Source organism: Streptomyces venezuelae, assembly GCF_008642315.1.
GTDB classification, from domain to species: Bacteria; Actinomycetota; Actinomycetes; order Streptomycetales; family Streptomycetaceae; genus Streptomyces; species Streptomyces venezuelae_D.
This window is the reverse complement of record NZ_CP029192.1, coordinates 2,621,444-2,678,551: the sequence shown is the minus strand read 5'-3', so window position 1 is coordinate 2,678,551 and position 57,108 is coordinate 2,621,444. Positions and strand designations below refer to the sequence as shown.

Genomic DNA, 57,108 nt, shown 5'->3' with positions numbered 1-57,108 from the left:
GGGACGCCACGGTACCGCGTCGCCGCTCGCCGCGGGGAGACCCGGGCGACCTGTGGCGCGCACATCGCGGTGGACGGACAACAGAAGTTGACGGTCACGTCGACCGTACCGACGACAGAGACGGCTCGCGACCGGGGGCCGGGCAGCTTGAAAGGGCATGGTGAGACTCGGTGAAGGGATCCGTGGGCGAGTTGGGGGAGTTCGGGCTCATCAGAGAGCTCACTTCACGGCTCACCTCCACGCCGGCCGTACGGCTCGGCCCGGGCGACGACGCGGCGGTCGTGACCGCCCCGGACCGCAGGGTCGTGGCGAGCACCGACATCCTCCTCGAGGGGCGGCACTTCCGCCGCGACTGGTCGACCGCGTACGACGTGGGCCGCAAGGCCGCGGCGCAGAACCTCGCCGACATCGCGGCCATGGGCGCCGTGCCGACCGCGCTGCTGCTCGGCCTGGTCGTGCCCGCCGAACTCCCCGCGAGCTGGCCCACCGAGCTGATGGACGGCCTCAGGGACGAGTGCCAGGTCGCGGGCGCGGCCGTCGTGGGCGGCGACGTGGTGCGCGGCGACACGATCACCGTGGCCATCACCGCACTCGGCGACCTGCGCAACCACGAGCCCGTCACGCGCGCGGGCGCCCAGACCGGCGACGTCGTCGCCGTGACGGGCTGGCTCGGCTGGTCCGCGGCCGGGCACGCCGTGCTCTCCCGCGGCTTCCGCTCCCCGCGCGCCTTCGTGGAGGCCCACCGCAGGCCCGAACCGCCGTACCACGCGGGCCCCGCGGCCGCAGGCCTCGGCGCCACCTCCATGACGGACGTCAGCGACGGCCTGATCGCCGACCTCGGGCACATCGCCGAGGCCAGCAAGGTGCGGATCGACATCCGTTCCGGGGACGTCGACGTACCCTCCCAGATGAACGACATCGGGCAGGCCGTCGGTGTCGACCCCCTCCAGTGGGTGCTCAACGGGGGAGAGGACCACGCCATCGTGGCGACCTTCCCGCCGGACGTGAAGCTGCCCGCCCGCTGGAAGGTCATCGGCGAGGTCCTCAACCCCTCCGCGCTGCCCCAGGTGACCGTGGACGGCGCCCCGTGGACCAGCAAGGGCTGGGACCACTTCGGGGACAACGGGGACACCGAATGACCGCCCCGCCGCGTGTCCTGACCGTCGCCGGATCCGACTCCGGCGGCGGCGCGGGCATCCAGGCCGACCTGAAGACGATGCTCGCCCTCGGCACGCACGGCATGAGCGTCGTCACGGCCGTCACCGCGCAGAACTCCCTGGGCGTGCAGGGCTTCTGGGAGCTGCCGGTGGAGGCGGTGCGGGCCCAGTACCGCAGCGTCGTCGACGACATCGGCGTACAGGCCGTGAAGACCGGCATGCTCGCCTCGGCAGCGCTGGTCGAGACGGTCGCCGAGCTGATCGCGGGCACGGACGCGCCCGCGGTCGTCGATCCGGTCGGGGTCTCCAAGCACGGCGACTCGCTGCTCGCCGCGTCCGCCCTGGACTCGGTCCGCACGAAGCTGCTGCCGGCCGCCACGGTCGCGACCCCCAACCTCGACGAGGTCGCCCAGCTCACCGGCGTCGAGGTGGACTCCGAGGACGGCCTGCGGCGCGCGGCGGACGCCGTCCTCGCGTACGGGCCGAAGTGGGTCCTCATCAAGGGCGGCCACCTCCGTGGCGACGCCGTGGACCTGCTCACTGATGGCTCGGAGGAGCACGTCCTGCGCGCCCCCCGGCACGACAACCGCCACACGCACGGCACGGGCTGCACCCTGGCCAGCGCGATCGCGTCGCAGCTCGCGAAGGGGCAGGGCGTGCCCGAGGCGGTGGCGGCGGCCAAGGAGTACGTGACCGGGGCGATCGCCGAGGGGTTCGCGCTCGGCGGCGGGATCGGCCCGGTGGACCACGGCTGGCGGTCCAAGTAGGCGTGATCAGCGCGTGAACAGACGAAAGAGCCGGTCCCCCCGAAGGAGGACCGGCTCTTTCAGCAACCAGCTAGGTGGCCGCGCTGACGTCAGCGCGAGACCTTGCCGGCCTTGATGCACGAGGTGCAAGCGTTGAGGCGCTTCGGCGTCCCGCTCACCACGGCACGCACACGCTGGATGTTCGGGTTCCAGCGACGGGGCGTACGGCGGTGCGAGTGCGAGATGTTGTTGCCGAAGCCCGGCCCCTTGCCACAGACGTCGCAGTTGGCAGCCACGGGTCACTCCAAAGACTTCAGATGCACTTACGGTTAAACCCGGCATGCCGGGATCAGTGCAATGATCGAAGTGGCGTTGCCAGGAGGAATGGCCCGATGCGTATCGGGCAACCGAAGCAGCATACAACGACTGCTTCGGTACAACGAAACTACCACGGACGGCCCGGCCCCCGCCCCGGGCCCTCCGTTCACGCTGGGTCTACGCTGCGTCCATTCCGGATGGTCAAGGAGGCGAACAGGTGCCGCAGAACCTCGACGCGGTCGCGGTGCGCGCCTGGTGCCGACTGGCTCTGGACGCCCTCGGCAGGGCCCGCGAGGAGATCGACTCGATCAACGTCTATCCGGTCGCGGACGGGGACACCGGGACGAACCTCTACCTGACCGTGGAATCCGCCTCGCAGGCGGTGGACGCGGCGTTCACGGGCCACGAACCCGCCCTCCCCTCGCTGACCGAGACGGTGCGCGCGATGGCGCACGGAGCGCTCATCGGCGCCCGCGGGAACTCGGGCACGATCCTGTCGCAGCTGCTGCGGGGGATGGCGCAGGTCATCGGCGCCGATGGGGTGCCCCGCGGTGAGGCAGATCACGTCGAGGGGCCGGTCCTGGAGCGCGCGCTGCGGCAGGCCGCCGAATCCGCGTACCAGGCGGTCGCCCACCCCGTCGAAGGCACCGTCCTGACGGTGGCCACCGCGGCCGCCGACGCGGCGACCGGCACCGGCGGCGACTGCGGGGCAGTGGCCAGGGCGGCGTACGAAGGGGCCCGTGCGGCGCTGGAGGCGACGCCCGGACAGCTCGCGGTACTCGGCCGCGCGGGGGTCGTGGACGCCGGGGGCCGGGGGCTCGTGGCGGTCCTGGGGGCGCTGACGGGCGCCCTCTCGGGCGAGCCCCTGACGGCGAGGGGCGCGGCACACGGCAAGGGCTCGGTCCACGGCCACGCACGCGTGGAGGCCGTCGAGTGCGAGGACGTGCCCGGCGACGAGAGCGGCCCCGCCTTCGAGGTGATCTACCTCCTGGAGGCGGACGACGCCGCCGTCACGCGGCTGCGGGCCCGCCTCGACCGGCTCGGCGACTCGCTCGTCGTGGTCGGCGGCGACGGGCTCTGGAACGTCCACGTCCACGTCGACGACGCGGGCGCCGCCGTCGAGGCCGGCGTGGAGGCGGGCCGCCCCCACCGCATCCGGATCACCCACTTCGGAGCGGACGACGCACACACCACCACCCCGCACACCACCGCCCAGCCGCCCAGGGAACGCGCACAGCGGGCCGTCGTCGCCGTCGTGCCCGGCGAGGGACTCGCCGGACTGTACGCGGAGGCCGGGGCGACCACCGTGCCCACGCGCGTGGGGGAGCCGCCCGCCAGCGGTGAGCTCGTCGACGCGATCCGGCGGGCCCACGCCCGTGAGGTGGTGCTCCTGCCGAACGACGCCGAGTTGCGGCATACCGCGGCCGCCGCCGCGGAACAGGCCCGCACCGAAGGCGTACGCGTCGCGCTCATCCCCACCCGCTCCGCCGTCCAAGGCATCGCGGCGCTCGCCGTGCACGAGCCGGACCGCCGCTTCGACGAGGACGTCGTCGCCATGACCTCGGCGGCCGGCGCGACCCGCTACGGCGAACTGGCCGTCGCCGAGCGGCAGTCCTGGACCATGGCGGGCATCTGCCAGACCGGCGACGTGCTCGGCCTGATCGACGGCGACGTGGCCGTGATCGGCGCCGAGGTGGCCCGCACCGCCGTCTCGGTCCTCGACCGCATGCTGTCGGCGGGCGGCGAGATGGTCACGCTCGTACTCGGCGAGTCCGTGCCCGACACCGTCGCCGAGCACCTGGAGAAGCACGTGCGCGAGGCGTACCTGGCCGTCGACACCGTCGTCTACCGAGGCGGCCGTCAGTCGGCGCTCATGCTCATCGGCGTGGAGTAGCGGAGCAGCAGGGCGGCCGATCCGGGGGACCTGCACCGCATTGTCAGTGCCGTGGTGTGCAATGGATCTCGTGCCCGCGCTCGAAGAACCCCTGAAGAAAGTGGTCGGCCCCGCCACAGCGAAGGTGATGGCCGAGCACCTCGACCTGCACACGGTCGGTGACCTCCTGCACCACTACCCCCGGCGGTACGCCGAGCGCGGTGAGCTCACCCGCCTCGCCGACCTCCCCCTGGACGAGCACGTCACGGTGGTCGCCCAGGTCGCGACCGCGCGCATCCTGAAGTTCAACGGAGGTCGCGGCCAGCGCCTCGAAGTCACCATCACCGACGGAAGCGGCCAGGTCCAGCTCGTCTTCTTCGGCCGCGGCATCCACAAGCCGCACAAGGACCTGCTGCCCGGCACCCGCGCGATGTTCGCGGGCAAGGTGTCGGTCTTCAACCGCAAGATGCAGCTGGCCCACCCGGCGTACGAACTGCTGCGGGGCGACGGCGACGAGGCGGGCGAGACCGTCGGCTCCTGGGCCGGCGCCCAGCTGCCGATCTACCCGGCCACCGCCAAGCTGGAGTCCTGGAAGATCGCCAAGTCGGTCGACATGGTCCTGCCCAGCGCCCAGGAGGCCCAGGACCCGCTGCCGCCCTCCCTGCGCGACGGACGCGGCCTGATCCCGCTCCCCGAAGCCCTCCTGAAGATCCACCGGCCGCACTCCAAGGCGGACATCGCCGCCGCCCGCGACCGCCTCAAGTGGGACGAGGCCTTCGTCCTCCAGGTCGCCCTGGCCCGGCGGAGGTACGCGGACGCCCAACTCCCCGCCGTCGCCCGCAGGCGCAAGCCCGGCGGCCTCCTCGACGCGTTCGACGCCAAGCTGCCCTTCACCCTCACGGACGGCCAGGAGAAGGTCTCCAAGGAGATCTTCGACGACCTCGCGACCGAACACCCCATGCACCGCCTCCTCCAGGGAGAGGTCGGATCGGGGAAGACCATGGTCGCGCTGCGCGCCATGCTCGCCGTCGTGGACGCGGGCGGCCAGGCCGCGATGCTGGCGCCCACCGAAGTCCTCGCGCAGCAGCACCACCGCTCCATCGTCGAGATGATGGGCGAGCTGGCCGAGGGCGGCATGCTGGGCGGCGCCGAGCACGCCACGAAGGTCACGCTGCTCACCGGCTCCATGGGCGCGGCCTCCCGCCGCCAGGCCCTGCTCGACCTGGTCACCGGTGACGCCGGGATCGTCATCGGCACCCACGCGCTGATCGAGGACAAGGTCCAGTTCCACGACCTGGGCCTCGTCGTCGTCGACGAGCAGCACCGCTTCGGTGTGGAGCAGCGCGACGCCCTGCGCGGCAAGGGCAAGCAGCCCCCGCACCTCCTGGTCATGACGGCCACCCCCATCCCGCGGACCGTGGCGATGACCGTCTTCGGCGACCTGGAGACGTCCGTCCTGGACCAGCTCCCCGCCGGGCGCTCGCCGATCGCCAGCCACGTCGTCCCCGCCGAGGACAAGCCGCACTTCCTGGCCCGCGCCTGGGAGCGCGTGCGCGAGGAGGTCGAGAACGGCCACCAGGCGTACGTGGTGTGCCCCCGCATCGGTGATGAGGAAGAGGATCCGAAGAAGGCCAAGAAGAAGGCCGAGGAGGAGGCCACCGCCGAGAAGCGGCCCCCGCTCGCGGTCGTCGAGGTCGCCGAACAGCTCGCCCGCGGCCCGTTGAGCGGTCTGAAGGTCGAGGTCCTGCACGGCCGCATGCAGCCCGACGACAAGGACGCCGTGATGCGCCGCTTCGCCGCGGGCGAGACGCAGGTCCTCGTCGCGACGACGGTCATCGAGGTCGGCGTGAACGTACCGAACGCCACCGCCATGGTGATCATGGACGCGGACCGCTTCGGCGTCTCCCAGCTGCACCAGCTCCGCGGCCGCGTCGGCCGAGGCTCCGCCCCCGGCCTCTGCCTCCTGGTCACCGACATGCCCGAGGCCAGCCCCGCCCGCGGCCGCCTCGGAGCGGTCGCCTCCACCCTCGACGGATTCGAGCTGTCCCGCATCGACCTGGAGCAGCGCCGCGAGGGCGACGTCCTCGGCCAGGCCCAGTCCGGCGTCCGCTCCAGCCTGCGCATGCTCGCCGTCATCGACGACGAGGAGATCATCGCCGCCGCCCGCGAGGAAGCGGTCGCCGTGGTCGCCGACGACCCGGAGCTCGAGCGGCTGCCCGCGCTGCGCACCGCGCTGGACGCCCTCCTCGACGCGGAGCGCGAGCAGTACCTCGACAAGGGCTGATACCGCCGTACGCCATATCGTGGGATCACCACCGTCCAGCCAGAAGGAATCAGATGACCCGCGTGATCGCCGGCACGGCCGGCGGACGCCGCCTGGCCGTACCGCCGGGCAACGGCACCCGCCCCACGTCCGACCGCGCGCGCGAAGGCCTCTTCTCCACCTGGCAGGCCCTCCAGGGCACGCTCGACGGGGCCCGCGTCCTCGACCTGTACGCGGGCTCCGGAGCCGTCGGCCTGGAGGCGCTGTCCCGCGGCGCCGCGCACACCCTGCTCGTCGAGGCCGACGCCAGGGCCGCGCGCACCATCCGCGAGAACGTGAAGGCGGTCGGCCTGCCCGGCGCCGACGTGCGGGCGGGCAAAGCCGCCCAGATCGTCCAGGCAGGGGCTCCCACCAGCCCGTACGACCTGGTCTTCCTCGATCCTCCGTACGCCGTCACCGATGACGATCTTCGGGAGATCCTCCTCACACTCCGCTCGGAGGGCTGGCTCACCGACGACGCGCTCGTCACCGTTGAACGCAGTACAAGAGGCGGTGTCTTCGGCTGGCCGGAGGGTTTCGAGGCCCTCAGGTCCCGTCGCTACGGCGAAGGGACGTTTTGGTACGGTCGCGCCGCCTCTACGTGCGACGACTCAGTGATCGCGCCATGACCGGACCGGAGAGCGAGGGACTCACGTTGCGCCGCGCCGTCTGTCCGGGGTCTTTCGACCCCATCACCAATGGACACCTCGACATCATCGCCCGCGCCTCCAAGCTGTACGACGTGGTGCACGTCGCGGTGATGATCAATCAGTCGAAGAAGGGCCTGTTCGAGATCGAGGAGCGGATCGAGATGATCCGCCAGGTCACCGCCGACTTCGGCAACGTCGAGGTGGAGTCCTTCCACGGCCTCCTCGTCGACTTCTGCAAGCAGCGCGACATCCCGGCCATCGTCAAGGGCCTGCGCGCGGTCAGCGACTTCGACTACGAACTCCAGATGGCCCAGATGAACAACGGCCTCTCGGGCGTCGAGACCCTGTTCGTGCCGACGAACCCCACGTACAGCTTCCTCTCCTCCTCGCTGGTCAAGGAGGTCGCGGCTTGGGGCGGTGACGTCGCGCACCTGCTGCCGCCGCTGGTCCACGAGGCCCTGGTCGAACGCCTGGGTAAGAAGTGACCCGTCGGCAGGATCGCTGACAGTTCGTCACCCGGTGTCGGGCGGGCGGCCACTGGCCTTACAGTCGTCCCGTCCGTCTCACAACCAGCTGTAGAGAGTGGCGAGCACACGGTGGACGTGCAGAAGAAGATCGACGAGATCGTCCAGGCGGTCGGCAGCGCCCGGTCCATGCCCATGTCGGCCTCGTGCGTGGTCAACCGCGCCGATCTGCTCTCGATGCTCGAAGAGGTGCGCCAGGCCCTGCCGGGCTCCCTCGCGCAGGCCCAGGAGCTCATCGGCGGCCGCGAGCAGCTCGTCGAGCAGGCCCGCCAGGAGGCCGAGCGGATCATCGAGTCCGCCCACGCCGAGCGCGGCTCCCTGATCTCCGACACCGAGGTCGCCCGCAACTCGCAGAGCGAGGCCGACCGCATCCTCGCGGAGGCCCGCCAGGCCGCCGACGAGGTCCGCGTCGAGGCCGACGACTACGTGGACAGCAAGCTCGCCAACTTCGAGGTCGTCCTCACCAAGACCCTGGGCTCGGTCGGCCGCGGCCGCGAGAAGCTCCTCGGCACCGGACCCGGCCTCGACGAGCAGGGGTACGAGGACGAGGACGCCCCCGAGCGCAGCCACGACCCCGAGACGCTGCGCCGCAACGCCGACGCGTACGTGGACGCGAAGCTCGGCGCCTTCGAGGCGGTCCTCGCCAAGACCCTCGAAGCCGTCGGCCGCGGCCGCCAGACCCTGCACGGCCGGGCCCCCGCCGACGAGCTCGGCACCCTCGGCGAGGGCGCCGCCTCCCAGGGCCACACCACCGACGCCGAGTACCTGGCGGACCTCGCGGGACCCTCGCCCGCGGCGAGGCCCGCCCCCGCCGCCGAGCCCGCCCCGCCGCAGCCCGCCCAGGCCCCGCCGATCCCGGCCCAGCAGCCCTACGCGCCGCCGCAGCAGCAGCCCGATCCGTACGGCTACCCGCAGCACGACGGGTACCAGCAGCAGGACCAGTACGCGTACCAGCAGGCCTATGGCCAGCAGGATCCGTACGCGTACCAGCACCAGCAGCACGATCAGTACGGCTACCAGCAGCAGGGCTACGAGCAGCCGCAGTACGAGACGCCGACCGCGACGCCTGCCGCGACGCTCGAAGAGGCCAGCCTCTTCGACACGACCATGATCAGCGCCGAGCAGCTGCGCCAGTACGAACAGGGACGTCAGCAGCCCTGACGGACCGGATTGGGCCGAGAGCGAAAGGTCAAGTATCCTGGCTCTTCGGTCGCGCATACGTCCGCGACTTCGGCTGCCCGCCAAGCCTCACCTCCGAGGCCCCAGTGCGGCGGCCCCTCCCACGGAACCCCAGTATTCGAAAGCAGGAAAAGCCCTGAGCACGCGCCTCGACCACCGGAACCCCCTCGTGTTCGACACACACGAGCTGGGTCGGCGTCCTGGTGCCATGCAGCGGCTGACCCGCGAGATCGAGGCGCCCGGTCCGCCGGCCGCCTTCGGCATCGAAGGAGTCGTCGGAGTGCCGCAGGGCGCCCCGGTCGAGCTGGAGATCCGCCTTGAGTCGGTCATGGAAGGGGTGCTTGTCACAGGCACCGCCCGTGCATCGGCCGAGGGGGAGTGCGTAAGGTGTCTGGAGCCGCTCGAGCTGGAGCTCGACGCGGACTTCCAGGAGATGTTCTCGTACCCTGACGCCGACGACCGGGGCCGCACCGCGGAGCCGGCCGACGACGCCGAGGAAGACGAGAACAGGCTCTACCTCGAGGACGGCATGTTCGACCTCGAACCCGTGCTGCGCGATGCGGTGGTGCTCGCACTGCCGATGCAGCCGGTGTGCCAGGACGACTGTCCGGGCCTGTGCTCCCAGTGCGGAGTGCGGCTCGCGGACGACCCGGACCACCACCATGACGCCGTCGACATCCGTTGGGCGGCTTTGCAGGGACTCGCTGGCACCATCCAGGACGGCGAGAAGGACGAGATGAGCGGCGCCGAAGCGGAAGCGGGCGTCGACGAGAAGCAGGAGAAGTAGCCGTGGCTGTTCCGAAGCGGAAGATGTCGCGCAGCAACACGCGCCACCGCCGGTCGCAGTGGAAGGCTGCGGTCCCCACCCTGGTTTCGTGTGAGCGTTGCCAGGAGCCCAAGCAGCAGCACATCGCGTGCCCGAGCTGCGGCACCTACAACAAGCGCCAGGTCCTCGAGGTCTGAGCGGCTGGTGAGAGGCACCGTGTCTAGCCCCAAGAAGGCGGAAGACGCCAAGAAACTGGCGGAGACAACGGCCTCGTCCCACACGCTTCTGGAAGGGCGGCTCGGGTACAAGCTCGAGTCCGCCCTTCTGGTGCGTGCGCTGACCCACCGTTCGTACGCGTACGAGAACGGCGGCCTGCCGACGAACGAGCGTCTGGAGTTCCTCGGGGACTCGGTGCTCGGCCTCGTCGTCACGGACACGCTGTACCGCACCCACCCCGACCTGCCCGAAGGCCAGCTGGCCAAGTTGCGGGCCGCGGTGGTCAATTCGCGTGCGCTGGCGGAGGTCAGCCGTGGCCTCGAACTCGGCTCCTTCATCCGGCTCGGCCGGGGCGAAGAGGGCACGGGTGGCCGGGACAAGGCATCCATCCTCGCCGACACCCTGGAAGCGGTGATCGGCGCGGTCTATCTGGACCAGGGTCTGGACGCCGCGGGTGAGCTCGTCCACCGGCTCTTCGACCCGTTGATCGAAAAGTCCTCGAACCTGGGCGCGGGCCTGGACTGGAAGACCAGTCTCCAGGAGCTCACCGCGACGGAGAGCCTCGGCGTGCCCGAGTATCTCGTCACGGAGAGCGGCCCCGACCACGAGAAGACTTTCACTGCTGCCGCCCGCGTCGGAGGCGTCTCGTACGGCACCGGCACCGGCCGCAGCAAGAAGGAAGCGGAGCAGCAGGCCGCCGAGTCCGCGTGGCGTGCCATTCGCGCCGCCGCGGACGAGCGGATCAAGGCGGCCGAGGCCGCCGCTGCCGCCCGGTCCGAGGGGACCGCCGACGCCCCCTCGGCCTGACCGCCGCCTATCCTTTGATGCCGGTCGTCCCCACTGGGGGCGGCCGGCATCGTGCTGCCGAAGGAGAGCCATGCCCGAGTTGCCCGAAGTCGAAGTGGTCCGGCGCGGTCTGGAGCGCTGGGTCAGCGGGCGCGTCGTCGCCGACGTGCAGGTGCTGCACCCGCGTGCGGTGCGGCGGCACGTGGCGGGAGGCGAGGACTTCGGCGACCGGCTGATGGGGCACCGGATCGGTCTCGCGCAGCGGCGCGGCAAGTATCTGTGGCTGCCGCTCGCCGACTCCGCGCAGTCCGTCCTGGCCCATCTGGGCATGAGCGGGCAGTTGCTCGTGCAGCCCCACGAGGCGCCGGACGAGAAGCACCTGCGGATCCGGGTGCGCTTCGCGGACGACCAGGGCACCGAGCTCCGCTTCGTCGACCAGCGCACCTTCGGCGGGCTCTCGCTCCACGACAACACCCCCGACGGGCTGCCGGACGTCATCGCGCACATCGCGCGCGACCCGCTGGACACCGCGTTCGACGACGACGCCTTCCATCGCGCGCTGCGCCGCAGGCGTACGACGATCAAGCGGGCGCTGCTCGACCAGTCGCTGATCAGCGGGGTCGGCAACATCTACGCGGACGAGGCGCTGTGGCGCTCGAAGCTGCACTACGAACGGCCCACCGGCACGTTCACGCGCCCGCGCACGGCCGAACTCCTCGGGCACGTACGGGACGTGATGAACGCGGCCCTCGCCGTCGGCGGCACCAGCTTCGACAGTCTCTACGTCAACGTGAACGGCGAGTCGGGCTACTTCGACCGGTCCCTCGACGCGTACGGCAGGGAGAACGAACCGTGCCGCCGCTGCGGCGCCGCGATCCGCCGACGCCCCTGGATGAACAGGTCCAGCTACTTCTGTCCGCGCTGTCAGCGGCCGCCGCGCGTCGCGTCGTAACACTCCTGGGCGCGCACCACGTCGTCCTGCCGGCTCTCCACGAAACGGATGAGGGCCAGCAGGCGTTCGGCGACCTCCCGCCCCAGCGGGGTGAGCGCGTAGTCCACGCGCGGCGGGTTGGTGGGCTGCGCGTCGCGGTGCACCAGACCGTCGCGCTCCAGCGCGTGCAAGGTCTGGGAGAGCATCTTCTCGCTCACGCCGTCGACCCGGCGGCGCAGTTCGTTGAAGCGGAACGTGCCCTCGTGCAGCGCTCCCAGCGTGAGCCCGCCCCAGCGACCGGTGATGTGCTCCAGGGTGCCCCGCGAGGGGCACTGGCGGGAGAACACGTCGTACGCCAGGTCGTTCGGATCCATGCCGACGGTCGGTTGCATGAGGGCAGCCTACTCGCGCACAGCGCTTTCGAATAGTTAGTGCGCCCCTGGGTGGAGGGACCGGCTCAGAAGCCGAAGTCCTGCGTCCACCACGGGCCGCCCGGCGCGAAGTGCGCTCCGACGCCGAGGGTCTTGTAGTCGCAGTTGAGGATGTTGGCGCGGTGGCCCGTGCTGTTCATCCAGGCGTCCATGACCGACTGCGCGTCGGCCTGGCCGCGGGCGATGTTCTCGCCGCCCAGATCCGATATCCCGGCCTTCTCGGCGCGGTCCCACGGCGTCGCGCCGTCCGGGTCGGTGTGGTCGAAGAAGTCGCGCTCGGCCATGTCCGAGCTGAAGTCGCCCGCCAGCGCGGCGAGCCGGTCGTCGGCCCGCACCGGCCGGCAGCCCACCTTGGCCCGCTCCTGGTTGACCAGGGTGAGGACCGCGGCCTCCGCCGTGCTCTCGTCGGAGGACGACTCGGAGCGCGCCGGGGGAGCCTTCGGCTTCTCCTCGGGCGTACGGGACGGAGCGGGCTTCGGCTTGCCGCCGTTGTCGGCGTCCCGCTTCGGCGCCTGGGACGACGGCTTCTCGGACGGCGTCTTCGACGGCTTCGGGTCGGCCTTGGAGGGAGCGGGCTTCGGCGCTTCGGAGCGGCCGGTGCCGCGGCTCGGCGACGGCTCGCCGCGACCCGCGTCGGCGCTCTTGCCGCCCTGGGTGTCCACCTCGGTGGGGACGGCCGCGGAGCGTACCTCGCCCGGGTCGCCCCCGCCGCCCAGCCGGTAGCCGTCACTGCCCGGGAGCACGCCCGCGGCGACCGCGACGGCACCCATCGCGACGGCGGCGGAGACGCCGAGCAGACCCGTGCGGACCGGGGTGGTGGCGCGGCCCTTGCGGCGGTGCGTCACCGCTCCCGGGTGGTTCTCAGGGGTGGCGGCGGCGCGGCCGGCGCCGGAGCGTCGGTGGCGTCCCATCTCCTGACCTTTCGTCCTAAGATCAACGTGACTCACCCATATGAGTGAGGCTCATCGATTCGCGACTGTACGCGATGGCGCATGGGGACGAAGTGCTCCCAGAGCAATTGGCCGGTTAGCGTGCACTCATGAACGAAGACGTACGACTCACCGCCTGGGTGCGCGGACGCGTGCAGGCCGTGGGATTCCGCTGGTTCACGCGGGCCAAGGCTCTGGAGATCGGCGGGCTGAGTGGTTTTGCTCTCAATCTGGAGGACGGCCGCGTCCAGGTCGTCGCCGAAGGCCCCCGGGTCGGCTGCCAGAAGTTGCTCGACTGGCTCCGGGACGGCGACACACCCGGCCGGGTCGACGGAGTCACCGAGATCTGGGACACACCGCGTGGCATATACGAGACCTTCGCCATTCGCTGAGCCTGACCCGGGCGAACGCGGTGGGGCGGGGGCGCCGGGGTGCCCGACGAGTGTCCCGGGCAACTGCCTGAGGCAGAAAAAGCCTGGTGGTTGCCAAGAACGGCTTGTCGTGGCAGGCTCCGCAGGTAAGGATGATCTCCACGCCCCCAGGGCCCCGCAGGAGTAGCAGCGCCGCCGGTTTCCAGGCCGCGCGCCCCCGGGTCGCCCGCCAATACGGGGTGTGATCGTGTTGACCGTCAAACTTTTTGGTGAGACTCTGGAAGCCCCGCGCACCTTAGCTGTTTGGCATGTGAGAACGGCCAGCAAGACCCAGCGAAACAACGAGTGCCAAGCACCGCGGGTGCGATTCCCTCACGACCCACACCGCTTCGGTCGGTCACTCAGTGTGGAGGACCATCCATCATGGCAAAGGCGCTTCTCGGTTACGTCGGCGGCAGCGACCCGCGACTCCTCGCCGAGATGCGACGGCTCCAGCAGCGCGTCCAGGACCTCGAATCCGAGCTCGGCCGGATCCAGGCCGAGAACGACGCGCTCGCGGCTGCCGCTTCTCACGAATCGCTCCTGGAGAGCATCGACGTACCCCAGGCGGAGCCTGCGCTCACCTGACCCCTATCCGATCACTAGAACCAGGGCCTTGAGCAGATGAACAAGCGCCCTTAGCACCCGACAAGTGGTCAGCCCGTCAATGTCGGCCGGCCGCTCGTGTTCAGGTATGCAAGACATGCAAGGGACGCTTCGGCGTCCCTTCTTTCTTGTCCCCGCGTACGCTGCTCCCTTTACCGTCTGATGTGCCCTGCACCTTCATCGGTGAAACGGTCAGTGAAAGGTAGAGTCCGACGGCGTGCATCTCAAGGCCCTGACCCTGCGCGGCTTCAAGTCCTTCGCGTCGGCGACGACACTGAAGTTCGAGCCGGGCATCACCTGCGTCGTCGGACCCAACGGCTCCGGCAAGTCCAACGTCGTGGACGCGCTGAGCTGGGTCATGGGGGAGCAGGGCGCCAAATCCCTGCGCGGCGGCAAGATGGAGGACGTCATCTTCGCCGGCACCACCGGGCGGCCCCCGCTCGGCCGCGCCGAGGTCTCCCTCACCATCGACAACTCCGACGGCGCGCTGCCCATCGAGTACGCCGAAGTCACCATCACGCGGATCATGTTCCGCAACGGCGGCAGCGAGTACCAGATCAACGGCGACACCTGCCGCCTCCTCGACATCCAGGAGCTGCTCTCCGACTCCGGCATCGGCCGCGAGATGCACGTCATCGTCGGGCAGGGACAGCTCGACGGTGTGCTGCACGCCGACCCGATGGGGCGCCGCGCGTTCATCGAGGAGGCCGCGGGCGTCCTCAAGCACCGCAAGCGCAAAGAGAAGGCGCTGCGCAAGCTCGACGCCATGCAGGCCAACCTCGCCCGCGTCCAGGACCTCACCGACGAGCTGCGACGCCAGCTCAAGCCGCTGGGCCGGCAGGCCGCCGTCGCCCGCAGGGCCGCCGTCATCCAGGCCGATCTGCGCGACGCCCGCCTGCGCCTGCTCGCCGACGACCTCGTCCGCATGCGCGAGGCACTGAACGCCGAGGTCGCCGACGAAGCCGCGCTCAAGGAGCGCAAGGAGAGCGCCGAGGCCGAGCTGAAGGCCGCCCTCCAGCGCGAGGCCCAGCTCGAAGAGGAGGTGCGGCGCCTCACCCCGAGGCTGCAACGCGCCCAGCAGACCTGGTACGAACTGTCGCAGCTGGCCGAGCGGGTGCGCGGCACCGTCTCGCTGGCCGACGCCCGGGTCAAGAGCGCCACCGCCGCACCGCCCGAGGAGCGGCGCGGCCGCGACCCCGAGGACATGGAGCGCGAGGCCGCCCGCATCCGCGAACAGGAGGCCGAGCTCGAAGCCGCGCTGGAGGCCGCCGAACACGCCCTGGACGACACCGTCGCTCACCGCTCCGACCTCGAACAGCAGCTGGCCGTCGAGGAGCGCAGACTCAAGGACGTGGCGCGGGCCATCGCCGACCGCCGCGAGGGGCTGGCCCGGCTGCACGGGCAGGTCAACGCGGCCCGGTCGCGGGCGGCGTCCGCGCAGGCCGAGATCGACCGGCTCGCCGTCGCACGCGACGAGGCCGCGGAGCGCGCTGTCGTGGCGCAGGAGGCGTACGAGACGCTGAAGGCCGAGGTCGACGGGCTCGACGCGGACGACGCCGAGCTCGGCGAGCGGCACGACGCGGTGAAGCGGGAGCTCGCCGACGCCGAGGCCGCGCTCACCGCCGCCCGCGAGGCCGCCACGGCCGCCGAACGCAAGCGGGCCGCGGTCGCCGCCCGGCACGAGGCGCTCGCGCTCGGCCTGCGCCGCAAGGACGGCACCGGAGCGCTGCTCGCCGCCAAGGAACAGCTCACCGGGCTGCTCGGCCCGGTCGCCGCCCTGCTCACCGTCGCTCCCGGCCACGAGGTGGCCGTCGCCGCCGCGCTCGGCGCCGCGGCCGACGCCGTGGCCGTCAGCGGCCCGAGCACCGCAGCCGAAGCCATCCGGCTGCTGCGCAAGCAGGACGCGGGGCGTGCCGCGCTGCTGCTCGGCGGCGCTCCCGACGACACCGCCGCTTCCGACGAGGCGCAGGAACGTCCCGGCGGGCCGCCGTGCGCCGCCGACCTCGTGCGGGGGCCCGACGAACTGATGCCCGGGGTGCGGCGGCTGCTGCGCGGGATCGTCGCCGTCGGCACGCTGGAGGACGCCGAGGACCTGGTCTACGCGCACCCCGGGCTGACCGCTGTCACCGCCGAGGGAGACCTGCTCGGCGCGCACTTCGCGCAGGGCGGCTCCGCGGGGGCGCCGAGCCTGCTCGAAGTACAGGCGTCCGTCGACGAGGCCGCCGAGGAGCTGGAGCGACTCGCCGCGCAGTGCGAGGAGTTGGCGTCGGCGCAGCAGCGTGCGGGGGAGCGGCGCAAGGAATGCGCCGCCCTCGTCGAGGAGTTGGGGGAGCGGCGCCGGGCCGCCGACCGGGAGAAGTCATCCGTGGCGCAGCAGTTGGGCGCGCTCGCCGGACAGGCGCGGGGCGCCGCGGGCGAGGCCGAGCGCAGCACCGCCGCGGCGGCCAAGGCGCAGGACGCCCTGGACAAGGCGGTCGAGGAGGCCGAGGAGCTGGCCGAGCGGCTCGCCGTCGCCGAGGAGGCGTCCCGGGGCGGCGAGGACGAGGAGCCCGACACCTCCGTACGCGACCGGCTCGCCGCCGACGGGGCCAACGCCCGGCAGACCGAGATGGAGGCCAGGCTCCAGGCGCGTACGCACGAGGAGCGGGTGAAGGCCCTCGCGGGCCGCGCCGACTCCCTCGACCGGGCCGCCCGCGCCGAACGCGAGGCACGCGCGCGTGCCGAGCAGCGCAAGGCGCGGCTGCGCCACGAGGCGGCGGTCGCCGAGGCCGTCGCGTCCGGCGGGCGTCAGCTGCTCGCCCACGTCGAGGTCTCGCTCGTACGGGCGGACGACGAGCGCACCGCGGCCGAGCGCGCCAAGGAGGTGCGGGAGCGGGATCTGCTCGCCGCGCGGGGCCGGGGCCGCGATCTCAAGGCCGAGCTCGACAAATTGACTGATTCAGTTCATCGGGGCGAGGTACTAGGAGCCGAGAAGAGGCTGCGGATCGAGCAGCTGGAGACCAAGGCACTGGAGGAGCTCGGTGTGGAGCCGGCGGGACTCGTGGCCGACTACGGCCCCGATCAGCCCGTGCCGCCCTCGCCCGCCGCCGAGGGCGAGGAGCTGCCCGACGATCCGGGGCATCCGCGCAATCTGCCGGTGCCGTTCGTCAGGGGAGAGCAGGAGAAGCGGCTCAGGTCCGCCGAACGGGCGTATCAGCAGCTCGGGAAGGTGAACCCGCTGGCCCTTGAGGAGTTCGCGGCGCTGGAGGAGCGCCACAAGTTCCTCAGCGAGCAGCTCGAAGACCTGAAGAAGACGCGGAGCGACCTCCTGCAGGTGGTGAAGGAGGTCGACGAACGCGTCGAGCAGGTCTTCACCGAGGCCTACTACGACACGGCCCGGGAGTTCGAGGGCGTCTTCTCGCGGCTGTTCCCCGGCGGTGAGGGCCGGCTGATCCTGACCGATCCCGACAACATGCTCGCCACCGGCGTGGACGTCGAGGCCCGGCCGCCCGGCAAGAAGGTCAAGAGGCTCTCGCTGCTGTCCGGCGGCGAACGGTCGCTGACCGCCGTCGCGCTGCTCGTCTCGATCTTCAAGGCGCGGCCCAGCCCGTTCTACGTGATGGACGAGGTCGAGGCGGCGCTCGACGACACCAACCTGCAGCGGCTCATCCGCATCATGCAGGAGCTGCAGGAGGCCTCGCAGCTCATCGTGATCACGCACCAGAAGCGCACGATGGAGGTCGCGGACGCGCTGTACGGCGTCTCGATGCAGGGCGACGGTGTCTCGAAGGTCATCAGCCAGCGGCTCCGTTAAGTCCCACGCGATCCCCCTTCAGAAGTTCAAGGCTTGAACGCAAGCGGCCTCAGAGTGCCCTCAAATTCACACCAGTCGACCTATTGACTTCGAAACTTGAAGGCATAGTCTCTGCAACGTTGCTTTTACCTTCAGGTGGTGGGCGGCGTGAAGTTGTGCGCCACTTGAAGAGCTCGCCCCCACCCCCGGCAGCGCTGCCGGTGGCCCGAGGAGTACACGTGACCAGCACATCGCAGGCGCCCCAGTCCGGAGCCAGAGAGGCCCACCCGGACCATCTCGGCCATGTCATCTTCATTACGGCAGCCGCCGCGATGGGTGGCTTCCTCTTCGGCTACGACAGTTCGGTGATCAATGGCGCGACCGTCGCCATCCAGCACCGTTTCGACGTCGACGCCAACATGCTCGGCTGGATCATCGCCACCGCGCTCCTCGGCTGCGCGGTCGGCGCCGCCGTGGCCGGACGCATCGCCGACCGCATCGGCCGCATCCGCTGCATGCAGATCGCCGCCGTCCTCTTCGCGGCCAGCGCCGTCGGTTCGGCCCTGCCCTTCGCGGCCTGGGACCTCACGGTGTGGCGCCTCATCGGCGGCATCGGCATCGGCATGGCCTCGGTGATCGGCCCGGCCTACATCGCCGAGGTCGCGCCGCCCGCCTACCGCGGCCGCCTCGCCTCGTTCCAGCAGGCCGCGATCGTCATCGGCATCGCCGTCTCCCAGCTGGTCAACTGGGGCATCCTGAACATGGCCGACGGCGACCAGCGCGGCAAGCTCGGCGGGCTCGAGGCCTGGCAGTGGATGCTCGGCGTCATGGTCATCCCGGCCCTGCTCTACGGACTGCTGTCCTTCATCATCCCCGAGTCCCCGCGCTTCCTGATCTCGGCGGGCCGGCACTCCGAGGCCAAGAAGGTGCTCGGCGAGGTCGAGGGCACCTCCATCGACCTGGACGCGCGCGTCGACGAGATCGAGCGGGGCCTGCACCGCGAGCACAAGCCGTCCTTCAAGGACCTGCTCGGCAAGGTCGGCTTCCTGCCGATCGTGTGGATCGGCATCGGGCTCTCGGTCTTCCAGCAGCTCGTCGGCATCAACGTGATCTTCTACTACTCGAACCAGCTGTGGCAGTCGATCGGCAAGGACCCGTCCAGCTCGTTCCTGTACTCGTTCGAGACGTCGATCGTGAACATCATCGGTACGGTCATCGCGATGATCTTCGTCGACCGCATCGGCCGCAAGCCGCTGGCCATCATCGGCTCCGCGGGCATGGCGGCGGCCCTGTTCACCATGGCGTGGGCGTTCTCGTACAAGACCGGCTCCGGTGACACCGTCTCGCTGCCGAACGCGCAGGGCCTGACCGCGATCATCGCCGCCAACGCGTTCGTGCTCTTCTTCGCCCTGTCCTGGGGTGTGGTCGTCTGGGTGCTGCTCGGCGAAATCTTCCCGAACCGGATCCGCGCCGCCGCGCTCGGTGTGGCCGCCTCCGCCCAGTGGCTCGCCAACTTCGCGATCACCAAGACCTTCCCGAGCATGTCCGAGTGGTCCCTGACCGGCTCGTACATCATCTACGGCGCGTTCGCCGCCGTCTCGATCCCCTTCGTCATGAAGTTCGTCAAGGAGACGAAGGGCAAAGCCCTGGAGGAGATGGGCTAACCCCCGCTGCCCCCTCCTCTTCAGGAAGCTGCCCCGGCCGAAGGACTCGTGCTCACTTGTCCTTCAGCCGGGGCAGTACGTTTTCGCAGAAGTGGTGCAGGCTGCGCCAGCCCTCGTCGATCGGCATGCCGCCGGAGAGCGGGTGCAGGATGAGGCTGTCCGCGCCGCTCTTCGCGTACTCCACGCACTGATCGGGTGTCAGGACGCGGTACACGCCCTCGGCGCGCAGCTCCTCCACCGTCGTGGCCGTCGACTTCACCGCCGAGCGGATGTCCTTGTTCTGCCAGGAGGCGTACGTGCGCGCCTCGTGCAGGAAGTGTTCGCCGTGCTTGGCCCAGGTCAGGTCCGGGTCGTCGGCGACGTGCAGCAGCGGGGTCTCGGCGGCGGGCATCATCGTCCAGCCCTCCGTGCCGTGCTCCGTGAGCTGCTCCTGGTAGTACGCCTCGAGGTCGGGCAGGTGGGCGCTGGGGAAGAACGGCAGGCCGAGCCGGGCCGCGCGCCGGGCCGCCGCCTTCGAGGAGCCGCCGACGAGCAGCAGCGGGTGCGGGCGGGTGAAGGGGCGCGGTGTGATGCGCACGGTGCGGCCGCGGAAGGTGAAGGGCTCGCCCGTCCAGGCCGCGAGCAGCGTCTCCAGGAGCTCGTCCTGGAGTTTGCCGCGGCTCTTCCAGTCGACGCCCGACTGCTCGTACTCCTCGGGCCGATAGCCGATGCCCGCCACCGTGACCAGGCGTCCCGCGCTCAGCAGGTCGAGCACGGCGATGTCCTCGGCGAGCCGCAGCGGGTCGTGCAGCGGGCCGATGATCGCGGACACCGTCACCGCGATGCGCCGGGTCGCGCCGAACACCGCGCCCGCGAACGTGAAGGGCGAGGAGATCCAGTTGTTCTCCGCGCCGTGGTGCTCCTCGGTCTGGATGGTGGAGATGCCGCGGTCGTCCGCGTACGTGGCCATCTCCAGGGCGGCGCGGTAGCGCTCGCTCAACGAGGCGGGTGTGGCGGCGGGATCGACGAGGTTGAACCGTACGACTGTGGTGGGCATGGACAACGTCCCCCTTCACCGTGCGTGGGCGGCGAAGGGGGACGGTAGTTGACCGGGGGTCAGATGGGTAGCCTCGTACGGAAGTTGAGGTTCTCCGGGGGGAAGTTGGCGGGGATCAGGCGGAGACCAGCTCGGTCTCGCCGTTGCCCTTGCCGGAGGCCGTGGTCTCGGGCAGCGGGGTCTTCGGCAGGACCGCGTACAGCACGGCGGCGATGACGATCGTGGTCAGCCAGCCGAGGCCGTGGCGGCCGATCCAGGACGTGGCGAGCGGTCCGCTGAACCAGTCCACCTTGGTGAAGAGCAGGCCCACGACCAGGGCGATCGCCCACGCCGTCATGGCCTGCCAGGCGAAGCCCGCCTTGTACCAGTAGGCGCTGGTGCGCTTGGTGTCCATCAGCGCCTCGCCGTCGTACGTCCTGCGGCGCAGCATGTCGACGCCGAAGACGCCGATCCAGGCGGAGAAGGCGACCGCGAGGAGGGTGAGGAAGGAGATGAACGACCCCATGAAGCTCGTCGCCACGTTCATCAGGATGTAGCCGAAGATCAGGCTGATGATCGCGTTCACGCTGACCGCCCACGCGCGCGGGACCTTGATGCCGAGCGTCATGGCGGTGAAGCCCGCGGAGTACATCGACATCGAGTTGATCAGCAGCATGCCGATCAGGGCCATCAGCAGGTACGGCACCGCGATCCACATCGGGAGCAGCTCACCGAGGAAGGAGACCGGGTCCTGCGCCGAGGACAGCTTCGGGTCGGAGACCGCCATGACCGCGCCCATCAGGACCATCGGGACGACGACGATGCCTGCGCCGCCGATGGCGTGGCCGATCAGCGGCTTGTTGGAGGCCGTGCGCGGCAGGTAGCGGGTGAAGTCGGGGCCGGTGGGGACCCAGCTGATGCCGCCGGCGGCGATGGTGCCGACGCCCGCGACCATCATCGCGGTGGAGCCCGCGGGCTTGTCGAAGACGGCCGACCAGTCGGTCTCGGCGATGAGGTAGATCAGCACGAGCACGCTGAACGCGCCGAAGGCGTACGTCGACCAGGTGCTGCAGATGTGCAGGATCTTGCGGCCGAGGCCGCTGATCAGGAACGTGCAGGCGACGAAGGCGACCAGCGTGACGACGGTGAGCCAGGTGCTCGACTCGACGCCGAAGCAGATGTTCAGGACGGTGATGATCGCGTACGCGCCCGTGACCGCGTTGATCGTCTCCCAGCCCCAGCGGGCGACCCAGATCAGGGCGCCCGGGAAGAGGTTGCCGCGCTGGCCGAAGACCGCGCGGGAGAGCGTCATGCCCGGGGAGCCGCCGCGCTTGCCGGCGATGGAGATCAACCCCACCATTCCGTAGCTCAGCAGGGGCGAGACGAGGGCGACGACCAGGACCTGCCAGATGTTCAGGCCGTTGGAGACGATCAGGCCCGCGCCCATGGTGAGCAGCAGGACGCTGATGTTGGCCGCTACCCAGGTGGGGAAGAGCTCACGGGTACGGCCCGTGCGCTCGCTGTCCGGGACGGGCTCGAGGCCCCGTGTCTCGAGGGCGCTCTCGAGGGCGCCTTCGGTTTCGGCGGTGGTGCTCATGGGGGTGGGTCCGTGCCTCTCGCTCGGCTCGCAACGCTGCGACCCGTCGGTGGGGGTGATCGCGATGGACTCTACGCGCGTTGATGCGGAGACCTCCATCGTACTTTAGTCCGAGTAGTGCCCTCGCAGGGCATATGTTCTTTGGAGGAAACCACAATCTGGGCCCCTCCCGGGGCCATGGCCGATACTGGACGGGTTATGGAAATCGTCATCCTTGCTGTAGTCATCGCCGTGGTCGTGATCGGCGCGCTCGGCGGGCTCGTGATCGGCAGCCGCAAGAAGAAGCAGCTGCCCCCGCAGGCCCCGTCCAGCACGCCCACCATCACCGCCCCTCCCGCCGAACCCAAGGTCGGCGACGAGGCCGAGACGCCGCGCGACGAACCGCGCCGCACGATCGAGGAGGTGGAACTCCCGCTCGCCGAGCCGACCGCGTCGGCACCGGTCGTCGAGGAGCCGGTCGTCACCGAACCGGCCGCGCCGGAGATCGAGACCCCCGAGCCCACCGCCGGCCGCATGGTCCGGCTGCGCGCCCGGCTCTCCCGCTCGCAGAACGCGCTCGGCAAGGGACTGCTCACGCTGCTGTCCCGCGAGCACCTCGACGAGGACACCTGGGAGGAGATCGAGGACACGCTGCTCACGGCGGACGTGGGCGTCGCCCCCACCCAGGAGCTCGTGGAGCGCCTGCGCGAGCGCGTGCGCGTGCTGGGCACCCGCACCCCGGACGAGCTGCGGACCCTCCTGCGCGAGGAGCTCGTCAAGCTCCTCGGGACGCCCGAGGGCACCGACTTCGACCGCACCGTGAAGACCGAGTCCGGGCTCGAGACGCCGGGCATCGTGATGGTCGTCGGCGTCAACGGCACCGGCAAGACCACCACCACCGGCAAGCTCGCGCGCGTCCTGGTCGCCGACGGCCGCTCCGTCGTCCTCGGCGCCGCGGACACGTTCCGTGCGGCCGCCGCCGACCAGCTGCAGACCTGGGGCGAGCGCGTGGGCGCCCGCACGGTCCGCGGCCCCGAGGGCGGCGACCCCGCGTCGATCGCCTTCGACTCCGTCAAGGAGGGCATCGCGGACGGCGCGGACGTCGTCCTCATCGACACCGCGGGCCGACTGCACACCAAGACCGGCCTCATGGACGAGCTCGGCAAGGTCAAGCGCGTCGTCGAGAAGCACGCCCCGCTCGACGAGGTGCTGCTCGTCCTCGACGCCACGACCGGGCAGAACGGCCTCATCCAGGCCCGCGTCTTCGCCGAGGTCGTCGACATCACGGGCATCGTCCTCACGAAGCTGGACGGCACCGCCAAGGGCGGCATCGTCGTCGCCGTGCAGCGCGAGCTGGGCGTGCCGGTCAAGCTGGTGGGCCTCGGCGAGGGCGCGGACGACCTGGCGCCGTTCGAGCCCGAGGCGTTCGTCGACGCGCTCATCGGCGACTGAGGGCGACCCTCGTACGCGGTGCTTTCGTAAGTGACGCTTCCGTGCGCGGTGCTTCCGTACGCGGCGAAGGGCCCCCTCGCACGGTGCAGGTGCGAGGGGGCCCTTCTGTCCGTGGCCGCGGTGGCTACGCCGGGGAGCGGTGCGCCACGTACGCCAGGGTGCCGAGGAGCAGACGGGCCTGCGGCGGGTTCGTCGCCGAGTCGAGGGCGGGGGAGCGGAGCCAGCGGACCGGGCCGAGGCCGCCGCGGTCGGACGGCGGTGCGGTGATGTGCGCGCCCCGGCCGAGGCCGTGCAGGTCCAGGGCGGCGTCGTCCCAGCCCATCCGGTAGAGCAGCTGGGGGAGTTCGGTCGCGGCGCCGGGGGCGACGAAGAACTGTGCCCGGCCGTCCGGCGTGACCGCCACGGGACCCAGGGGAAGGCCCATCCGCTCCAGCCGGACCAGGGCGCGCCGCCCCGCGGCCTCCGCCACTTCGATCACGTCGAACGCGCGGCCCACCGGCAGCATGACCGCCGCCCCGGGGAACTCGGCCCAGGCGTCCGCCACTTCGTCGAGCGTGGCCCCGGCCGGGACCTCGGGGGCGAACCCCAGCGGGTGGGCGCCGGGCGCCGCACAGTCGTCGGCCCCGCACGAGCAGACGCCGTCCAGGGCGCGGGCGCCGGGCACCGCGGCCCAGCCCCAGAGTCCGGTGTACTCCGCCACCGCCGTGCAGTCCGATGTGCGGCCGCGCCGCCGTGATCCGGTCCGGGGCCGGTCGGTTCCCCGGATGCCGCCGATCGTGAAGCCCATGCTCCCTCCAACGGGTCGAGCGTGACTCGGTTACGTGACGGAATCGGATCGTGACCCTCTGTTCTTGACGGCGCCCGGTGGTCCGGCGGGTGGTGCGCCCGGTGTCATACGCCCCCGCGCACTTCCCTCCGCCCACTTTCATCCGTCCTATGTCAAGTGAATCGCTTGTGGGGGCAAGGGAGTTCATTCGAAGGGGTGGCGAATGGTGGCGTTTCCGCGATCGCCCTCGCCGGACGGGTGATCGTAGGATTACTTTCGGTACACGGCCCCAGAAGTTCGAGCACTCGCGGGTATGCCGGAGGCAAGTCGGTTTCCTGTTCGATGGGTGACATTCTCCGGACGGACGGCGGCGAGTGGCGGCATTCTGTTAGGGCTAGCCGTGTACAGCGCGCAGATGTCTTGAGGGATGGGGGCGTTCCAGTGAGCGGCAATGGCGGAGGCGGCGCGAACGCGGAGAAGCGCCCCAACGAGATGCTCACGTCGTGGTTCGTGCGCAGCGGTTGGTCCAAGGGCGAGCTGGCCCGGCAAGTCAACCGGCGGGCACGGCAGTTGGGTGCACATCACATTTCCACGGACACCTCACGGGTGCGCCGCTGGCTGGACGGCGAGAATCCGCGCGAGCCGATCCCCCGCATCCTCTCCGAGCTGTTCTCCGAACGGTTCGGCTGTGTCGTCGCCGTCGAGGACCTGGGCCTGCGCGCCGCACACCGCACGCCCGCCTCCTCCGGGGTCGACCTGCCCTGGACCGGGCCGCAGACGGTCGCGCTCATCAGCGAGTTCTCGCGCAGCGACCTGATGCTCGCCCGCCGCGGATTCCTCGGCACCTCGCTGGCGCTCTCCGCCGGCCCCGCCCTCATCGAGCCCATGCAGCGCTGGCTGGTGCCCTCGCCGGCGTCGCCGCGCGAGGCCCCCGAGCCCGCCGCGTCGCGCCGCCCCGCGCGGCTCTCCAAGCCGGAGCTTGACCTCCTGGAGTCCACGACGGTGATGTTCCGCCAGTGGGACGCCCAGTGCGGGGGAGGGCTCCGGCGCAAGGCCGTCGTCGGGCAGCTGCACGAAGTGACGGACCTGCTGCAGGAGCCCCAGCCCGAGGCGACCTCGAAGCGCCTCTTCAAGGTCGCGGGCGAACTGGCCGAGCTGGCGGGCTGGATGAGTTACGACGTGGGACTCCAGCCCACCGCGCAGAAGTACTTCGTGCTCGCCCTGCACGCCGCCAAGGAGGCGGGCGAGAAGCCCCTGGGGTCGTACATCTTGTCGAGCATGAGCCGTCAGATGATCCACCTCAACCGGCCGGACGACGCGCTCGAACTCATCCACCTCGCGCAGTACGGGAGCCGGGACTGCGCGGGGCCGCGCACCCAGGCGATGCTGTATGCGATGGAGGCCAGGGCTTACGCGTCCATGGGCCAGCCCGGCAAGTGCAAGCGGGCCGTGCGGATGGCCGAGGACACCTTCGCCGACGCCGAGGACTTCGGCGAGCCCGAGCCGGACTGGATCCGCTTCTTCTCCGAGGCCGAGCTGAACGGCGAGAACGCCCACTCGTTCCGCGACCTGGCGTACGTGGCGGGCCGCAGCCCCACGTACGCCTCGCTGGCCGAACCCGTCATGGACCGCGCCGTGGAGCTCTTCGAGAAGGACCTCGAACACCAGCGTTCGTACGCGCTGAACCTCATCGGCAAAGCAACCGTCCACCTGCTGCAACGCGAGCCCGAGCAGAGCACGGTCCTCGCCGGACAGGCGCTCGGCATCGCCAAGAAAGTGCGCTCCGAGCGGGTCAACACCCGCCTGCGCAAGACCGTCGACACCGCCGTGCGGGACTTCGGGGACGTCGCCGAAGTCGTCGAGCTCACCGAACGGCTCGCCATCGAGATGCCGGAGACCGTGGAGGCGGTCTGACGTCCGGCACCACCTGCCCCGGCCGCGGCCGGGCCATCCCTTACAGCCCGACTCGGCTCCCCCATGCCAGGTCAGCCGGATGGCCGCCGCGGCCGGTTCCATCAGCGCGCACAGGGGTGCATCGCACACCCCGCGCGACCCGCGAGTTCATGGGCGCGTAACACGCACGACCTCTTCGTCACTGCGGCGAAACACCGAGGGGCCCCCGCCGAAACGGCGCTCGGCCAGTCTCTGGCGCACAACCGGCCCCACAGCGAGGAGACGCCGATGCCCCCAGGCATCACGATCGCCGCAGACGCCCCCGAGCTGTCTGCCGCCAACACAGGCTTCATGCTCATCTGCTCCGCCCTGGTGATGCTCATGACGCCGGGCCTGGCCTTCTTCTACGGAGGCATGGTCCGCGTCAAGAGCACCCTCAACATGCTGATGATGAGCTTCATCAGCCTGGGCATCGTCACCGTCCTCTGGGTGCTGTACGGCTTCTCCGTCGCGTTCGGCACCGACCACGGCAGCCTCTTCGGCTGGGAGGGCGACTACGTGGGCCTCAGCGGGCTCGGCATCAACCAGCTCTGGGACGGCTACACCATCCCGGTCTACGTCTTCGCCGTGTTCCAGCTGATGTTCGCCGTCATCACGCCCGCGCTGATCAGCGGCGCCCTCGCGGACCGCGTGAAGTTCACGGCCTGGGCACTGTTCATCGCCCTGTGGGCCACCGTCGTGTACTTCCCCGTCGCGCACTGGGTGTGGGGCACCGGCGGCTGGGCCTTCGAGCTCGGCGTCATCGACTTCGCGGGCGGCACCGCCGTCCACATCAACGCGGGCGCCGCCGCCCTCGGCGTCATCCTCGTCATCGGCAAGCGCGTCGGCTTCAAGAAGGACCCGATGCGGCCGCACTCCCTGCCGCTCGTGATGCTCGGCGCGGCCCTGCTGTGGTTCGGCTGGTTCGGCTTCAACGCCGGCTCGTGGCTGGGCAACGACGACGGCGTGGGCGCCCTCATGTTCGTCAACACGCAGGTCGCGACCGCCGCCGCCATGCTCGCCTGGCTCCTCTACGAGAAGCTCCGCCACGGCGCGTGCACCACCCTCGGCGCCGCGTCCGGCGCCGTCGCGGGCCTCGTCGCGATCACCCCGTCCGGCGGCTCCTGCTCGCCGCTGGGCGCCATCGCCATCGGCGCCATCGCGGGTGTGCTGTGCGCCATGGCCGTCGGGCTCAAGTTCAGGTTCGGGTACGACGACTCCCTCGACGTCGTCGGCGTCCACCTGGTCGGCGGCATCGCAGGATCGATTCTCGTCGGCTTCTTCGCCACCGGCGGCGGGCAGTCCAAGGCGCAGGGCCTCTTCTACGGAGGCGGCCTGGAGCAGCTGTGGAAGCAGCTCGCGGGCGTCGGAGCGGTCCTCGCGTACTCCCTGATCGCCTCCGCGGTCCTCGCCCTGCTCATCGACAAGACCATCGGCATGCGGGTCAGTGAGGACGACGAGATCGCGGGCATCGACCAGGTCGAGCACGCGGAGACCGCGTACGACTTCAGCGGGGCGGGCGGCGGCAGGGCTCCCCGTACGGCGGCGGTACCGGCGCCGGGCGCGGACGGCGCGCAGGACACGGCTCAGGTTCAGCGGAACAAGAAGGTGGACGCATGAAGCTCATCACCGCGGTCGTCAAGCCGCACCGGCTCGACGAGATCAAGGAGGCGCTGCAGGCCTTCGGCGTGCACGGCCTGACCGTCACCGAGGCCAGCGGCTACGGACGGCAGCGCGGCCACACCGAGGTCTACCGGGGCGCCGAGTACACCGTCGACCTCGTACCGAAGATCCGCATCGAGGTCCTCGTCGACGACGCGGACGCCGAACAGCTCATCGAGGTCGTGGTGAAGGCCGCCCGCACCGGCAAGATCGGCGACGGCAAGGTCTGGAGCGTCCCGGTCGACACGGCGGTGCGGGTGCGGACCGGGGAGCGCGGACCCGACGCGCTGTGAGCCGTGCAAGGGGGCGGAACGGGACGACTGAACAGGGCTGAACGGGACCGAACGGGAGCTGCCGGGTGACGAGTATGGACGTACGGACCGAAACGGAAGCGGAAGACTCCGGCCCCGGCGGCTACGCGGCGGCCCGGCTGCGGCTCCTCCACGAGGAGTCGCGGTCCGGGCCGCCGCGCCGCTCGGCCCTCGCCGAGCTGACGGACGACTGGCTGGCCGGCCTCTTCCGGGCAGGGCCCTCGGACACCCCGCGAGGCGCCGCGCTCATCGCGGTGGGCGGCTACGGACGCGGCGAACTGTCGCCGCGCAGCGACCTGGACCTCCTGCTCCTGCACGACGGGAGCGCGGGCCCCAAGGAGCTCGCCGAGCTCGCCGACCGCCTCTGGTACCCCGTGTGGGACCTCGGGATCGCCCTCGACCACTCCGTGCGCACGCCCGCGGAAGCGCGGAAGACCGCGGGCGAGGACCTCAAGGCGCACCTCGGGCTGCTCGACGCCCGGCACGTCGCAGGGGACCTCGGCATGACCACGGCCCTGCGCACCGCCGTCCTCGCCGACTGGCGCAACCAGGCGCCCAAACGGCTGCCCGAACTGCGCGAGCTCTGCGACGAACGAGCCGAACGCCACGGCGAGTTGAGCCACCTGCTCGAACCCGACCTCAAGGAGGCGCGGGGCGGCCTTCGCGACGCCACCGCGCTGCGCGCCGTCGCCGCGTCCTGGCTCGCCGACGCGCCCCGAGAGGGACTCGACGAGGCACGCCGCCGCCTCCTCGACGTACGGGACGCACTGCACCTGGCGACGGGCCGTGCCACCGACCGGCTCGCCCTTCAGGAACAGGACCAGGTCGCCGCCGAACTCGGCCTCCTGGACGCGGACGCGCTGCTGCGCCAGGTGTACGAGGCCGCCCGCGTCGTCGCCTACGCGGGCGACGTCACCTGGCGCGAGGTCGGGCGCGTGCTGCGGGCGCGGGCCGGACGGCCGCGGCTGCGGGCGATGCTCGGCGGCAGGAGCGGCGTGCGGAGTGGTGGACGAACGCCGGTGGCCGAGCGGTCGCCGCTGGCGGAGGGGGTCGTGGAGCAGGACGGGGAGGCCGTGCTCGCCCGCGCGGCCAGGCCCGAACGGGACGCGGTGCTGCCGCTGCGGGCCGCGGCGGCCGCCGCGCAGGCGGGCCTCCCGCTCTCCCTGCACGCCGTGCGCCGTCTGGCCGCCATGGCGCGACCCCTCGCCACACCGTGGCCGGCCGAGGCGCGTGAGCAGCTCGTGACGCTGCTCGGGGCGGGCCGGCCGACCGTGCAGGTGTGGGAGGCGCTGGAGGCCGAAGGGCTCATCACCCGGCTCCTTCCCGACTGGGAGCGGGTGCGGTGCCGTCCGCAGCGCAACGCCGTCCACACCTGGACGGTCGACCGGCACCTGGTCGAGACGGCGGTGCGGGCCTCCGCGCTCACGCGCCGGGTGGGGCGGCCCGACCTGCTGCTCGTGGCCGCGCTGCTGCACGACATCGGCAAGGGGTGGCCCGGCGACCACTCCACGGCCGGGGAGACCATCGCCCGCGACGTCGCGGCACGGATCGGCTTCGACGCGGGCGACGTGGCCGTCGTCGCGCGCCTGGTCCGGCACCACCTGCTGCTCGTGGAGACCGCCACGCGCCGGGACCTCGACGACCCCGCGACGGTACGGGGCGTCGCCGAGGCGGTCGGCTCCGTGGGCACGCTGGAGCTGCTGCACGCCCTCACCGAGGCGGACGCGCTGGCCACCGGGCCCGCGGCCTGGTCGGCGTGGCGCGGGGCCCTCGTCGCCGACCTGGTGAAGCGGGTGACGGCCGTGCTGTCCGGGGAGGCGCCCGAGGAGCGGACCACGGAGGACGCGGCGCCGACGGCGGAACAGGAGAGGCTCGCGGTCGAGGCGTTCCGGACGGGCGGTCCGGTGCTCTCGATGCGGGCGGACTCGGGGGTTCCTGCCGAGGACGGCCCCGAGCCGCTCGGGGTGGAGCTCGTGGTCGCGGTCCCGGAACGACCGGGGGTGCTGTCCTCGGTGGCCGGGGTGCTGGCACTGCACCGGCTCGCCGTGCGGACGGCGGAGTTGGGGGTGGTGACGCTGCCGGCCGACATCGGGACCGGTTCGGGAGGCTCGGTGTTGTTGCTGAGCTGGCGGGTGGCGGCGGAGTACGGCTCCATGCCGCAGGCGGCGCGGTTGCGGGCGGACCTGGTGCGGGTGCTGGACGGCTCGCTGGACATCGAGGCCCGCCTCGCCGAGCGGGAGGCGGCGTACCCGCGCCGCAGGGGCACGGTGGCGCCGCCGGCCCGCGTGACGGTGGCCCCGGCGGCGTCCCGCCTTGCCACGGTGATCGAGGTGCGGGCCCAGGACGCACCGGGCCTGCTGCACCGGATCGGGCGGGCGCTGGAGGGGGCGGGGGTGGCGGTGCGCAGCGCCCATGTGTCGACCCTGGGGGCGAACGTGGTGGACGCGTTCTATGTGACGGGGGTGGATGGGGGGCCGCTGGAGGGGGACGTGGCGGTGAGCGTCGCTCGGGATGTCGAGGGGGCGTTGCGGGGGTAGGGGGCGGGGCGGTACGGGAGCGGCGGGGCGGGCGTCCCTGCCGGGACCGTGGAGCGTACGGCACCCGGGAAGTCCCGCCCAGCGCCCCGGGCACCCGCCATGGACAGATACTCTGGAAGGCGACCTGTCCCCTTTCCCCGACCCGAGGATTCGCGACCGCCGTGTTCGATACTCTCTCCGACCGCCTCGCAGCGACATTCAAGAACCTCCGGGGCAAGGGCCGCCTGTCCGAGGCGGACATCGACGCCACGGCGCGCGAGATCCGCATCGCCCTGCTCGAGGCGGACGTGGCCCTGCCCGTCGTCCGCGCCTTCATCAAGCAGGTCAAGGAGCGCGCGGCCGGTGCCGAGGTCTCCCAGGCCCTCAACCCCGCCCAGCAGGTCATCAAGATCGTCAACGAGGAGCTCATCGGCATCCTCGGTGGCGAGACGCGCCGCCTCCGGTTCGCCAAGACCGCGCCGACCGTCATCATGCTGGCGGGTCTGCAGGGTGCCGGTAAGACGACCCTCGCCGGAAAGCTCGGCCTCTGGCTGAAGGGGCAGGGCCACTCGCCGCTCCTCGTGGCGTGTGACCTCCAGCGCCCCAACGCCGTCAACCAGCTGAGCGTGGTCGCCGAGCGCGCGGGCGTCGGTGTGTACGCGCCGCAGCCGGGCAACGGCGTCGGCGACCCGGTGCAGGTCGCCAAGGACTCCATCGAGTTCGCGCGCACGAAGCAGTACGACGTCGTGATCGTCGACACCGCGGGCCGCCTCGGCATCGACCAGGAGCTGATGCAGCAGGCCGCGGACATCCGCGACGCCGTCAGCCCGGACGAGGTCCTCTTCGTCGTCGACGCGATGATCGGTCAGGACGCGGTCAACACGGCCGAGGCGTTCCGTGACGGCGTCGGCTTCGACGGCGTCGTGCTCTCCAAGCTCGACGGTGACGCCCGCGGTGGTGCCGCGCTCTCGATCGCGCAGGTCACGGGCCGCCAGATCATGTTCGCCTCGAACGGCGAGAAGCTGGACGACTTCGACGCGTTCCACCCGGACCGCATGGCGTCCCGCATCCTCGGCATGGGCGACATGCTCACGCTGATCGAGAAGGCCGAGCAGACCTTCTCGCAGCAGGAGGCCGAGAAGATGGCCTCGAAGCTGGCGTCCAAGAAGGGCCAGGACTTCACCCTGGACGACTTCCTGGCCCAGATGGAGCAGGTCAGGAAGATGGGCAGCATCAGCAAGCTGCTCGGGATGATGCCCGGCATGGGGCAGATCAAGGACCAGATCAACAACCTCGACGAGCGCGACGTCGACCGCACCGCGGCCATCATCAAGTCGATGACGCCCGCCGAGCGCCAGGAGCCGACGCTCATCAACGGCTCGCGCCGCGCCCGTATCGCCAAGGGCTCCGGTGTCGACGTCAGCGCGGTGAAGAACCTCGTCGAGCGGTTCTTCGAGGCGCGGAAGATGATGTCCCGCATGGCCCAGGGCGGCGGTATGCCGGGTATGCCCGGGATGCCGGGCATGGGTGGTGGCGCCGGCAAGCAGAAGAAGAAGCAGAAGCAGGCCAAGGGCAAGCGGAAGTCGGGCAACCCGATGAAGCGCAAGCAGGAGGAGCAGGAGGCCGCGGCGCGCCGCGAGGCCGCGAACCAGGCCGGCTCCGCCTTCGGGATGCCGGGCGCGCAGCCGGGCAAGGACTTCGAGCTGCCGGACGAGTTCAAGAAGTTCATGGGCTGAGCCCGCAGCCAGTCGTACGTCGCTCGGGGCGCCCTTCCGGTGAGGGGCGCCCCGAGCGTTTGCCGGGGCGGATTCTGTGGTGCCCATGGCGGTTTTCTGTCGTAACGTCCGGATATGAGCAACCCCGTGCCGCCGGACCGGGCGCCCGACAAGCCATGGCGCTCCGAGGGAGCGCCCGCGCCCGACCCCGCACCACCGCCGAAGAAGAAGATGCCCGGCGGCTGGGGCGGGCTCGTTTTGACGGCCCTGATCGTCTACCTCATCGCCAACCTCGTGCTCTCCTTCTTCAACGAGGGGGACGAGCCGACGATCTCGTACACGGAGTTCAGCAAGCAGGTCGACTCCGGCAACGTCACGAAGATCTACTCCAAGGGCGACGCGATCCAGGGGCAGCTCAAGAAGGAGCAGGACAAGCCGGGCGACGACAAGGGGAAGTACACCAAGTTCACCACCCAGCGGCCCGCCTTCGCCGACGACAAGCTCTGGGACGACCTGACCAAGCACAAGGTCACCGTCACCGCCGAGCCCGTCGTGCAGGAACGCAGCTTCCTGTCGAACCTCCTCATCTCGCTCGCGCCGATGCTGCTGCTCGTCGTGCTGTGGATCTTCATCGCGCGGCGCATGAGCGCGGGCATGGGCGGCGGTGGCGGCATGCTCGGCCGCAAGACGCCGCCCAAACCCGTCGAGCTGGAGCCCGGGGCGAAGCGGACCACCTTCGAGGACGTGGCGGGCATCGACGAGGTCGAGGGCGAGCTCAACGACGTCGTCGACTTCCTGAAGAACCCCGGCGTCTACCGCGACATGGGCGCCAAGATGCCGCGCGGCGTGCTCCTCGCGGGGCCGCCCGGCACCGGCAAGACCCTGCTCGCCCGCGCCGTCGCCGGAGAGGCCGGCGTGCCCTTCTTCTCGGCGTCCGCCTCCGAGTTCATCGAGATGATCGTGGGCGTCGGCGCCTCGCGCGTACGGGAACTCTTCACCGAGGCCCGCAAGGTCGCGCCGTCCATCATCTTCATCGACGAGATCGACACCATCGGACGCGCCAGGGGCGGCGGCAGCGGCATGGGCGGCCACGACGAGCGCGAGCAGACGCTCAACCAGATCCTCACCGAGATGGACGGCTTCTCGGGCGCGGAAGGGGTGATCGTGCTCGCCGCCACCAACCGGGCCGACATCCTCGACCCCGCCCTCACCAGGCCGGGCCGGTTCGACCGGGTCGTCAACGTCTCGCCGCCCGACCGCGCCGGACGCGAGGCCATCCTCAAGATCCACACACGGCCCATCCCGCTGGCCGCCGACGTCGACCTCGCCCAGGTCGCCCGTACGACACCGGGCATGACCGGCGCCGAACTCGCCAACCTCGCCAACGAGGCCGCCCTCATCGCCGTCAAGCGCAAGCAGCGCGCGGTCACGCAGGCCGACCTCTCCGAAGCCATGGAGAAGGTGCAGCTCGGCGCCGAACGGCCGCTGGTGATGCCCGAGGACGAGCGCAGGCGCACGGCCTACCACGAGAGCGGACACGCCCTGCTCGGCATGCTCCAGCCCGGCGCCGACCCCGTCCGCAAGATCACCATCGTGCCGCGCGGTCGCGCGCTGGGCGTGACACTCTCGACGCCGGACTCCGACAAGTACGCCTACACGGAGGAGTACCTCCGGGGACGCATCATCGGCGCTCTGGGAGGCATGGCAGCCGAACACGTCGTCTACGGAGTGGTCACCACCGGCGCGGAGAACGACCTGGAGCAGGTCACCAACATCGCCCGCGGCATGGTCGCCCGCTGGGGCATGAGCGAGCGGGTCGGCCGCCTCTCCGCCCTGCCGAACGACGCCCAGCAGGCGTACGGTCTCGCGGCCGCCCCGGCGACCCTCGACACGATCGACGGCGAGATGCGCCGCATCGTGGACGAGTGCTACGAGAGCGCCTGCCGCCAGCTGCGCGACCACCGCGCCCGGCTCGACGCCCTGTCCGCCGCGCTCCTGGAGAACGAGACGCTGGAGGAGGCGGAGGCGTACCGGATCGCGGGCGTCACGCGGCTGACCAAGGGCGGCTGACGCAGGGCTCCTCTACGGAGAGGGCTCGTCTACGGAGAGGGCTTTTCAAGGCGTACGCGCGATCAGGTACCGGAAGACGTTCGGCATCCACACCGTCCCGTCCGCACGCCGATGCGGATGCAGCGCCTCCGTCAACTCCTTGTCGACCTGCGCCTGATCCGTCGCCCGCGCCGCCGCGTCGAACAGCCCCGTCGAGAGCAGCCCGCGTGCCGCGCTCTCCACGTCCGCGTACCCGAAGGGGCACGCGACCCGGCCCGAACCGTCCGGCTTCAGCCCCGCCCGCTCCGCGACCACTTCCAGGTCGTCACGGAGCGCGGGGCGCCAGCTGCCCCTGCGCCGGAACGGATCCGCGAGCTTCGTCGCCACCTTCAGGACGGACGAGGTCGCGCACCGCTCCGGAGGCCCCCAGCCGGCGAGCACCACCGCAGTGCCGTGCCCGGCCAGCGGAGTCGCCGCCTCCAGGAGGTCGGAGAGACCTTCGGAGTCGCCCGCCATGCAGCCGATCGGCTGGAAAGCCGTGACGAGGTTGTACGTGGGCAGGCCCGGGTCCGCCGCGTCCGCGGGGCCGCCTTCCACCAGCCGGGTGGCGGCACGCGCGCGTGCGTCATCCGTGGAGTCCGGCAGCAGACGTTCGCGCGCGAGAGCGAGACGTTCGGGCTGCGAGGGGTCGACGCCGGTGACGGCGGCACCCCGAGAGGCCGCCATCAGCAGAGCCAGTCCGGAACCGCAGCCGAGGCCGAGGAGCCGGGTGCCGTTCCCCACGTCGAGCCGTTCGTACACCGCTTCATAGAGCGGGACCAGCATCCGTTCCTGGATCTCCGCCCAGTCACGCGCGCGTGCACCCAGGTCCACACGGGGCGCCGCGCCCGCGTGGGGGAGGTGCGACTGCACGAGTGTTGGTGTCATCGAATGCGCCCCAATCAGCCGAGAGTTAGTGCCGTGACGTAATCCAACGGTTCGTCCGCCCCCGTGCAGTGCGCTCGCACTCCCCCCGTATGCCAGAGAACTCCGCATCCGTCGTGGCGTCCAGAGGTTGTGGGCCAATGCTTGCGTTCCACCGTCGTGCGCCCCTCGGCGATAAACCCGAGCATTCTCCGCAGGCCCGCCTCTACCATGCGCGCCATGGCCAAAACACCCGTGCTCACGCCCCAGGCGGACGACTTTCCGCGCTGGTACCAGGACCTGATCAACAAGGCCGAGCTGGCCGACAACGGCCCGGTGCGCGGCACCATGGTGATCCGACCGTACGGCTACGGACTGTGGGAACGGATGCAGCGGGAGATGGACACCCGCATCAAGGAGACGGGTACGCAGAACGCGTACTTCCCCCTCCTCATCCCGCAGTCGTACCTCACCAGGGAGGCGGAGCACGTCGAAGGGTTCGCCCCGGAGCTCGCCGTCGTCACGCACGGCGGCGGCAAGGAGCTGGAGGAGCCGGTCGTCGTCCGCCCCACCTCGGAGACGATCGTCAACGAGTACTTCTCCAAGTGGGTGCAGAGCTACCGCGACCTGCCGTTGCTGATCAACCAGTGGGCCAACGTGGTCCGATGGGAGATGCGCCCGCGCCTGTTCCTGCGGACCTCGGAGTTCCTCTGGCAGGAGGGCCACACCGCCCACGCGACGTACGAGGAGGCCCGCGACTTCGCCGCCCGCATCCACCGGCACGTGTACGGAGACTTCATGCGCGACGTCCTCGCCATGGACTTCGTCCTGGGCCGCAAGACCGCCAAGGAGCGCTTCGCGGGCGCCATCAACACCCTCACCCTCGAAGGCATGATGGCCGACGGCAAGGCCCTCCAACTCGGCACCAGCCACGAGCTGGGCCAGAACTTCGCCAAGGCCTTCGACACCCGGTACCTGTCCAAGGAGGGCACCCAGGAGCTCGTCTGGCAGACCTCCTGGGGCAGCACGACCCGCATGATCGGCGCCCTGGCGATGATGCACGGCGACGACGACGGGCTGCGCGTGCCGCCCCGCCTGGCCCCCGTCCAGGTCGTCGTCCTCGCCATCAAGGGTGACGACGCCGTACTCGCCAAGGTCCACGAGATCGGCGACACCCTGCGCGCCGTCGGCATCCGCGTCCAGGTCGACGACCGCACGGACACCCCCTTCGGGAGGCGCGCCGTGGACTGGGAGCTCAAGGGAGTCCCCGTACGCGTCGAAGTCGGCCCGCGCGACCTGGCGAACGGCACCGCCGTGCTGGTCCGCCGCATCCCGGGCAAGCACAGCCCCGGCGGCAAGGAGGCGGTCGCCGTAGACGCCCTTCCGGGCCTGCTGCCCACGGTCCTCGAAGAGGACCAGGCGCTGCTCCTGACGCAGGCCCGCGCCCGCCGCGAGTCCCGCACCTCGGACGTCCGCACGGTCGACGAGGCCGTGGAGGCGACGGCCGCCGGCGGGTGGGCGCGCGTCCCGTGGGCCGCGCTCGGCGAAGAAGGCGAGGCCGCACTGGCCGAGCACTCCGTGACCGTACGGTGTCTGGTCACGGAGGACGGGGCGGTGCCGGACGCCGAGGAGACCCCGGGTAACGTCGCTCTCGTGGCCCGCTCCTACTGAGGAAGGCGCCTCCGGTACGCCCGCGCTCGATCTCGGCTCGCACGCCTGCCCAGGCAACATGAGCCCCGGCGCGAGGAAGCGATCTACGCGCCGGGGCGTACGCGCCGCTACGTACCGGCTTGTTGCGAGCTGTGAGGCTTCTCCGCAGATCAGCGCACCCGCCCTCGTCCGGACGCATCAACGGCAACTGACGGGTACGTGCAAATTATTTGGGATGCCCCGGAATGGAACCCCCGGGGCTCCCGGCTCGTTGTTCACGACGTGAGCACGACACCACCTGTTCTCGCCGCAGAGCTGGCACAGGCGTGGGCCGACATTCAGCGGCACCACCCCGAGCTGCCCGACCTTGCCGCGCCCGAATCCCTGATCGGAGAGTCGTCGTCCGCCTGTGGCGCCGAGCTCTCTTTCGAGCGACTGCTTCACGAGGCAGTCCATGGCATCGCCGCCTCACGCGGCGTACGCGACACCTCACGTGCCGGCCGATATCACAACCGCAGATTCCTCGCGATCGCCGAGGAGCTGGGCCTGGACCACCCCGAGGAGCCACATCCCAGCAGTGGCTTCTCGCTGGTCACGCTCAACCCAGACGCCAAGAAGCGCTACCGCCCGACGATCGAGCGGCTCCAGAGGGCCCTGAAGGCACACACCGCGGCGACGACGGCGGACACCGCACGCAGCTTCCGGGGGCCGGCCGCCCGGCATGGCTCCTCCGGCGGAGGCGTGCGCGTCAAGGCCGTCTGCGACTGCGGGCGCAACGTCCGCGTCGTGCCCTCGGTGCTCGCCCAGGCGCCGATCATGTGCGGCGGCTGCGGCAAGCCCTTCCGGATCCCGGAAGGGGTCGCGGTGGGCGTGGGCTGAGCTGGCCCGGGGCGCCCGGACCGGGTGCGGGCGCCCCGCCGACGTATGGCACAATGGCTAGCTGTACTCGACAGTCGCACAGGACCCCTCTCTCCTCCGGCTGACGCGTCCATCGGGCACTCGAGTACCGCAACCCCACGCGGCATCAACGTTGTGCCCACCCACGTCAAGACCAGGAGACACCACTCCCGTGGCAGTCAAGATCAAGCTGAAGCGTCTGGGCAAGATCCGTTCGCCTCACTACCGCATCGTCGTCGCCGACTCCCGTACCCGCCGTGACGGCCGGGCCATCGAGGAGATCGGTCTGTACCACCCGGTGCAGAACCCGTCGCGCATCGAGGTCAACTCGGAGCGTGCCCAGTACTGGCTGTCCGTCGGCGCCCAGCCGACCGAGCCGGTCATGGCCATCCTGAAGCTCACCGGCGACTGGCAGAAGCACAAGGGCCTGCCGGCCCCGGCGCCGCTGAAGGTTGCCGAGCCCAAGGACAAGCGCGCCGCGTTCGAGGCCTTCACCAAGGGTCTCGAGGGCGACGACGCCAAGGGCGAGGCCATCACCCAGAAGGCCAAGAAGTCGGACAAGAAGGCGGACGAGGCCGAGGCCGCGTCCACCGAGTCCACCGAGGCCTGAGCATGCTCGAGGAGGCTCTCGAGCACCTCGTGAAGGGCATCGTCGACAACCCCGACGACGTGCAGGTCGCCTCGCGCAACCTGCGCCGCGGGCGCGTCCTCGAGGTCCGGGTCCACCCCGACGACCTCGGCAAGGTGATCGGCCGCAACGGCCGCACCGCGCGCGCTCTGCGCACCGTCGTGGGCGCGATCGGCGGCCGTGGTGTCCGCGTCGACCTCGTCGACGTGGACCAGGTTCGCTGAACCGGGTTCCCAGGACCGATGGGTTCGTAGAACCACAGCAGCACCGGCTCCGGGCCGGGGAGGGCTCCAGGGCCTTCCCCGGCCCGTAGTCGTTGGATGAGGAGAAACGCAGTGCAGTTGGTAGTCGCCCGTATCGGCCGTGCCCACGGCATCAAGGGTGAGGTCACCGTCGAGGTACGCACCGACGAGCCGGAGCTGCGGCTCGGCCCCGGCGCCGTGCTCGCCACCGACCCCGCCGCCACGGGGCCGCTGACCATCGAGTCCGGCCGCGTGCACAGCGGCCGCCTCCTCCTGCGCTTCGAGGGCGTGCGCGACCGCACGGGCGCCGAGGCCCTGCGCAATACCCTCCTCATCGCCGAGGTGGACCCCGAAGAGCTCCCCGAGGAAGAGGACGAGTTCTACGACCACCAGCTCATGGACCTCGACGTCGTCACCCAGGACGGCGAGGAGATCGGCCGGATCACCGAGATCTCGCACCTGCCCTCGCAGGACCTCTTCATCGTGGAGCGGCCCGACGGCAGCGAGGTGATGATCCCCTTCGTCCAGGAGATCGTCGTCGAGATCGACCTGGAGGAGCAGAAGGCCGTCATCGACCCGCCCCCCGGGCTGATCGACGACCGCGCGGAGATCGCGTCCACCCGGGACGAGGCGTAATGCGGCTCGACGTCGTCACGATCTTCCCCGAGTACCTGGACCCCCTGAACGTCTCCCTCGTGGGCAAGGCACGCGCGCGTGGACAGCTCGACGTCCAGGTGCACGACCTCAGGGAGTGGACGTACGACCGGCACAACACGGTCGACGACACCCCCTACGGCGGCGGCCCCGGCATGGTCATGAAGACCGACCCGTGGGGCGCGGCCCTCGACGACGTGCTCGCCGACGGGTACGAGAACGGGGCCCACGGCCCCGTCCTGGTCGTCCCGACGCCCAGCGGCCGCCCCTTCACCCAGGAACTGGCCGTGGAGCTCTCCGAGCGCCCCTGGCTGGTCTTCACGCCCGCGCGCTACGAAGGCATCGACCGCCGCGTCACGGACGAGTACGCGACCCGCATGCCCGTCTACGAGGTCTCCATCGGCGACTACGTCCTCGCGGGCGGGGAAGCCGCCGTCCTGGTCGTCACCGAGGCCGTGGCCCGCCTCCTGCCCGGCGTCCTCGGCAACGCCGAATCCCACCAGGACGACTCCTTCGCCCCCGGAGCCATGGCCAACCTCCTGGAAGGCCCGGTGTACACCAAGCCTCCCCAGTGGCGCGGGCATGGCATCCCGGACGTCCTCCTGAGCGGACACCACGGGAAGATCGCCCGCTGGCGGCGGGACGAGGCGCTCCGGCGCACGACCCGCAACAGGCCCGATCTCATTGAGCGTTGCGACCCCAAGGCCTTCGACAAGAAGGACCGCGAGATGCTCTCGATCCTGGGGTGGCAGCCGGGGCCGGACGGCCGATTTGGGCGTAACCCCGAGGCCGTGGAAGAATAGACCGCTGCTGTACGTCCAGCGTGCGCCCCTGCCACAGGGGGAACGACGCCCGCCCGACGCGATCAGCTACCGAAACCTCATCACCACGTTCCGCTGATGACCTGTGGCATCAGTGAAGAAAGCAGACGATCATGGCTAACCTGCTCGACTCCGTCGACAGCGCGTCGCTGCGCAGCGACATCCCGGCCTTCCGCCCGGGTGACACCGTCAACGTCCACGTCCGCGTCATCGAGGGCAACCGCTCCCGTGTGCAGCAGTTCAAGGGCGTAGTCATCCGCCGCCAGGGTGCCGGCGTGCGCGAGACCTTCACGGTCCGCAAGGTCTCCTTCTCCGTCGGCGTCGAGCGCACCTTCCCGGTGCACACCCCGATCGTCGAGAAGATCGAGCTCGTCACCCGCGGTGACGTGCGTCGCGCGAAGCTGTACTACCTCCGTGACCTGCGCGGCAAGGCCGCGAAGATCAAGGAGAAGCGCGAGAGCTGAGCTCCCGCGCGGGTCCACAGCGGGGCCGGATAGCATCTGGCCCCGATGGACACCGAAGCACAGCACACGGAGCGCGACCGCTCCTCCCCATCCTCCGATTCCGGAGACGTCCCTGACGTCGCCGAAGCATCCGAGGAGACGGAGGAACGGTCGCGCTCCGTTTTCGCGTCGCTCCTCGACCGCGTACCCGGCGGCGGGTTCACTCTGTCGTTCCTGCTGTGCATGGGCGCCCTGATCCTGGTCAGTGCCTTCGTGGTGCAGCCCTTCCAGATCCCGAGCGGCTCCATGGAGCCCGCGTTCCGCTCCGGGGACCGGGTGCTCGTGAACAAGTTGGCGTACCGTTTCGGTTCCGAGCCGCAGCGGGGCGACGCGGTCGTCTTCGACGGAAGCGGCTACTTCGGAGAAGCCGACTACATCAAGCGGGTCGTGGGCACAGGGGGAGACCGGGTGGTCTGCTGCGACAAGCGGGGGAGGGTCGAGGTGAACGGCGAGCCGATCGACGAGCCGTACCTGTACCCGGGGGACGCCGCCTCCAAGGTGCCCTTCGACGTCGTCGTCCCCGAGGACAGCCTTTTCCTGCTCGGCGACCACCGCAGTGACTCCCGTGACTCCCGCGACCATCTCGGAGAGCCCGGCGGCGGCATGATCCCCGTGGACGCGGTCATCGGCAGGGCCGACTGGATCGCCTGGCCCGTCGGCCGCTGGACGTCTCTGGAGCGCCCCGACGGCTACGCGCGCGTGCCCGCACCGGGCGGCGCGCATGGGTAGCCGAGGACGCACACGCGGGGCCGGCCACCGCGTCGACACCCGGCTGCCCACGGGGTCCCGGCCGACCGACGGCCCCGCCCTGCCCGGCCGGGCCGAGCGACGCAAGCTCGCGAGGAAGGTCAAGCGGCGCCGGCGTCGTTCGGCGATCAAGGAGATACCCCTCCTCATAGGTGTGGCGCTGCTCATAGCCCTCGTCCTGAAGACCTTCCTGGTGCAGGCCTTCGTGATCCCGTCGGGCTCCATGGAGCAGACGATCCGGGTCGGCGACCGTGTCCTCGTCGACAAGCTCACCCCCTGGTTCGGCTCGAAGCCGGAGCGCGGCGACGTCGTCGTCTTCAAGGACCCCGGCAGCTGGCTCGAAGAGGAACAGGGCAAGAAGAAGGACGACCCCGTGGTCGTCAAGCAGGTCAAGGAAGGCCTGACCCAGATCGGTCTGCTGCCGTCCGACAGCGAACGCGACCTCATCAAGCGGGTCATCGGCGTCGGCGGCGACACCGTGAAGTGCTGCGACAAGAACGACAAGGTCACCGTCAACGGCGTGCCGCTCGACGAGCCCTACATCAACCCGGGGGACAAGCCCTCCGCCTTCGAGTTCGAGGTGAAGGTCCCCGAAGGCCGCCTCTTCATGATGGGCGACCACAGGAGCGACTCGGCCGACTCCCGCTTCCACCGCACCGAGAAGTTCAGCGGCACGATCGCCGAGGACGAGGTCGTCGGACGCGCCGTCGTCATCGCATGGCCCTTCGGGCACTGGCGCAAGCTGGAGGCACCGGACACATATGCGTCAGTTCCCGACGCGCGTGCGGGATCGGACATCGCCACAGGAGCGTCGCATAGGCTGGCCCCTGACGATCGATACGGATTGATCCGGCTCCCGACCCCTGCGGAACTCCCGCTCGTTATGGGAGTGGTGGGCCTGCATCGCATCTGGGGCAGGCGGCGGCACGGACTGAGGAGTGGATGTGGGGGATTTGGCGGTCGGCGCACGATCCGGACACGAGGGGCCCGAAGATCGGCCGGGACGATCCGACGAGCCGGGCGTCGACGCCGTCGCGGACGGCACGACCCCCGGGAATGACGCCGTGGGCGACGGCGGTGACGGCGCCGGTGGCGCGACGCGGGAGCAGGACCCCGAGCAGCCGAAGAAGAAGCCCCGCTCCTTCTGGAAGGAGCTGCCGCTCCTCATCGGTATCGCCCTGGTCCTGGCGCTCCTCATCAAGACGTTCCTGGTCCAGGCGTTCTCGATCCCGTCGGACTCGATGCAGAACACGCTGCAGCAGGGCGACCGCGTCCTCGTCGACAAGCTGACGCCGTGGTTCGGTTCCGAGCCCGAGCGGGGCGAAGTCGTCGTCTTCAGGGACCCCGGTCACTGGCTGGACGGCGAGCCCACGCCCGACCCGAACGCGATCCAGCGGGTCCTCGGCTGGGTCGGCCTGATGCCGTCCGCCGACGAGAAGGACCTCATCAAGCGCGTCATCGGCGTCGAGGGCGACACGGTGGAGTGCAAGGGCACCGGCCCGGTGAAGGTCAACGGCAAGGCGCTGAACGAGCCGTACGTCTTCGCGGGCAACACCCCGTGCAGCGTCGACGACCAGGGCGGCCAGTTCAAGATCAAGGTACCCAAGGGCAAAATCTGGGTCATGGGTGACCACCGGCAGAACTCGCTGGACTCCCGCTACCACCAGAAGCAGCCCGGCGGCGGCGCCGTCCCCGTGGACAACGTCGTGGGCCGCGCCATCGTGATCGCCTGGCCGCCCACCCGCTGGGCGACGCTGCCCAAGCCGGACACCTTCGACCAGCCGGGCATCAACGCGCTCTCCAGCGCGGCGCCGGGCGTCCTCGGACTCGCGGGTGCCGTGCCGCTCGTGCTGTGGCGCAGGCGCCGTCTCACGGTGGCTGCCGCGCGCGGCGCGAGGGTTTCTGGCGGCAGTACCGCCGGGTAGGGTGCCGTCCCAGATCGCCGATCTTCCGCCGCCCGTACGCACGGGCGGCGAGGTCGTCTCCGAGATGGGGGAGCACTGGGATGAGCAGGACACAACGTACGAACGAGGGCCGCGGGCGGCTCGGCAGCGTGCTGTCGGGCATCGCCGTGGCCCTCGGCTGTGTGCTCTTCCTCGGAGGGTTCGTCTGGGGCGCGGTCCTGTACCAGCCGTACACCGTCCCGACCGGATCGATGGCGCCGACGATCGGCTCGGGCGACCGTGTGCTCGCGCAGCGCATCGACGGCGACGAGGTGCGCCGTGGCGACGTCGTCGTCTTCGAGCAGTCCACGTGGGGCGACCTGCCCATGGTGAAGCGTGTCGTCGGCATAGGCGGCGACAGGATCGCCTGCTGTCACGACGGCAAGCTGACCGTCAACGGCAAGGACATCGCAGAACCGTATCTCCTCGATCAGGGCGAGGCCGCCGTGGCCACCCGCATCCCCGCCACGACGGTCCCCAAGGGGCGCCTGTTCCTGCTCGGTGACGAGCGCAGCGGGTCGCTGGACTCCACCGCGCACCTGACCGACGGGGAGAACGGCACGGTGTCGCGGAAGGCCGTGAAGGCGCGGGTCGACGCGGTGGCCTGGCCGATGGAGCGCTTCGGCATGCTGGAGCGGCCCGACGGCTTCGCGGCCGTACCGGGCGGCGTCTCCGAGCCGGGCCCCCTGCGCGTGATGGTGATCGCCGTCGTGGCGGGCATGGTCCTCGTCCTGGGCGGCGCGGCCTACGGACCGGTGGCCAGGCGCGCGGACCGTCGCCGCGCCGGCAGTGGCGCGCAGGAGACCGCCGGTGTCGGCTGATCTGCGCAGGGTCGCCCGGGTGATCCTGCTCGACCCGAACGACCGCATCCTGCTGATGCACGGCTTCGAGCCGGAGAACGCGGCGGACGACTGGTGGTTCACGCCGGGCGGCGGGGTTGAGGGCGACGAAACGCGCGAACAGGCGGCCCTGCGCGAGCTGCGGGAGGAGACCGGCATCACCGAGGTGGAATTCGGCCCGGTCCTGTGGCGGCGCGTCTGTTCCTTCCCCTTCGCGGGGCGGCGCTGGGATCAGGACGAGTGGTACTACCTGGCCCGTACGTCGCAGACCACCATCGCCGCGGAGGGCCTCACGGAGCTGGAAAGACGCAGCGTCGACGGAGCACGTTGGTGGACGTGCCGAGAACTGACCGAGGCTCATGAGACGGTGTATCCGACCAGGCTCGCCGAGCTGCTTCGCAGACTGCTCGACGAGGGGCCCCCGGAAAGGCCCGAGATCCTCGACACGGAAATCGTGTAGGGGCTCGCGGGGCTGACGCACAATAGGGGGACGCACGGCTGAAGGGGAACATGCCATGAGCGCCGAGGACCTCGAGAAGTACGAGACCGAGATGGAGCTGAAGCTCTACCGGGAGTACCGCGATGTCGTCGGGCTGTTCAAATACGTGATCGAGACCGAACGCCGTTTCTACCTCACCAATGACTACGAGATGCAGGTGCACTCGGTTCAGGGCGAGGTGTTCTTCGAGGTCTCCATGGCGGACGCCTGGGTGTGGGACATGTACAGGCCCGCCAGGTTCGTCAAGCAGGTGCGGGTGCTCACGTTCAAGGACGTGAACATCGAGGAGCTCAACAAGAGCGATCTGGAGCTTCCGGGCAGCTGACCTCCTGGCCGCGCCGACTTCGTCTTCACTCGGCGGGGTGGCGTGGTTTTCCACAATCGGCGAGTAGTGCACCAAGATCCAATAGGTGCGGGCTGAACCGTGACCGTGGATGTCGGAGGTGATGCCGACATGAACGCACGGGGAGCACTCGGCAGGTACGGCGAGGATCTGGCCGCACGACGGCTGGTCGACGCGGGGATGACGGTCCTGGAGCGCAATTGGCGCGCGGGCAGGACCGGTGAGATCGACATCGTGGCCATGGACGGCGAGGCACTCGTCGTCTGCGAGGTCAAGACGCGCAGAGGGGGCCCGGGCGGCTCCCCTCCCTTCGAACATCCGATGGCGGGCGTCGGCCGGACCAAGGCGGAGCGCCTGCGAAGGCTCGCCGAGCGCTGGATCGAGGAGCGCGGCGGTCCGCCGCCGGGCGGCGTCCGCATCGACCTGGTCGGCGTCCTGATCCCGCGACGCGGCGTTCCCGTGGTCGAGCACGCGCGGGGGGTGGCCTGATGGGATTCGCGCGTACGTGTTCGGTGGCGCTGGTCGGAGTCGAGGGCGTGGTCGTCGAGGTGCAGGCCGACCTGGAGCCCGGGGTCGCGGCCTTCACGCTGGTGGGGCTGCCGGACAAGAGCCTGACCGAGAGCCGCGACCGGGTCAGGGCGGCCGTGGTCAACTCGGGCGGGGAGTGGCCGCAGAAGAAACTCACGGTCGGGCTGAGCCCGGCGTCGGTGCCGAAGGGCGGCAGCGGGTTCGATCTTGCCGTCGCCTGTGCGGTCCTCGGGGCGGCGGAGCGGATCGATCCCCGGGTCCTCGCCGACATCGTCATGATCGGGGAGCTCGGACTCGACGGCCGGGTGCGCCCGGTCCTCGGGGTGCTGCCCGCGGTGCTCGCGGCGGCCGACGCGGGGTACGAACAGGTGGTTGTCCCGGAGTGCACCGCCGCCGAGGCCTCGCTGGTGCCGGGCATCTCGGTCCTCGGGGTGCGCAGCCTGCGGCAGCTCATCGCCGTCCTCACCGACGAGCCGGTGCCGGAGGAGGAGCCCGACGAACCCGGGCGGCCCGATCCGCTGCTCGCCGGGCTCTGCGTACCGGGAACCGGTGTCGGTACGGGGCTCAGCGGCGGCCCGGACGACGCCCACGCGCTCGACCTGGCCGATGTCGTCGGGCAGGCGGCGGCCAGGACGGCCGTCGAAGTGGCCGCGGCGGGCGGCCACCACCTCTTCCTGCAAGGGCCACCGGGCGCGGGAAAGACCATGCTCGCCGAGCGGCTCCCGGCAGTCCTGCCCCGGCTGACACGGGAGGAGTCCCTGGAGGTCACGGCGGTCCACTCGGTGGCGGGCATGCTGCCCCCGGGCAGGCCGCTGGTGGACATCGCGCCGTACTGCGCGCCGCACCACTCCGCGACCATGCAGTCGCTGGTGGGCGGCGGCAAGGGAATCGCCCGGCCGGGAGCGGTCTCGCTGGCTCATCGCGGGGTGCTCTTCCTGGATGAGGCGCCCGAGTTCAGCGGCAAGACGCTGGACTCGCTGCGGCAGCCCCTGGAGTCGGGGCACGTGGTCATCGCGCGCAGCGCCGGAGTGGTGCGGCTGCCCGCCAAGTTCCTGATGGTGCTCGCGGCGAACCCCTGCCCGTGCGGTCGGCACACGTTGCTGGGCGAGGGCTGTGAATGCCCCGCTTCCGTCATCCGCCGCTATCAGGCCCGTTTGTCGGGCCCGCTGCTCGACCGCGTCGACCTGAAGGTCGAGGTGGAGGCCGTCACCCGCTCCGAGCTGGCCGGATACGGCACGCCGGGAGAGTCCACCCGGACCGTCGCCGACCGGGTGCGCGCCGCGCGTGAGAGAGCGGCCGCCCGTCTGGCCGGCACCGGATGGCGGACGAACAGCGAGGTCGCGGGGCACGCCCTGCGCACGCGCTGGCCCGCGGCGCCCGGCGCGCTGGAGGCGGCCGAGCTGGACCTGGAGCGAGGCTTCCTGACGGCCCGCGGACTGGACCGCGTCCTGCGGGTCGCCTGGACCGTGGCCGACCTGGCGGGGCACGACCGGCCCCTCGCGCAGGACGTCGCTCTCGCGCTGCAACTGCGCACGGGGATCGCCCGGGGCGTGCCGATGGTGATCGGGGCGCCCTCGTGAGCCCCGAAATGCCGGAGGAAGTGCCGGAGGGTCCGTCGGCTCCGCCCTCGGACGGGGAGCGGCTGGCTCGTGTCGCGTTGACGCGGGTCCTCGAACCGGGGGACGCGGTCGGCGGGCGGTGGCTGCGAGAGGTCGGGCCGGATGAGGTGCTGCGGCGTCTCACCGGAACGGAGGAAAAGGAGCGGCTGCCCGGGGTGACGGCGCGGCGGTGGGGAGGGCTGCGGGCGCGGGCCGCCGCGGTGTGCCCGGAGCGGGATCTGGCGGCGGTGCGGGACGTCGGGGGGAGGTTCGTGTGTCCCGGGGACGGGGAGTGGCCGGTCACCCTGGACGGCCTGGGGGACGCGCGGCCGGTCGGGCTCTGGGTGCGGGGGCGGCCCTCCCTGCGGATATGGGGGCTGCGGTCGGTGGCTGTCGTCGGCTCACGGGCCTGTTCGGAGTACGGCGCACACATGGCGGCCGAGCTCGCCGTGGGGCTCGCGGAGCGCGGCTGGGTCGTGATCTCCGGTGGGGCGTACGGGGTGGACGGCGCCGCACACCGAGGGGCGCTCGGTGCCGGCGGTGCAACCGTCGCCGTGCTGGCCTGCGGGGTCGACCGGCCCTATCCGCGGGGACACGCCGGGCTGATCGGGCGCATCGCGGAACAGGGCCTCGTGGTGGGTGAGTTGCCGCCGGGGGACCATCCGACGCCGAGCCGGTTCATTCTGCGCAACAGGGTGATCGCGGCGCTGACCAGGGGAACGGTGGTGGTCGAGGCCGCATATCGCAGTGGGGCGCTCGCCACGGCGCGCAGTGCTCGGGAGTTGGGGCGCTTCGTCATGGGGGTGCCGGGGCCCGCGACCAGCGGTCTGTCGGCCGGGGTGCACGAACTGCTGAGGGGTGACGGAGTCCTCGTCACGGACGCCTCCGAAGTCGTCGAGCTGGTCGGTGACATGGGGGAGCTCGCCCCGGCCCGGCGGGGACCCGTGGTGCCGCGTGACCTGCTGGCTTCCGGAGTGCGGCGGGTCCTCGCCGCCCTGCCCGCGCGGGGGCTCGTGGCGGTGCGGGACATCGCGATCGGTGCGGGGACCACCGAGGACGACGCGGTCGGGCGGCTGTACGAACTTCAATCGTTGGGGTTCGTCGAACGACACGGCGACGGCTGGCAGTTGACACGCCAGGCGATTCTGTCCGAGCCCACTGACGCGAAGAAACGGTGACCAAGAGTAATGCGCTGAACGGCTACCCCCCGACGACCTTGGGAAATCGCGCAGTTGGCACGCCGAAGTCATCACACAGAGCGACGGCGTCGACTCCGTGCGGGGGTAAGCGGAACGTATCTGCGCACGCGCGATCCCATACTCTTCGCTCACTGCGACACTTCAGTCACGCTACGCTCACACAGATTCCGACGCGGACAGGCAACAGACGGACGACCTCATTCACTCCACGCACGCTCCCCACCGCTCCGGCGCGAGCGACACCGGTGACTCCACCGGCTCGCGCGACCTCACCGACCCACGCGATCTCCCCAGTTCAGGCGAGGTCCCCGGCTCCGGCGACCAGCCGGGTTCAGGTGGCCTCCCCGACCTCCCCGGTTCACGGCAGAACGGCTCAAGGCGACGAATGCCCCAGCACACCTCAGGGTCCGATCGGGCAGCGGTTCCCCCCGCCGCCCGTAGCGGCGAGCAGGAGCGGCCCCCCGCGCCCTCGTCGCTGGACGAGTTGTGGCGTTCGTACAAGGAGACGGGGGACGGCCGCCTGCGGGAGCAGCTGATCCTGCACTACTCGCCGCTGGTGAAGTACGTCGCGGGCCGGGTCAGCGTGGGGCTGCCGCCCAATGTCGAGCAGGCCGACTTCGTGTCGTCCGGCGTGTTCGGGCTCATCGACGCGATCGAGAAGTTCGACATCGAGCGGTCCATCAAGTTCGAGACCTACGCGATCACCCGCATCCGCGGGGCGATGATCGACGAGCTGCGGGCGCTCGACTGGATCCCGCGTTCGGTGCGGCAGAAGGCACGCAACGTCGAGCGGGCCTACGCCACACTCGAGGCGCAGTTGAGGCGCACCCCGTCGGAGGGCGAGGTCGCGGCCGAGATGGGGATCGCGCTGGAGGAACTGCATGCGGTTTTCAGCCAGTTGTCGCTGGCGAACGTCGTGGCCCTCGAAGAGCTGCTGCACGCGGGCAGCGAGGGCGGCGACCGGCTCAGCCTCATGGACACGCTCGAGGACCACGCGGCCGACAACCCCGTGGAGGTCGCCGAGGACCGTGAGCTGCGCAGACTGCTGGCGCGGGCCATCAACACGCTGCCGGAGCGTGAGAAGACCGTCGTCACGCTCTACTACTACGAAGGGCTCACGCTCGCCGAGATCGGCAACGTCCTCGGTGTGACCGAGAGCCGAGTGAGTCAGATCCACACCAAATCCGTGCTGCAGCTGCGCGCGAAGCTGGCGAGTTTTGGGCGCTGAGCGTCGCTGAATCGTCCCTGCCCGAGGGCGTGCGCGCCGGGAGCGGCTCCCGCGCGCGCCGTCCCGTCCGTAAAGTGGAGCTGTGCCAAGGATTCGAGCGGCCTCCGTGGCCGAGCACCGGTCGATGCAGCGCGGCGCCCTGCTGGACGCCGCGCGTTCCCTGCTGTCCGAAGGCGGTACGGAGGCGCTGACCTTCCCCGCACTCGCCGAGCGCACCGGTCTTGCCCGGTCGTCCGTGTACGAGTACTTCCGGTCGCGGGCCGCCGTGGTCGAAGAGCTGTGCGAGGTCGACTTCCCCGTCTGGGCGGCGGAGGTCTCGGCCGCGATGGAGTGCGCGGAGTCGGCCGAGGGCAAGGTCGAGGCCTACGTACGACGCCAGCTGGCGCTGGTCGGGGACCGGCGGCACCGCGCCGTGGTCGCCATCTCCGCGAGCGAGCTCGACGCCGGGGCGCGGGAGAAGATCCGTGCCGCGCACGGCGGCCTCATCGCGATGATCGTCGAGGCGCTCGAAGAGCTGGGGCACGAGCAGCCCCGGATGGCGGCCATGCTGCTCCAGGGCATCGTGGACGCCGCGGTGCGGCGCATCGAGCTCGGAGTGGCGGAGCAGCCGGAGGCCATCACGGAGGCAGCCGTGGCCATGGCGCTGCGGGGAGTCCGGGGCTGAGCCCCGGCGCGTAGAAGCGAGCCGGCGGTCGCGCCAGAGGTCCTCCGTACAGGAGCGGTCGTGCGGGGCCCGGCAGTGGACCGTACAGGGGCAGCAGGCGGGACGGGCCGTGGCGCAGCAGCCACGGTGGCAGGAGCGTCAGCGGGTTCAGGTACGTCCGCGCCCTGCGCAGGCCCCAGTGGAGACAGCTCGTCGGGCAGTGCCCCGTCGGCCGCTCCAGGAAGCCCACCGCGTCGCCCGCGCTGACCTCATCGCCCTTCTTCACCGTCGCCCGCACCGGTTCGTACGTCGTGCGCAGCGGTGGGTCCCCGGTGCCGTCCAGCTCCACCGCGACCACGCCCCGGTCCGCCACCCGGCCCGCGAACGAGACACGGCCCGGCGCCACGGCGCGCACCGCGGAGCCCGCGGCGGCGGCCAGGTCCACGCCCCGGTGGCCCGCGCCGTACGCGGTCGCCGGCGGGCTCCACCCGCGTACGACCGGGGGCCGGGCGCCGACCGGCCAGGTCGAGGCCCGGGCCGGAGCGGGGGCCGGAGTCGGGGCCGGACTCACCGTCGGGGCCGGCGTCAGAAAGGTCACGAGCAGGGCCGCCAGCGTGGGCAGCAGCAGTTCCGGATACATGCGAGAACCGTCCCGCGCCGGGCCCGTCCGCGGGGATCATGGACCATTTCTGTGGACGACCCGCTGCTTGTGGATAACCGCGTCACCCGGTCAAGGGAAGCGGCGTCACCTGCCACCCCGCGGGTCCCGTACACTTCTTTTGGCGATCCGGGTCACCGGGTCGACTTCGCACGCCCCGACACCAGGCCATGAAAAAGCCGGTGTCAGCGCCCCTCGGTCCCTAGTGGCAACTAGTGGCAAGGCGCACAGCGGGCGTCAGGCGCGAGTGCCGTCCGGCACACGCGGCACAACCGAGATTCTCAAGGAGAACGGCCATGGCCGTCGTCACGATGCGGGAGCTGCTGGAGAGCGGCGTCCACTTCGGTCACCAGACCCGTCGTTGGAACCCGAAGATGAAGCGCTTCATCTTCACGGAGCGCAACGGCATCTACATCATCGACCTGCTCCAGTCGCTGTCGTACATCGACCGCGCCTACGAGTTCGTCAAGGAGACCGTCGCCCACGGCGGCACGGTCATGTTCGTCGGCACGAAGAAGCAGGCGCAGGAGGCCATCGCGGAGCAGGCCACCCGCGTCGGCATGCCCTACGTCAACCAGCGCTGGCTGGGCGGCATGCTCACCAACTTCTCGACCGTCTACAAGCGTCTGCAGCGCCTCAAGGAGCTCGAGCAGATCGACTTCGAGGACGTCGCCGCTTCCGGTCTGACCAAGAAGGAGCTTCTCGTGCTCTCGCGCGAGAAGGCCAAGCTGGAGAAGACCCTCGGTGGTATCCGCGAGATGCAGAAGGTGCCCAGCGCCGTCTGGATCGTGGACACCAAGAAGGAGCACATCGCGGTCGGCGAGGCCCGGAAGCTCAACATCCCGGTCGTCGCCATCCTCGACACCAACTGCGACCCCGACGAGGTCGACTACAAGATCCCGGGCAACGACGACGCGATCCGCTCCGTCACCCTGCTCACCCGCGTGATCGCCGACGCCGTCGCCGAGGGCCTCATCGCCCGTTCCGGCGTTGCCGCCGGTGACTCGAAGCCGGGCGAGAAGGCCCAGGGCGAGCCGCTCGCCGAGTGGGAGCGCGACCTGCTCGAGGGCGAGAAGAAGGCCGAGGAGCCGAAGGCCGCCGAGGCCGAGGCCGAGGTTCAGAAGTCCGCCGAGACGGAGAAGGCTGCCGACGCCGAGCAGGCCGACGCCCCCGCCGCGGCCGCGGACGCCGAGCAGGCCTGACCTCACAGGTTCGGTTGTTGACGGCGGGGGCCCGATCGGCCCCCGCCGTTCACCCGTAGACCTCCGTAGATCTTTCAGACTTCGAGAGAGAATTTTCGATCATGGCGAACTACACCGCCGCTGACGTCAAGAAGCTCCGTGAGCTCACGGGCGCCGGCATGATGGACTGCAAGAAGGCGCTCGACGAGGCCGAGGGCAACGTCGACAAGGCCGTCGAGGCGCTCCGCATCAAGGGCCAGAAGGGCGTCGCCAAGCGCGAGGGCCGTTCCGCCGAGAACGGTGCCGTGGTCTCCCTCATCGCCGACGACAACACCTCCGGTGTCATCGTCGAGCTGAAGTGCGAGACGGACTTCGTCGCCAAGGGCGAGAAGTTCCAGGCCGTCGCGAACAACCTCGCCGCCCACATCGCCAAGACGTCCCCGGCCGACCTCGACGCGCTGCTCGCGTCCGAGATCGAGGCCGGCAAGACCGTCCAGGCGTACGTCGACGAGGCCAACGCCAACCTCGGCGAGAAGATCGTCCTGGACCGCTTCGCGCAGTTCTCGGGCGCCTACGTCTCCGCGTACATGCACCGCACGATGCCCGACCTGCCCCCGCAGATCGGTGTCCTCGTCGAGCTGGACAAGGCCGACGCCGACGTCGCCAAGGGCATCGCCCAGCACATCGCCGCCTTCGCGCCGAAGTACCTCTCCCGTGAGGACGTCCCCGCGGACGTCGTCGAGTCGGAGCGTCGCGTCGCCGAGGAGACCACCCGCGCCGAGGGCAAGCCCGAGGCCGCCCTCCCGAAGATCGTCGAGGGTCGCGTCAACGGCTTCTTCAAGGAGGCCACCCTCCTCGGCCAGCCCTACGCGCTGGACAACAAGAAGTCGGTCGAGAAGGTTCTCGCCGAGGCCGGTGTCACCCTGAAGCGCTTCTCGCGCATCAAGGTCGGCATCTGAGTCCGTACCGCGATCGACGGTAGACCCGTATAGGGTCGACAGCGGTCGCCCGCGTACGGTCCTCGTACGCGACGTACGACCGCAGGATCTGACGAGGAGGCCACTGCCGAGCATGGGTTGCGAACGACACCCCACCGGCAGTGGCCTTCTTCGTATGTTGTGCCGAGTAAGAGAAGCGAGAAGCACATGACCACCCAGGCCGACTCGAAGAGTGATGACGGCAAAGTTGCCGGACGCTTCCTGCTGAAGCTCTCCGGCGAGGCGTTCGCCGGTGGGGGAGGCCTCGGGGTCGACCCCGACGTGGTGCACGCCATCGCCCGGGAGATCGCCGCCGTCGTCCGTGACGGCGCCCAGATCGCCATCGTCATCGGCGGAGGCAACTTCTTCCGCGGTGCCGAGCTCCAGCAGCGCGGCATGGACCGGGCCCGCTCCGACTACATGGGCATGCTCGGCACCGTCATGAACTGCCTCGCGCTGCAGGACTTCCTGGAGAAGGAAGGCATCGACTGCCGCGTCCAGACCGCCATCACGATGGGGCAGGTCGCGGAGCCGTACATCCCGCTGCGCGCCGTGCGCCACCTGGAGAAGGGCCGTGTGGTCATCTTCGGCGCCGGCATGGGCATGCCGTACTTCTCCACCGACACCACCGCCGCGCAGCGCGCCCTGGAGATCGACGCCGAGGCGCTGCTCATGGGCAAGAACGGCGTGGACGGCGTCTACGACTCCGACCCGAAGACCAACCCCGACGCGGTGAAGTTCGACTCCCTCGGCTACGGCGAGGTCATCACCCGCGACCTCAAGGTCGCCGACATGACCGCGATCACGCTGTGCCGGGACAACAAGCTGCCCATCCTGGTCTTCGAGCTGCTCTCCGAGGGCAATATCGCGCGGGCCGTCAAGGGTGAGAAGATCGGCACACTCGTGGGCGACCAGGGAAGCCGGGCCTGATCCCGAGGGACCTGGGCCAGCCTCAAGGAACGTCCGCCGGGCGGGCCTTGAGGGGATGGACAAAGCCCTGCCGGTCGGACACCGTGCAGGAAAGAGACGCGACGCAGCCGGCCGCCCCGTGCTAGCCGGGCCACTCAAGACACGCAGGAGCAAGTGGTGATCGAAGAGACCCTCCTCGAGGCCGAGGAGAAGATGGAGAAGGCCGTCGTGGTCGCCAAGGAGGACTTCGCCGCGATCCGCACCGGCCGTGCGCACCCGGCGATGTTCAACAAGATCGTGGCTGACTACTACGGCGCGCTGACGCCGATCAACCAGCTGGCCTCGTTCTCGGTGCCCGAGCCGCGGATGGCCGTGGTGACCCCGTTCGACAAGAGCGCGCTGCGCAACATCGAGCAGGCCATCCGGGACTCCGACCTCGGCGTCAACCCGAGCAACGACGGCAACATCATCCGGGTGACCTTCCCCGAGCTCACCCAGGACCGCCGCAAGGAGTTCATCAAGGTCGCCAAGACCAAGGCCGAGGACTCCAAGATCTCGATCCGGTCGATCCGCCGCAAGGCCAAGGAGGCCTTCGACAAGGCGATCAAGGACGGCGACGTCGGCGAGGACGAGGGGCGCCGCGCCGAGAAGGAGCTCGACGACACCACCGCGAAGTACGTCGCCCAGGTGGACGAGCTGCTCAAGCACAAGGAAGCCGAGCTGCTCGAAGTCTGAGCCGAGGCTCGAGTCCGAGGAATCAGGGAACCGATCCGTGAACGACTCTTCCTGGGGGGCGCCCAGAGCCGGGTATTGGGGGCCGTCCGACCAGGGCCCCGGCCGGGGGGCGACCCCGCCGGGTCCCGCGTACGATGCGCAGGACGCGCTGTTTCCGTCCGAGACGCAGCCCATGCCCATCGTGCCCGACGTACCCGTGACCGGCGGAGACCAGGACGACGACCAGGGGGCCACTCGGATGGGCGGCCCCCTGTTCCGTGACGAGCCTCCGCAGGAGCCCATGCCCAGCGCACCACAGCCGCCGCCCGCCCCGGCCGCCCCGCAGAAGAAGAGCGCGGGCCGCGATCTCGGGGCAGCCATAGGAGTCGGTGTGGGACTCGGCGCGGTGATCATCGCGTCGCTGTTCATCGTGAAGGCCGTCTTCATCGGCGTGATAGCGGTCGCCGTCGTCGTCGGCCTCTGGGAGCTCACCTCCCGCCTGGAGGAGCGCAAGGGCATCAAGGCGCCCCTCGTGCCGCTCGCGGTGGGCGGCGCGGCGATGGTCGTCGCCGGGTACGTGCGCGGGACCGAGGGCGCGTGGGTCGCGATGGCGCTCACCGCGCTCGCCGTCCTCGTCTGGCGCATGACGGAACCGCCCGAGGGCTATCTGAAGGACGTCACGGCGGGGGTCTTCGCGGCCTTCTACGTCCCGTTCCTCGCGACCTTCGTGGCGCTGATGCTCACCGCGGACGACGGTCCGCAGCGGGTCCTCACGTTCCTGCTCCTGACCGTGGTCAGCGACACGGGGGCGTACGCGATCGGCTGGCGCTTCGGCAAACACAAGCTGGCGCCGCGCATCAGCCCCGGCAAGACCCGCGAGGGCCTGGTCGGCGCGGTCACCTTCGCGATGGCCGCGGGCGCGCTCTGCCTGCAGTTCCTCATCGACGACGGTGTGTGGTGGCAGGGCCTGGTGATCGGCTTCGCCGTCGCGGCGAGCGCCACGCTCGGCGACCTCGGCGAGTCCATGATCAAGCGGGACCTCGGCATCAAGGACATGGGCACGCTGCTGCCCGGCCACGGCGGCATCATGGACCGCCTGGACTCCCTCCTGCCGACGGCACCGGTGGTGTGGCTGCTGCTCGTGGCGTTCGTGGGGTCCGGCTGATCGGTTGGCACGGGGTCTGACCTGCGTAGATGTGCGTGAGGGGTTCGTTGTCCACAGGGCGGCGAGCCCCTTGTCGTATGTCTGCGACACTGGAAGGACCATGCCTGTACCCGGAGAACTCGTGTAATTCCGGTTGAAAACGGCCTCCTACCTGCGCTTTTAGCGTCGGTAGGAGGCCGTTTTCGTTGCTGTGGGCCGTCCCTGGGCCGTGAGAGCAGGATCAGCCCTCCAAACCGGACCACCCCGTAGCGCTCTTGGGGACGCGGGCAACGAGGTAGCGGGCGAGCGCTTGATACGGCCGCTGGTCGACCGGGAACCTCTCCTTGAGATTCTCCGCCTTCAGCAACTCCAGGCCGTGGCTGTCGCAGTACGCGCGGACCCAGGCGTCGGCCGTGTCGACCGCGTGATCGGGATTGGTGCTCGCCGCCGTCAGGATCTTGCCGAACGCGGGACCCTTCGCTGTGGTCATCGCTCCGAGGAGCCACTGACCGCCGTAGCGGGAGCCATGAACATGGAAGACGACCACACCGTCGCGGAACGCACCGGACGGGATGTCCAGCGGACTCCGCACGTCGTAGGCGAGCGGCATGGGTGCAGTCCTCTCGATGGCCGCGCGGGTCCGGTCGTCGCTGCTCGGCATCAGGTGTGCGTACACCCGGAGCGTCAGGCCAGGATCGGAGTGCCCCAGGTGATGGCTGACAGCCTTGACGCTCACGCCGGCGTCCAGCAGGACGGACGCGTAGAAGTGCCTCAGGGCGTGCATGCCGTGCTCGCGGGCCGACTGGTACTTGCCGTCGGCGTCGGCTTCCGGGATGAGGCCGGCCGCGGCGAGCGCGGGCTTCCACTCCTGGATGTTGAAGTTGCTGCGCCAGACGATCCCGCTGGCGGCGTTCGTGAAGAGCAGGCGGGCGGACACGAGGGGACCGTCCGGGGTGCGCCAGGGGAGTGCGATCTCCACCGGTTTGAACGAGCCCATGTGGACGCGTACGGATTCGGCGACCGACCGCGGCAGCGGTACGTCGCGTTCCTTGTTGCCTTTCGGGGGCGCAAATACGGCCGTGCCCCGGACCAGCTTCACCTGCCGGACTACCCGCAGGGTTGCGGACCTGAAGTCGAATGCGTCCTCGGCGAGCCCCACGATTTCCCCTTGCCGAAGGCCGCACCCGCTGCCCGCATCCACCATCGCTCGGTACCTCTCGGAGAGTGCAGCGCGGACAGCGGACACTTGCGAAGGAAGCCACGGCACGACGCGCCGCCTCTCTCCCGATGGGGGGCGGACAGATCTTGCTGAGCATGGATTGCGGGGGAGTAGGCCATCGTCGACGGCTGCGCTGAGGATGGCTCGGACGTCGCCGTAGATGTTGCGTGCGTATCCGCCGCTTACG

Annotated in this window: 53 protein-coding genes and 1 pseudogene (1 of these 54 running past the window's edge); 45 read left to right on the top strand and 9 right to left on the bottom strand. The window is 70.6% G+C overall.

Features of this window, described 5'->3' with window-relative positions; genetic code table 11:
• Positions 1–170: 170 nt before the first annotated feature.
• Both DEJ48_RS11110 and thiD read left to right on the top strand, forming a co-directional pair.
• On the top strand, positions 171–1,139 hold the full coding sequence (locus tag DEJ48_RS11110; RefSeq protein ID WP_150215991.1) for a thiamine-phosphate kinase: 969 nt from the start codon (positions 171–173) through the stop codon (positions 1,137–1,139).
• A complete protein-coding gene (thiD, locus tag DEJ48_RS11105; RefSeq protein ID WP_150215990.1) occupies positions 1,136–1,924 on the top strand; it encodes a bifunctional hydroxymethylpyrimidine kinase/phosphomethylpyrimidine kinase in 789 nt (262 codons plus the stop codon). The genes DEJ48_RS11110 and thiD overlap by 4 nt, the downstream gene beginning before the upstream one ends.
• Positions 1,925–2,013: 89 nt before the next feature.
• Here the strand turns inward: thiD and rpmB are convergent, their stop codons facing one another.
• Positions 2,014–2,199: a 50S ribosomal protein L28 gene (rpmB, locus tag DEJ48_RS11100; protein WP_016642993.1), complete on the bottom strand. Its 186-nt coding sequence runs from the start codon at positions 2,197–2,199 to the stop codon at positions 2,014–2,016.
• A gap of 239 nt (positions 2,200–2,438) precedes the next feature.
• Between rpmB and DEJ48_RS11095 the strand changes: the two genes are divergently transcribed.
• The 9 genes from DEJ48_RS11095 (at position 2,439) to mutM (ending at position 11,469) form a co-directional block, all read left to right on the top strand.
• Positions 2,439–4,115 carry a DAK2 domain-containing protein gene (locus tag DEJ48_RS11095; protein WP_150215989.1) on the top strand — a complete coding sequence of 559 codons (1,677 nt, stop codon included), beginning with the start codon at positions 2,439–2,441 and terminating at the stop codon, positions 4,113–4,115.
• 61 nt (positions 4,116–4,176) lie between these two features.
• Positions 4,177–6,378 (top strand): ATP-dependent DNA helicase RecG, encoded by a 2,202-nt coding sequence (gene recG / locus DEJ48_RS11090; protein WP_150215988.1) that lies wholly within the window; start codon positions 4,177–4,179, stop codon positions 6,376–6,378.
• A gap of 53 nt (positions 6,379–6,431) precedes the next feature.
• The gene (gene rsmD / locus DEJ48_RS11085) at positions 6,432–7,025 is read left to right on the top strand and encodes a 16S rRNA (guanine(966)-N(2))-methyltransferase RsmD (RefSeq protein ID WP_150215987.1); all 594 of its coding nucleotides are present in this window, start codon (positions 6,432–6,434) and stop codon (positions 7,023–7,025) included.
• A gap of 26 nt (positions 7,026–7,051) precedes the next feature.
• Positions 7,052–7,531 (top strand): pantetheine-phosphate adenylyltransferase, encoded by a 480-nt coding sequence (gene coaD / locus DEJ48_RS11080; protein ID WP_190329651.1) that lies wholly within the window; start codon positions 7,052–7,054, stop codon positions 7,529–7,531.
• A gap of 111 nt (positions 7,532–7,642) precedes the next feature.
• Positions 7,643–8,731, top strand: coding sequence for a cell division initiation protein (locus tag DEJ48_RS11075; RefSeq protein ID WP_150215986.1), 1,089 nt, complete (start codon positions 7,643–7,645; stop codon positions 8,729–8,731).
• Between the two features lie 154 nt (positions 8,732–8,885).
• Entirely contained in the window at positions 8,886–9,536 is a 651-nt protein-coding gene (locus DEJ48_RS11070) for a YceD family protein (RefSeq protein ID WP_150215985.1), read from the top strand.
• 2 nt (positions 9,537–9,538) lie between these two features.
• Positions 9,539–9,712 carry a 50S ribosomal protein L32 gene (gene rpmF / locus DEJ48_RS11065; protein ID WP_026165248.1) on the top strand — a complete coding sequence of 58 codons (174 nt, stop codon included), beginning with the start codon at positions 9,539–9,541 and terminating at the stop codon, positions 9,710–9,712.
• A 7-nt stretch (positions 9,713–9,719) separates the two neighbouring features.
• The gene (rnc, locus tag DEJ48_RS11060) at positions 9,720–10,538 is read left to right on the top strand and encodes a ribonuclease III (RefSeq protein ID WP_190537326.1); all 819 of its coding nucleotides are present in this window, start codon (positions 9,720–9,722) and stop codon (positions 10,536–10,538) included.
• A gap of 70 nt (positions 10,539–10,608) precedes the next feature.
• Positions 10,609–11,469, top strand: a complete 861-nt coding sequence (gene mutM, locus DEJ48_RS11055) for a bifunctional DNA-formamidopyrimidine glycosylase/DNA-(apurinic or apyrimidinic site) lyase (RefSeq protein WP_150215983.1) — start codon at positions 10,609–10,611, stop codon at positions 11,467–11,469.
• Here the strand turns inward: mutM and DEJ48_RS11050 are convergent.
• On the bottom strand, positions 11,442–11,840 hold the full coding sequence (locus DEJ48_RS11050; RefSeq protein ID WP_150215982.1) for a winged helix-turn-helix transcriptional regulator: 399 nt from the start codon (positions 11,838–11,840) through the stop codon (positions 11,442–11,444). The two genes, mutM and DEJ48_RS11050, sit on opposite strands and share 28 nt — an antisense overlap.
• A 65-nt stretch (positions 11,841–11,905) precedes the next feature.
• Positions 11,906–12,790, bottom strand: a complete 885-nt coding sequence (locus DEJ48_RS11045) for a CAP domain-containing protein (protein ID WP_150215981.1) — start codon at positions 12,788–12,790, stop codon at positions 11,906–11,908.
• A gap of 128 nt (positions 12,791–12,918) precedes the next feature.
• On the opposite strand from DEJ48_RS11045, the gene DEJ48_RS11040 reads away from it, so the two are divergent.
• From DEJ48_RS11040 to DEJ48_RS11025, 4 genes are all read left to right on the top strand, one after another.
• The gene (locus DEJ48_RS11040) at positions 12,919–13,200 is read left to right on the top strand and encodes an acylphosphatase (RefSeq protein ID WP_150215980.1); all 282 of its coding nucleotides are present in this window, start codon (positions 12,919–12,921) and stop codon (positions 13,198–13,200) included.
• Between the two features lie 402 nt (positions 13,201–13,602).
• A complete protein-coding gene (locus DEJ48_RS11035) occupies positions 13,603–13,806 on the top strand; it encodes a hypothetical protein (protein WP_055551056.1) in 204 nt (67 codons plus the stop codon).
• 235 nt (positions 13,807–14,041) lie between these two features.
• Positions 14,042–17,617, top strand: a complete 3,576-nt coding sequence (gene smc, locus DEJ48_RS11030) for a chromosome segregation protein SMC (protein WP_150215979.1) — start codon at positions 14,042–14,044, stop codon at positions 17,615–17,617.
• A 218-nt stretch (positions 17,618–17,835) separates the two neighbouring features.
• Positions 17,836–19,260 (top strand): sugar porter family MFS transporter, encoded by a 1,425-nt coding sequence (locus tag DEJ48_RS11025; RefSeq protein WP_150215978.1) that lies wholly within the window; start codon positions 17,836–17,838, stop codon positions 19,258–19,260.
• 52 nt (positions 19,261–19,312) lie between these two features.
• Here the strand turns inward: DEJ48_RS11025 and DEJ48_RS11020 are convergent, their stop codons facing one another.
• A complete protein-coding gene (locus DEJ48_RS11020; RefSeq protein ID WP_150215977.1) occupies positions 19,313–20,296 on the bottom strand; it encodes an LLM class flavin-dependent oxidoreductase in 984 nt (327 codons plus the stop codon).
• A 115-nt stretch (positions 20,297–20,411) separates the two neighbouring features.
• A complete protein-coding gene (locus DEJ48_RS11015; RefSeq protein ID WP_150215976.1) occupies positions 20,412–21,872 on the bottom strand; it encodes a purine-cytosine permease family protein in 1,461 nt (486 codons plus the stop codon).
• A gap of 198 nt (positions 21,873–22,070) precedes the next feature.
• On the opposite strand from DEJ48_RS11015, the gene ftsY reads away from it, so the two are divergent.
• Positions 22,071–23,303, top strand: a complete 1,233-nt coding sequence (gene ftsY / locus DEJ48_RS11010; protein WP_150215975.1) for a signal recognition particle-docking protein FtsY — start codon at positions 22,071–22,073, stop codon at positions 23,301–23,303.
• Positions 23,304–23,427: 124 nt separating this feature from the next.
• Here ftsY and DEJ48_RS11005 read toward each other — a convergent pair whose 3' ends face one another.
• A complete protein-coding gene (locus DEJ48_RS11005; protein ID WP_150215974.1) occupies positions 23,428–24,090 on the bottom strand; it encodes a bifunctional DNA primase/polymerase in 663 nt (220 codons plus the stop codon).
• Positions 24,091–24,510: 420 nt separating this feature from the next.
• Here DEJ48_RS11005 and DEJ48_RS11000 point away from each other — a divergent pair, with 420 nt between their 5' ends.
• The 6 genes from DEJ48_RS11000 (at position 24,511) to ftsH (ending at position 34,275) form a co-directional block, all read left to right on the top strand.
• Positions 24,511–25,983: a hypothetical protein gene (locus DEJ48_RS11000; protein WP_150215973.1), complete on the top strand. Its 1,473-nt coding sequence runs from the start codon at positions 24,511–24,513 to the stop codon at positions 25,981–25,983.
• A gap of 267 nt (positions 25,984–26,250) precedes the next feature.
• The gene (locus tag DEJ48_RS10995; protein WP_150215972.1) at positions 26,251–27,621 is read left to right on the top strand and encodes an ammonium transporter; all 1,371 of its coding nucleotides are present in this window, start codon (positions 26,251–26,253) and stop codon (positions 27,619–27,621) included.
• Positions 27,618–27,956 (top strand): P-II family nitrogen regulator, encoded by a 339-nt coding sequence (locus tag DEJ48_RS10990; RefSeq protein WP_150215971.1) that lies wholly within the window; start codon positions 27,618–27,620, stop codon positions 27,954–27,956. Before DEJ48_RS10995 ends, DEJ48_RS10990 begins: the two co-directional genes overlap by 4 nt.
• A 65-nt stretch (positions 27,957–28,021) precedes the next feature.
• Positions 28,022–30,511, top strand: coding sequence for a [protein-PII] uridylyltransferase (locus DEJ48_RS10985; protein WP_150215970.1), 2,490 nt, complete (start codon positions 28,022–28,024; stop codon positions 30,509–30,511).
• Between the two features lie 161 nt (positions 30,512–30,672).
• Positions 30,673–32,226: a signal recognition particle protein gene (ffh, locus tag DEJ48_RS10980; protein WP_150215969.1), complete on the top strand. Its 1,554-nt coding sequence runs from the start codon at positions 30,673–30,675 to the stop codon at positions 32,224–32,226.
• A 114-nt stretch (positions 32,227–32,340) separates the two neighbouring features.
• Positions 32,341–34,275, top strand: coding sequence for an ATP-dependent zinc metalloprotease FtsH (gene ftsH / locus DEJ48_RS10975; RefSeq protein WP_150215968.1), 1,935 nt, complete (start codon positions 32,341–32,343; stop codon positions 34,273–34,275).
• Positions 34,276–34,320: 45 nt separating this feature from the next.
• Here the strand turns inward: ftsH and DEJ48_RS10970 are convergent, their stop codons facing one another.
• Positions 34,321–35,181 (bottom strand): SAM-dependent methyltransferase, encoded by an 861-nt coding sequence (locus DEJ48_RS10970; RefSeq protein ID WP_150215967.1) that lies wholly within the window; start codon positions 35,179–35,181, stop codon positions 34,321–34,323.
• Between the two features lie 216 nt (positions 35,182–35,397).
• Here DEJ48_RS10970 and proS point away from each other — a divergent pair, with 216 nt between their 5' ends.
• The 18 genes from proS (at position 35,398) to DEJ48_RS10880 (ending at position 50,140) form a co-directional block, all read left to right on the top strand.
• The gene (gene proS / locus DEJ48_RS10965; protein WP_150215966.1) at positions 35,398–36,828 is read left to right on the top strand and encodes a proline--tRNA ligase; all 1,431 of its coding nucleotides are present in this window, start codon (positions 35,398–35,400) and stop codon (positions 36,826–36,828) included.
• Between the two features lie 261 nt (positions 36,829–37,089).
• Positions 37,090–37,686 (top strand): hypothetical protein, encoded by a 597-nt coding sequence (locus DEJ48_RS10960; RefSeq protein WP_150215965.1) that lies wholly within the window; start codon positions 37,090–37,092, stop codon positions 37,684–37,686.
• A 190-nt stretch (positions 37,687–37,876) separates the two neighbouring features.
• Positions 37,877–38,314, top strand: a complete 438-nt coding sequence (gene rpsP / locus DEJ48_RS10955; RefSeq protein WP_150186450.1) for a 30S ribosomal protein S16 — start codon at positions 37,877–37,879, stop codon at positions 38,312–38,314.
• Positions 38,315–38,316: 2 nt separating this feature from the next.
• On the top strand, positions 38,317–38,556 hold the full coding sequence (locus tag DEJ48_RS10950; protein ID WP_014176063.1) for an RNA-binding protein: 240 nt from the start codon (positions 38,317–38,319) through the stop codon (positions 38,554–38,556).
• A 111-nt stretch (positions 38,557–38,667) separates the two neighbouring features.
• The gene (rimM, locus tag DEJ48_RS10945; RefSeq protein ID WP_150215964.1) at positions 38,668–39,210 is read left to right on the top strand and encodes a ribosome maturation factor RimM; all 543 of its coding nucleotides are present in this window, start codon (positions 38,668–38,670) and stop codon (positions 39,208–39,210) included.
• Positions 39,210–40,031: a tRNA (guanosine(37)-N1)-methyltransferase TrmD gene (gene trmD / locus DEJ48_RS10940; protein WP_150215963.1), complete on the top strand. Its 822-nt coding sequence runs from the start codon at positions 39,210–39,212 to the stop codon at positions 40,029–40,031. The genes rimM and trmD overlap by 1 nt, the downstream gene beginning before the upstream one ends.
• 131 nt (positions 40,032–40,162) lie before the next feature.
• Entirely contained in the window at positions 40,163–40,513 is a 351-nt protein-coding gene (rplS, locus tag DEJ48_RS10935) for a 50S ribosomal protein L19 (RefSeq protein ID WP_055569038.1), read from the top strand.
• Positions 40,514–40,558: 45 nt separating this feature from the next.
• Positions 40,559–41,281, top strand: coding sequence for a signal peptidase I (gene lepB, locus DEJ48_RS10930; RefSeq protein ID WP_150215962.1), 723 nt, complete (start codon positions 40,559–40,561; stop codon positions 41,279–41,281).
• Positions 41,274–42,359: a signal peptidase I gene (gene lepB, locus DEJ48_RS10925; RefSeq protein WP_150215961.1), complete on the top strand. Its 1,086-nt coding sequence runs from the start codon at positions 41,274–41,276 to the stop codon at positions 42,357–42,359. Before lepB (DEJ48_RS10930) ends, lepB (DEJ48_RS10925) begins: the two co-directional genes overlap by 8 nt.
• A complete protein-coding gene (lepB, locus tag DEJ48_RS10920; protein WP_150215960.1) occupies positions 42,244–43,224 on the top strand; it encodes a signal peptidase I in 981 nt (326 codons plus the stop codon). Before lepB (DEJ48_RS10925) ends, lepB (DEJ48_RS10920) begins: the two co-directional genes overlap by 116 nt.
• An 80-nt stretch (positions 43,225–43,304) precedes the next feature.
• Complete coding sequence (gene lepB / locus DEJ48_RS10915) at positions 43,305–44,063, top strand: signal peptidase I (protein ID WP_150215959.1); 759 nt, start codon at positions 43,305–43,307, stop codon at positions 44,061–44,063.
• A complete protein-coding gene (locus tag DEJ48_RS10910; RefSeq protein ID WP_223831991.1) occupies positions 44,053–44,541 on the top strand; it encodes an NUDIX hydrolase in 489 nt (162 codons plus the stop codon). The genes lepB (DEJ48_RS10915) and DEJ48_RS10910 overlap by 11 nt, the downstream gene beginning before the upstream one ends.
• A 55-nt stretch (positions 44,542–44,596) precedes the next feature.
• The gene (locus DEJ48_RS10905) at positions 44,597–44,905 is read left to right on the top strand and encodes a DUF2469 domain-containing protein (RefSeq protein WP_005311352.1); all 309 of its coding nucleotides are present in this window, start codon (positions 44,597–44,599) and stop codon (positions 44,903–44,905) included.
• Between the two features lie 99 nt (positions 44,906–45,004).
• The gene (locus DEJ48_RS10900) at positions 45,005–45,412 is read left to right on the top strand and encodes a YraN family protein (protein WP_150215957.1); all 408 of its coding nucleotides are present in this window, start codon (positions 45,005–45,007) and stop codon (positions 45,410–45,412) included.
• The gene (locus DEJ48_RS10895; protein ID WP_150215956.1) at positions 45,412–47,031 is read left to right on the top strand and encodes a YifB family Mg chelatase-like AAA ATPase; all 1,620 of its coding nucleotides are present in this window, start codon (positions 45,412–45,414) and stop codon (positions 47,029–47,031) included. The genes DEJ48_RS10900 and DEJ48_RS10895 overlap by 1 nt, the downstream gene beginning before the upstream one ends.
• A gap of 8 nt (positions 47,032–47,039) precedes the next feature.
• Positions 47,040–48,227 carry a DNA-processing protein DprA gene (gene dprA / locus DEJ48_RS10890; protein ID WP_150221110.1) on the top strand — a complete coding sequence of 396 codons (1,188 nt, stop codon included), beginning with the start codon at positions 47,040–47,042 and terminating at the stop codon, positions 48,225–48,227.
• Positions 48,228–48,633: 406 nt separating this feature from the next.
• Positions 48,634–49,476 (top strand): RNA polymerase sigma factor WhiG, encoded by an 843-nt coding sequence (gene whiG, locus DEJ48_RS10885; protein WP_150215955.1) that lies wholly within the window; start codon positions 48,634–48,636, stop codon positions 49,474–49,476.
• 106 nt (positions 49,477–49,582) lie between these two features.
• Entirely contained in the window at positions 49,583–50,140 is a 558-nt protein-coding gene (locus DEJ48_RS10880; RefSeq protein WP_150221109.1) for a TetR/AcrR family transcriptional regulator, read from the top strand.
• On the opposite strand, the gene DEJ48_RS10875 is transcribed toward DEJ48_RS10880, so the two are convergent.
• Complete coding sequence (locus DEJ48_RS10875; RefSeq protein WP_150215954.1) at positions 50,094–50,759, bottom strand: M23 family metallopeptidase; 666 nt, start codon at positions 50,757–50,759, stop codon at positions 50,094–50,096. The genes DEJ48_RS10880 and DEJ48_RS10875 overlap by 47 nt on opposite strands.
• Before the next feature lie 314 nt (positions 50,760–51,073).
• On the opposite strand from DEJ48_RS10875, the gene rpsB reads away from it, so the two are divergent.
• The 5 genes from rpsB to DEJ48_RS10850 all read left to right on the top strand — a co-directional run bounded on the left by rpsB (position 51,074) and on the right by DEJ48_RS10850 (position 55,723).
• Positions 51,074–51,979, top strand: coding sequence for a 30S ribosomal protein S2 (gene rpsB, locus DEJ48_RS10870; protein ID WP_150215953.1), 906 nt, complete (start codon positions 51,074–51,076; stop codon positions 51,977–51,979).
• Positions 51,980–52,080: 101 nt separating this feature from the next.
• Entirely contained in the window at positions 52,081–52,917 is an 837-nt protein-coding gene (tsf, locus tag DEJ48_RS10865; protein WP_055565939.1) for a translation elongation factor Ts, read from the top strand.
• Between the two features lie 186 nt (positions 52,918–53,103).
• On the top strand, positions 53,104–53,865 hold the full coding sequence (gene pyrH, locus DEJ48_RS10860; protein WP_150215952.1) for a UMP kinase: 762 nt from the start codon (positions 53,104–53,106) through the stop codon (positions 53,863–53,865).
• A 156-nt stretch (positions 53,866–54,021) separates the two neighbouring features.
• Positions 54,022–54,579 (top strand): ribosome recycling factor, encoded by a 558-nt coding sequence (frr, locus tag DEJ48_RS10855; RefSeq protein WP_150186465.1) that lies wholly within the window; start codon positions 54,022–54,024, stop codon positions 54,577–54,579.
• 37 nt (positions 54,580–54,616) lie between these two features.
• Complete coding sequence (locus DEJ48_RS10850; RefSeq protein ID WP_150215951.1) at positions 54,617–55,723, top strand: phosphatidate cytidylyltransferase; 1,107 nt, start codon at positions 54,617–54,619, stop codon at positions 55,721–55,723.
• 598 nt (positions 55,724–56,321) lie between these two features.
• Here the strand turns inward: DEJ48_RS10850 and DEJ48_RS10845 are convergent.
• Positions 56,322–57,108 (bottom strand): annotated as a pseudogene (locus DEJ48_RS10845) (tyrosine-type recombinase/integrase) (its annotated part continues 425 nt past the right edge of the window); the annotation flags it as partial.

Excerpts from the sequence above, each read along its gene's own strand:
- thiD (WP_150215990.1), top strand. The coding sequence starts at position 1,136 with ATGACCGCCCCGCCGCGTGTCCTGACCGTCGCCGGATCCGACTCCGGC.
- recG (WP_150215988.1), top strand. The coding sequence starts at position 4,177 with ATGGATCTCGTGCCCGCGCTCGAAGAACCCCTGAAGAAAGTGGTCGGC.
- rsmD (WP_150215987.1), top strand. The coding sequence starts at position 6,432 with ATGACCCGCGTGATCGCCGGCACGGCCGGCGGACGCCGCCTGGCCGTA.
- mutM (WP_150215983.1), top strand. The coding sequence starts at position 10,609 with ATGCCCGAGTTGCCCGAAGTCGAAGTGGTCCGGCGCGGTCTGGAGCGC.
- DEJ48_RS11050 (WP_150215982.1), bottom strand. The coding sequence starts at position 11,840 with ATGCAACCGACCGTCGGCATGGATCCGAACGACCTGGCGTACGACGTG.
- DEJ48_RS11045 (WP_150215981.1), bottom strand. The coding sequence starts at position 12,790 with ATGGGACGCCACCGACGCTCCGGCGCCGGCCGCGCCGCCGCCACCCCT.
- DEJ48_RS11040 (WP_150215980.1), top strand. The coding sequence starts at position 12,919 with ATGAACGAAGACGTACGACTCACCGCCTGGGTGCGCGGACGCGTGCAG.
- DEJ48_RS11035 (WP_055551056.1), top strand. The coding sequence starts at position 13,603 with ATGGCAAAGGCGCTTCTCGGTTACGTCGGCGGCAGCGACCCGCGACTC.
- DEJ48_RS11020 (WP_150215977.1), bottom strand. The coding sequence starts at position 20,296 with ATGCCCACCACAGTCGTACGGTTCAACCTCGTCGATCCCGCCGCCACA.
- DEJ48_RS11015 (WP_150215976.1), bottom strand. The coding sequence starts at position 21,872 with ATGAGCACCACCGCCGAAACCGAAGGCGCCCTCGAGAGCGCCCTCGAG.
- ftsY (WP_150215975.1), top strand. The coding sequence starts at position 22,071 with ATGGAAATCGTCATCCTTGCTGTAGTCATCGCCGTGGTCGTGATCGGC.
- DEJ48_RS11005 (WP_150215974.1), bottom strand. The coding sequence starts at position 24,090 with ATGGGCTTCACGATCGGCGGCATCCGGGGAACCGACCGGCCCCGGACC.
- DEJ48_RS10995 (WP_150215972.1), top strand. The coding sequence starts at position 26,251 with ATGCCCCCAGGCATCACGATCGCCGCAGACGCCCCCGAGCTGTCTGCC.
- DEJ48_RS10990 (WP_150215971.1), top strand. The coding sequence starts at position 27,618 with ATGAAGCTCATCACCGCGGTCGTCAAGCCGCACCGGCTCGACGAGATC.
- ftsH (WP_150215968.1), top strand. The coding sequence starts at position 32,341 with ATGAGCAACCCCGTGCCGCCGGACCGGGCGCCCGACAAGCCATGGCGC.
- DEJ48_RS10970 (WP_150215967.1), bottom strand. The coding sequence starts at position 35,181 with ATGACACCAACACTCGTGCAGTCGCACCTCCCCCACGCGGGCGCGGCG.
- proS (WP_150215966.1), top strand. The coding sequence starts at position 35,398 with ATGGCCAAAACACCCGTGCTCACGCCCCAGGCGGACGACTTTCCGCGC.
- DEJ48_RS10950 (WP_014176063.1), top strand. The coding sequence starts at position 38,317 with ATGCTCGAGGAGGCTCTCGAGCACCTCGTGAAGGGCATCGTCGACAAC.
- trmD (WP_150215963.1), top strand. The coding sequence starts at position 39,210 with ATGCGGCTCGACGTCGTCACGATCTTCCCCGAGTACCTGGACCCCCTG.
- rplS (WP_055569038.1), top strand. The coding sequence starts at position 40,163 with ATGGCTAACCTGCTCGACTCCGTCGACAGCGCGTCGCTGCGCAGCGAC.
- lepB (WP_150215962.1), top strand. The coding sequence starts at position 40,559 with ATGGACACCGAAGCACAGCACACGGAGCGCGACCGCTCCTCCCCATCC.
- lepB (WP_150215961.1), top strand. The coding sequence starts at position 41,274 with ATGGGTAGCCGAGGACGCACACGCGGGGCCGGCCACCGCGTCGACACC.
- lepB (WP_150215959.1), top strand. The coding sequence starts at position 43,305 with ATGAGCAGGACACAACGTACGAACGAGGGCCGCGGGCGGCTCGGCAGC.
- DEJ48_RS10905 (WP_005311352.1), top strand. The coding sequence starts at position 44,597 with ATGAGCGCCGAGGACCTCGAGAAGTACGAGACCGAGATGGAGCTGAAG.
- DEJ48_RS10895 (WP_150215956.1), top strand. The coding sequence starts at position 45,412 with ATGGGATTCGCGCGTACGTGTTCGGTGGCGCTGGTCGGAGTCGAGGGC.
- dprA (WP_150221110.1), top strand. The coding sequence starts at position 47,040 with ATGCCGGAGGAAGTGCCGGAGGGTCCGTCGGCTCCGCCCTCGGACGGG.
- whiG (WP_150215955.1), top strand. The coding sequence starts at position 48,634 with ATGCCCCAGCACACCTCAGGGTCCGATCGGGCAGCGGTTCCCCCCGCC.
- DEJ48_RS10875 (WP_150215954.1), bottom strand. The coding sequence starts at position 50,759 with ATGTATCCGGAACTGCTGCTGCCCACGCTGGCGGCCCTGCTCGTGACC.
- rpsB (WP_150215953.1), top strand. The coding sequence starts at position 51,074 with ATGGCCGTCGTCACGATGCGGGAGCTGCTGGAGAGCGGCGTCCACTTC.
- tsf (WP_055565939.1), top strand. The coding sequence starts at position 52,081 with ATGGCGAACTACACCGCCGCTGACGTCAAGAAGCTCCGTGAGCTCACG.
- pyrH (WP_150215952.1), top strand. The coding sequence starts at position 53,104 with ATGACCACCCAGGCCGACTCGAAGAGTGATGACGGCAAAGTTGCCGGA.